This is a genomic window from Halorussus sp. AFM4, assembly GCF_051194995.1.
In the GTDB taxonomy this organism is placed as follows: Archaea; Halobacteriota; Halobacteria; order Halobacteriales; family Haladaptataceae; genus Halorussus.
In genome coordinates this window covers 165,092-217,400 of record NZ_JBNTJT010000003.1, presented here as the reverse complement: position 1 = coordinate 217,400, position 52,309 = coordinate 165,092, and the positions used below count along the sequence as shown (strand labels likewise).

The 52,309-nt window shown below is 71.6% G+C and carries 64 protein-coding genes (2 of these 64 cut by a window edge); 33 read left to right on the top strand and 31 right to left on the bottom strand.

The window, feature by feature from the left end; all coding sequences use genetic code 11:
* The 3 genes from folP to purH all read right to left on the bottom strand — a co-directional run.
* On the bottom strand, nt 1-345 hold the start of the coding sequence (folP, locus tag ACQUQF_RS14195) for a dihydropteroate synthase (protein ID WP_435179754.1). Its footprint begins 2,121 nt before the window's first position; 345 of the gene's 2,466 nt are visible here — the first part of the coding sequence; its start codon is at nt 343-345; its stop codon lies beyond the left edge, outside the window.
* A 189-nt stretch (nt 346-534) separates the two neighbouring features.
* Entirely contained in the window at nt 535-1,050 is a 516-nt protein-coding gene (locus tag ACQUQF_RS14190; RefSeq protein ID WP_435179753.1) for an SHOCT domain-containing protein, read from the bottom strand.
* A 106-nt stretch (nt 1,051-1,156) separates the two neighbouring features.
* Entirely contained in the window at nt 1,157-2,782 is a 1,626-nt protein-coding gene (gene purH, locus ACQUQF_RS14185; protein ID WP_435179752.1) for a bifunctional phosphoribosylaminoimidazolecarboxamide formyltransferase/IMP cyclohydrolase, read from the bottom strand.
* Nucleotides 2,783-2,949: 167 nt separating this feature from the next.
* Between purH and purB the strand changes: the two genes are divergently transcribed.
* A complete protein-coding gene (gene purB, locus ACQUQF_RS14180; RefSeq protein WP_435179751.1) occupies nt 2,950-4,338 on the top strand; it encodes an adenylosuccinate lyase in 1,389 nt (462 codons plus the stop codon).
* A gap of 33 nt (nt 4,339-4,371) precedes the next feature.
* Nucleotides 4,372-4,800 carry a hypothetical protein gene (locus ACQUQF_RS14175; RefSeq protein ID WP_435179750.1) on the top strand — a complete coding sequence of 143 codons (429 nt, stop codon included), beginning with the start codon at nt 4,372-4,374 and terminating at the stop codon, nt 4,798-4,800.
* Nucleotides 4,801-4,807: 7 nt separating this feature from the next.
* Here ACQUQF_RS14175 and ACQUQF_RS14170 read toward each other — a convergent pair whose 3' ends face one another.
* From ACQUQF_RS14170 to dapA, 7 genes are all read right to left on the bottom strand, one after another.
* Entirely contained in the window at nt 4,808-5,038 is a 231-nt protein-coding gene (locus ACQUQF_RS14170) for a hypothetical protein (RefSeq protein WP_435179749.1), read from the bottom strand.
* 97 nt (nt 5,039-5,135) lie between these two features.
* Nucleotides 5,136-6,257 (bottom strand): M20 family metallopeptidase, encoded by a 1,122-nt coding sequence (locus tag ACQUQF_RS14165; RefSeq protein ID WP_435179748.1) that lies wholly within the window; start codon nt 6,255-6,257, stop codon nt 5,136-5,138.
* 24 nt (nt 6,258-6,281) lie between these two features.
* Nucleotides 6,282-7,154 (bottom strand): diaminopimelate epimerase, encoded by an 873-nt coding sequence (dapF, locus tag ACQUQF_RS14160; RefSeq protein ID WP_435179747.1) that lies wholly within the window; start codon nt 7,152-7,154, stop codon nt 6,282-6,284.
* Entirely contained in the window at nt 7,151-8,410 is a 1,260-nt protein-coding gene (gene lysA, locus ACQUQF_RS14155) for a diaminopimelate decarboxylase (RefSeq protein ID WP_435179746.1), read from the bottom strand. The genes dapF and lysA overlap by 4 nt, the downstream gene beginning before the upstream one ends.
* Nucleotides 8,407-9,240, bottom strand: coding sequence for a 2,3,4,5-tetrahydropyridine-2,6-dicarboxylate N-succinyltransferase (locus ACQUQF_RS14150; protein ID WP_435179745.1), 834 nt, complete (start codon nt 9,238-9,240; stop codon nt 8,407-8,409). Before ACQUQF_RS14150 ends, lysA begins: the two co-directional genes overlap by 4 nt.
* Nucleotides 9,237-10,016 carry a 4-hydroxy-tetrahydrodipicolinate reductase gene (dapB, locus tag ACQUQF_RS14145; RefSeq protein WP_435179744.1) on the bottom strand — a complete coding sequence of 260 codons (780 nt, stop codon included), beginning with the start codon at nt 10,014-10,016 and terminating at the stop codon, nt 9,237-9,239. The genes ACQUQF_RS14150 and dapB overlap by 4 nt, the downstream gene beginning before the upstream one ends.
* Nucleotides 10,013-10,921, bottom strand: a complete 909-nt coding sequence (dapA, locus tag ACQUQF_RS14140; protein ID WP_435179743.1) for a 4-hydroxy-tetrahydrodipicolinate synthase — start codon at nt 10,919-10,921, stop codon at nt 10,013-10,015. Before dapA ends, dapB begins: the two co-directional genes overlap by 4 nt.
* A 305-nt stretch (nt 10,922-11,226) precedes the next feature.
* Here dapA and ACQUQF_RS14135 point away from each other — a divergent pair, with 305 nt between their 5' ends.
* The 4 genes from ACQUQF_RS14135 to ACQUQF_RS14120 all read left to right on the top strand — a co-directional run bounded on the left by ACQUQF_RS14135 (nt 11,227) and on the right by ACQUQF_RS14120 (nt 13,502).
* Nucleotides 11,227-11,868: a metallophosphoesterase family protein gene (locus ACQUQF_RS14135; protein ID WP_435179742.1), complete on the top strand. Its 642-nt coding sequence runs from the start codon at nt 11,227-11,229 to the stop codon at nt 11,866-11,868.
* Nucleotides 11,869-11,941: 73 nt separating this feature from the next.
* A complete protein-coding gene (locus ACQUQF_RS14130) occupies nt 11,942-12,583 on the top strand; it encodes a metallophosphoesterase family protein (protein WP_435179741.1) in 642 nt (213 codons plus the stop codon).
* Nucleotides 12,584-12,722: 139 nt separating this feature from the next.
* Nucleotides 12,723-13,220 carry an NYN domain-containing protein gene (locus ACQUQF_RS14125; protein ID WP_115795249.1) on the top strand — a complete coding sequence of 166 codons (498 nt, stop codon included), beginning with the start codon at nt 12,723-12,725 and terminating at the stop codon, nt 13,218-13,220.
* Between the two features lie 57 nt (nt 13,221-13,277).
* Nucleotides 13,278-13,502: a hypothetical protein gene (locus ACQUQF_RS14120; RefSeq protein ID WP_435179740.1), complete on the top strand. Its 225-nt coding sequence runs from the start codon at nt 13,278-13,280 to the stop codon at nt 13,500-13,502.
* 76 nt (nt 13,503-13,578) lie between these two features.
* Here the strand turns inward: ACQUQF_RS14120 and ACQUQF_RS14115 are convergent, their stop codons facing one another.
* Entirely contained in the window at nt 13,579-13,749 is a 171-nt protein-coding gene (locus ACQUQF_RS14115; RefSeq protein ID WP_435179739.1) for a hypothetical protein, read from the bottom strand.
* A gap of 229 nt (nt 13,750-13,978) precedes the next feature.
* Between ACQUQF_RS14115 and ACQUQF_RS14110 the strand changes: the two genes are divergently transcribed.
* From ACQUQF_RS14110 to ACQUQF_RS14095, 4 genes are all read left to right on the top strand, one after another.
* Nucleotides 13,979-14,485, top strand: coding sequence for a PUA domain-containing protein (locus ACQUQF_RS14110; RefSeq protein WP_435179738.1), 507 nt, complete (start codon nt 13,979-13,981; stop codon nt 14,483-14,485).
* A 1,111-nt stretch (nt 14,486-15,596) separates the two neighbouring features.
* Nucleotides 15,597-15,995: a nascent polypeptide-associated complex protein gene (locus tag ACQUQF_RS14105; RefSeq protein WP_435179737.1), complete on the top strand. Its 399-nt coding sequence runs from the start codon at nt 15,597-15,599 to the stop codon at nt 15,993-15,995.
* Nucleotides 15,992-16,753, top strand: a complete 762-nt coding sequence (locus ACQUQF_RS14100) for a methyltransferase domain-containing protein (RefSeq protein ID WP_435179736.1) — start codon at nt 15,992-15,994, stop codon at nt 16,751-16,753. The genes ACQUQF_RS14105 and ACQUQF_RS14100 overlap by 4 nt, the downstream gene beginning before the upstream one ends.
* A gap of 111 nt (nt 16,754-16,864) precedes the next feature.
* Nucleotides 16,865-17,701: a formyltransferase family protein gene (locus tag ACQUQF_RS14095; RefSeq protein ID WP_435179735.1), complete on the top strand. Its 837-nt coding sequence runs from the start codon at nt 16,865-16,867 to the stop codon at nt 17,699-17,701.
* Nucleotides 17,702-17,838: 137 nt separating this feature from the next.
* Here ACQUQF_RS14095 and ACQUQF_RS14090 read toward each other — a convergent pair whose 3' ends face one another.
* Both ACQUQF_RS14090 and ACQUQF_RS14085 read right to left on the bottom strand, forming a co-directional pair.
* Nucleotides 17,839-18,153: a transcription factor S gene (locus tag ACQUQF_RS14090; RefSeq protein ID WP_435179734.1), complete on the bottom strand. Its 315-nt coding sequence runs from the start codon at nt 18,151-18,153 to the stop codon at nt 17,839-17,841.
* Between the two features lie 42 nt (nt 18,154-18,195).
* Nucleotides 18,196-18,453, bottom strand: coding sequence for a hypothetical protein (locus ACQUQF_RS14085; RefSeq protein ID WP_435179733.1), 258 nt, complete (start codon nt 18,451-18,453; stop codon nt 18,196-18,198).
* 168 nt (nt 18,454-18,621) lie between these two features.
* On the opposite strand from ACQUQF_RS14085, the gene ACQUQF_RS14080 reads away from it, so the two are divergent.
* The gene (locus ACQUQF_RS14080; RefSeq protein WP_435179732.1) at nt 18,622-19,890 is read left to right on the top strand and encodes an NAD(P)/FAD-dependent oxidoreductase; all 1,269 of its coding nucleotides are present in this window, start codon (nt 18,622-18,624) and stop codon (nt 19,888-19,890) included.
* 348 nt (nt 19,891-20,238) lie between these two features.
* Here the strand turns inward: ACQUQF_RS14080 and ACQUQF_RS14075 are convergent, their stop codons facing one another.
* The 3 genes from ACQUQF_RS14075 to ACQUQF_RS14065 form a co-directional block, all read right to left on the bottom strand.
* Complete coding sequence (locus ACQUQF_RS14075; RefSeq protein ID WP_435179731.1) at nt 20,239-20,955, bottom strand: metallophosphoesterase; 717 nt, start codon at nt 20,953-20,955, stop codon at nt 20,239-20,241.
* A 195-nt stretch (nt 20,956-21,150) separates the two neighbouring features.
* Nucleotides 21,151-21,840: a hypothetical protein gene (locus tag ACQUQF_RS14070; RefSeq protein ID WP_435179730.1), complete on the bottom strand. Its 690-nt coding sequence runs from the start codon at nt 21,838-21,840 to the stop codon at nt 21,151-21,153.
* 202 nt (nt 21,841-22,042) lie between these two features.
* Nucleotides 22,043-22,468, bottom strand: coding sequence for a PIN domain-containing protein (locus ACQUQF_RS14065; RefSeq protein WP_435179729.1), 426 nt, complete (start codon nt 22,466-22,468; stop codon nt 22,043-22,045).
* Nucleotides 22,469-22,598: 130 nt separating this feature from the next.
* On the opposite strand from ACQUQF_RS14065, the gene ACQUQF_RS14060 reads away from it, so the two are divergent.
* The 4 genes from ACQUQF_RS14060 (at nt 22,599) to ACQUQF_RS14045 (ending at nt 25,065) form a co-directional block, all read left to right on the top strand.
* Complete coding sequence (locus ACQUQF_RS14060; RefSeq protein WP_435179728.1) at nt 22,599-23,384, top strand: winged helix-turn-helix transcriptional regulator; 786 nt, start codon at nt 22,599-22,601, stop codon at nt 23,382-23,384.
* Between the two features lie 379 nt (nt 23,385-23,763).
* Nucleotides 23,764-24,447 carry a helix-turn-helix domain-containing protein gene (locus tag ACQUQF_RS14055; RefSeq protein WP_435179727.1) on the top strand — a complete coding sequence of 228 codons (684 nt, stop codon included), beginning with the start codon at nt 23,764-23,766 and terminating at the stop codon, nt 24,445-24,447.
* A 98-nt stretch (nt 24,448-24,545) separates the two neighbouring features.
* Nucleotides 24,546-24,890, top strand: coding sequence for a DUF7344 domain-containing protein (locus ACQUQF_RS14050; RefSeq protein WP_435179726.1), 345 nt, complete (start codon nt 24,546-24,548; stop codon nt 24,888-24,890).
* A complete protein-coding gene (locus ACQUQF_RS14045) occupies nt 24,877-25,065 on the top strand; it encodes a hypothetical protein (RefSeq protein WP_435179725.1) in 189 nt (62 codons plus the stop codon). The genes ACQUQF_RS14050 and ACQUQF_RS14045 overlap by 14 nt, the downstream gene beginning before the upstream one ends.
* A gap of 134 nt (nt 25,066-25,199) precedes the next feature.
* Here ACQUQF_RS14045 and ACQUQF_RS14040 read toward each other — a convergent pair whose 3' ends face one another.
* Complete coding sequence (locus tag ACQUQF_RS14040; protein ID WP_435179724.1) at nt 25,200-25,769, bottom strand: J domain-containing protein; 570 nt, start codon at nt 25,767-25,769, stop codon at nt 25,200-25,202.
* A gap of 135 nt (nt 25,770-25,904) precedes the next feature.
* On the opposite strand from ACQUQF_RS14040, the gene ACQUQF_RS14035 reads away from it, so the two are divergent.
* Complete coding sequence (locus tag ACQUQF_RS14035; protein WP_435179723.1) at nt 25,905-26,441, top strand: DUF7344 domain-containing protein; 537 nt, start codon at nt 25,905-25,907, stop codon at nt 26,439-26,441.
* A 39-nt stretch (nt 26,442-26,480) separates the two neighbouring features.
* Here the strand turns inward: ACQUQF_RS14035 and ACQUQF_RS14030 are convergent, their stop codons facing one another.
* Genes ACQUQF_RS14030 through ACQUQF_RS14010 form a run of 5 tightly spaced genes read right to left on the bottom strand, consistent with a single transcriptional unit; the run spans nt 26,481 to nt 28,744 of the window.
* Nucleotides 26,481-27,239 carry a proteasome assembly chaperone family protein gene (locus ACQUQF_RS14030; protein ID WP_435179722.1) on the bottom strand — a complete coding sequence of 253 codons (759 nt, stop codon included), beginning with the start codon at nt 27,237-27,239 and terminating at the stop codon, nt 26,481-26,483.
* A 5-nt stretch (nt 27,240-27,244) separates the two neighbouring features.
* The gene (locus ACQUQF_RS14025) at nt 27,245-27,427 is read right to left on the bottom strand and encodes an RNA-protein complex protein Nop10 (RefSeq protein WP_435179721.1); all 183 of its coding nucleotides are present in this window, start codon (nt 27,425-27,427) and stop codon (nt 27,245-27,247) included.
* Nucleotides 27,428-27,439: 12 nt separating this feature from the next.
* Nucleotides 27,440-28,243, bottom strand: coding sequence for a translation initiation factor IF-2 subunit alpha (locus tag ACQUQF_RS14020; RefSeq protein ID WP_435179720.1), 804 nt, complete (start codon nt 28,241-28,243; stop codon nt 27,440-27,442).
* Nucleotides 28,240-28,458 carry a 30S ribosomal protein S27e gene (locus ACQUQF_RS14015; RefSeq protein WP_435179719.1) on the bottom strand — a complete coding sequence of 73 codons (219 nt, stop codon included), beginning with the start codon at nt 28,456-28,458 and terminating at the stop codon, nt 28,240-28,242. Before ACQUQF_RS14015 ends, ACQUQF_RS14020 begins: the two co-directional genes overlap by 4 nt.
* 4 nt (nt 28,459-28,462) lie before the next feature.
* On the bottom strand, nt 28,463-28,744 hold the full coding sequence (locus ACQUQF_RS14010) for a 50S ribosomal protein L44e (RefSeq protein ID WP_435179718.1): 282 nt from the start codon (nt 28,742-28,744) through the stop codon (nt 28,463-28,465).
* Nucleotides 28,745-29,158: 414 nt separating this feature from the next.
* Between ACQUQF_RS14010 and ACQUQF_RS14005 the strand changes: the two genes are divergently transcribed.
* The 3 genes from ACQUQF_RS14005 (at nt 29,159) to ACQUQF_RS13995 (ending at nt 30,308) form a co-directional block, all read left to right on the top strand.
* Nucleotides 29,159-29,536, top strand: a complete 378-nt coding sequence (locus ACQUQF_RS14005; protein ID WP_435179717.1) for a hypothetical protein — start codon at nt 29,159-29,161, stop codon at nt 29,534-29,536.
* Nucleotides 29,533-29,931, top strand: coding sequence for a hypothetical protein (locus ACQUQF_RS14000; protein ID WP_435179716.1), 399 nt, complete (start codon nt 29,533-29,535; stop codon nt 29,929-29,931). Before ACQUQF_RS14005 ends, ACQUQF_RS14000 begins: the two co-directional genes overlap by 4 nt.
* A gap of 107 nt (nt 29,932-30,038) precedes the next feature.
* Nucleotides 30,039-30,308, top strand: a complete 270-nt coding sequence (locus tag ACQUQF_RS13995) for an HAH_0734 family protein (RefSeq protein ID WP_435179715.1) — start codon at nt 30,039-30,041, stop codon at nt 30,306-30,308.
* Between the two features lie 57 nt (nt 30,309-30,365).
* On the opposite strand, the gene ACQUQF_RS13990 is transcribed toward ACQUQF_RS13995, so the two are convergent.
* On the bottom strand, nt 30,366-31,124 hold the full coding sequence (locus ACQUQF_RS13990) for an NAD-dependent epimerase/dehydratase family protein (protein ID WP_435179714.1): 759 nt from the start codon (nt 31,122-31,124) through the stop codon (nt 30,366-30,368).
* An 81-nt stretch (nt 31,125-31,205) separates the two neighbouring features.
* Complete coding sequence (locus ACQUQF_RS13985; RefSeq protein ID WP_435179713.1) at nt 31,206-32,501, bottom strand: MFS transporter; 1,296 nt, start codon at nt 32,499-32,501, stop codon at nt 31,206-31,208.
* Between the two features lie 201 nt (nt 32,502-32,702).
* Here ACQUQF_RS13985 and ACQUQF_RS13980 point away from each other — a divergent pair, with 201 nt between their 5' ends.
* The gene (locus ACQUQF_RS13980) at nt 32,703-33,173 is read left to right on the top strand and encodes a GNAT family N-acetyltransferase (protein ID WP_435179712.1); all 471 of its coding nucleotides are present in this window, start codon (nt 32,703-32,705) and stop codon (nt 33,171-33,173) included.
* A gap of 78 nt (nt 33,174-33,251) precedes the next feature.
* On the opposite strand, the gene ACQUQF_RS13975 is transcribed toward ACQUQF_RS13980, so the two are convergent.
* Nucleotides 33,252-33,674, bottom strand: coding sequence for a hypothetical protein (locus tag ACQUQF_RS13975; RefSeq protein WP_435179711.1), 423 nt, complete (start codon nt 33,672-33,674; stop codon nt 33,252-33,254).
* A 195-nt stretch (nt 33,675-33,869) separates the two neighbouring features.
* On the opposite strand from ACQUQF_RS13975, the gene ACQUQF_RS13970 reads away from it, so the two are divergent.
* Nucleotides 33,870-34,799, top strand: coding sequence for a DUF7139 domain-containing protein (locus ACQUQF_RS13970; RefSeq protein ID WP_435179710.1), 930 nt, complete (start codon nt 33,870-33,872; stop codon nt 34,797-34,799).
* 26 nt (nt 34,800-34,825) lie between these two features.
* Here the strand turns inward: ACQUQF_RS13970 and ACQUQF_RS13965 are convergent, their stop codons facing one another.
* Nucleotides 34,826-35,623, bottom strand: coding sequence for an SAM-dependent methyltransferase (locus ACQUQF_RS13965; RefSeq protein ID WP_435179709.1), 798 nt, complete (start codon nt 35,621-35,623; stop codon nt 34,826-34,828).
* Nucleotides 35,624-35,747: 124 nt separating this feature from the next.
* On the opposite strand from ACQUQF_RS13965, the gene ACQUQF_RS13960 reads away from it, so the two are divergent.
* Nucleotides 35,748-35,894: a hypothetical protein gene (locus tag ACQUQF_RS13960; RefSeq protein ID WP_435179708.1), complete on the top strand. Its 147-nt coding sequence runs from the start codon at nt 35,748-35,750 to the stop codon at nt 35,892-35,894.
* A gap of 12 nt (nt 35,895-35,906) precedes the next feature.
* On the opposite strand, the gene ACQUQF_RS13955 is transcribed toward ACQUQF_RS13960, so the two are convergent.
* From ACQUQF_RS13955 to ACQUQF_RS13945, 3 genes are read right to left on the bottom strand one after another with little or no spacing between them, the layout of a single operon-like run.
* Nucleotides 35,907-36,416 carry a Mut7-C RNAse domain-containing protein gene (locus ACQUQF_RS13955; RefSeq protein ID WP_435179707.1) on the bottom strand — a complete coding sequence of 170 codons (510 nt, stop codon included), beginning with the start codon at nt 36,414-36,416 and terminating at the stop codon, nt 35,907-35,909.
* A gap of 1 nt (nt 36,417) precedes the next feature.
* On the bottom strand, nt 36,418-38,205 hold the full coding sequence (locus ACQUQF_RS13950) for a helix-hairpin-helix domain-containing protein (RefSeq protein ID WP_435179706.1): 1,788 nt from the start codon (nt 38,203-38,205) through the stop codon (nt 36,418-36,420).
* Nucleotides 38,206-38,251: 46 nt separating this feature from the next.
* Nucleotides 38,252-38,689, bottom strand: coding sequence for a DUF5788 family protein (locus ACQUQF_RS13945; RefSeq protein ID WP_435179705.1), 438 nt, complete (start codon nt 38,687-38,689; stop codon nt 38,252-38,254).
* A gap of 226 nt (nt 38,690-38,915) precedes the next feature.
* On the opposite strand from ACQUQF_RS13945, the gene ACQUQF_RS13940 reads away from it, so the two are divergent.
* The 7 genes from ACQUQF_RS13940 to ACQUQF_RS13910 all read left to right on the top strand — a co-directional run bounded on the left by ACQUQF_RS13940 (nt 38,916) and on the right by ACQUQF_RS13910 (nt 46,517).
* Entirely contained in the window at nt 38,916-39,605 is a 690-nt protein-coding gene (locus tag ACQUQF_RS13940; RefSeq protein ID WP_435179704.1) for a class I SAM-dependent methyltransferase, read from the top strand.
* 167 nt (nt 39,606-39,772) lie between these two features.
* On the top strand, nt 39,773-40,711 hold the full coding sequence (locus ACQUQF_RS13935) for a rhomboid family intramembrane serine protease (protein ID WP_435179703.1): 939 nt from the start codon (nt 39,773-39,775) through the stop codon (nt 40,709-40,711).
* Between the two features lie 24 nt (nt 40,712-40,735).
* Entirely contained in the window at nt 40,736-41,578 is an 843-nt protein-coding gene (locus ACQUQF_RS13930; protein WP_435179702.1) for an endonuclease V, read from the top strand.
* Between the two features lie 417 nt (nt 41,579-41,995).
* The gene (locus ACQUQF_RS13925) at nt 41,996-42,829 is read left to right on the top strand and encodes an SDR family oxidoreductase (RefSeq protein ID WP_435179701.1); all 834 of its coding nucleotides are present in this window, start codon (nt 41,996-41,998) and stop codon (nt 42,827-42,829) included.
* A 374-nt stretch (nt 42,830-43,203) separates the two neighbouring features.
* Complete coding sequence (locus ACQUQF_RS13920) at nt 43,204-44,097, top strand: SDR family oxidoreductase (RefSeq protein ID WP_435179700.1); 894 nt, start codon at nt 43,204-43,206, stop codon at nt 44,095-44,097.
* Between the two features lie 61 nt (nt 44,098-44,158).
* Nucleotides 44,159-45,349, top strand: coding sequence for a DHH family phosphoesterase (locus tag ACQUQF_RS13915; RefSeq protein WP_435179699.1), 1,191 nt, complete (start codon nt 44,159-44,161; stop codon nt 45,347-45,349).
* A gap of 79 nt (nt 45,350-45,428) precedes the next feature.
* Complete coding sequence (locus tag ACQUQF_RS13910; protein ID WP_435179698.1) at nt 45,429-46,517, top strand: aldo/keto reductase; 1,089 nt, start codon at nt 45,429-45,431, stop codon at nt 46,515-46,517.
* Between the two features lie 50 nt (nt 46,518-46,567).
* Here the strand turns inward: ACQUQF_RS13910 and ACQUQF_RS13905 are convergent, their stop codons facing one another.
* The gene (locus tag ACQUQF_RS13905; RefSeq protein WP_435179697.1) at nt 46,568-46,840 is read right to left on the bottom strand and encodes a hypothetical protein; all 273 of its coding nucleotides are present in this window, start codon (nt 46,838-46,840) and stop codon (nt 46,568-46,570) included.
* Nucleotides 46,841-46,959: 119 nt separating this feature from the next.
* On the opposite strand from ACQUQF_RS13905, the gene ACQUQF_RS13900 reads away from it, so the two are divergent.
* The 4 genes from ACQUQF_RS13900 (at nt 46,960) to ACQUQF_RS13885 (ending at nt 51,063) form a co-directional block, all read left to right on the top strand.
* Nucleotides 46,960-48,129, top strand: coding sequence for an MFS transporter (locus tag ACQUQF_RS13900; RefSeq protein WP_435179696.1), 1,170 nt, complete (start codon nt 46,960-46,962; stop codon nt 48,127-48,129).
* A 104-nt stretch (nt 48,130-48,233) separates the two neighbouring features.
* The gene (locus tag ACQUQF_RS13895) at nt 48,234-49,337 is read left to right on the top strand and encodes a glycosyl transferase family 2 (RefSeq protein ID WP_435179695.1); all 1,104 of its coding nucleotides are present in this window, start codon (nt 48,234-48,236) and stop codon (nt 49,335-49,337) included.
* A gap of 88 nt (nt 49,338-49,425) precedes the next feature.
* Nucleotides 49,426-50,547: an ArsA family ATPase gene (locus tag ACQUQF_RS13890; protein WP_435179694.1), complete on the top strand. Its 1,122-nt coding sequence runs from the start codon at nt 49,426-49,428 to the stop codon at nt 50,545-50,547.
* Nucleotides 50,548-50,628: 81 nt separating this feature from the next.
* A complete protein-coding gene (locus ACQUQF_RS13885) occupies nt 50,629-51,063 on the top strand; it encodes a DUF5791 family protein (RefSeq protein WP_435179693.1) in 435 nt (144 codons plus the stop codon).
* Nucleotides 51,064-51,175: 112 nt separating this feature from the next.
* Here ACQUQF_RS13885 and ACQUQF_RS13880 read toward each other — a convergent pair whose 3' ends face one another.
* Nucleotides 51,176-52,309, bottom strand: partial view of a DUF7286 family protein gene (locus ACQUQF_RS13880; protein WP_435179692.1) — the 3' end only. Its footprint extends 2,010 nt past the window's final position; the window shows 1,134 of its 3,144 coding nt (coding positions 2,011-3,144); its start codon lies off the right edge, out of view; the stop codon is at nt 51,176-51,178.

Here is a 52,309-nt window from a genome sequence, read left to right as displayed (position 1 = left end):
CGCCTCGCCGTCGGCGGCCCGGTCGGTGACGTACCCCTCGACCGACTCGACGTACTCGGCGACCGCCGCCTTCGGGACCTTCCGGCCGTTGACCCGGACGCGCTCGCGGACGTCGTCGAAGTGCGGCGAGGTGTACAGCCCGACGTCGAGGCCGGCCTCCCGGAGCGCGCGCTCGGTCATCCGGGCGGTCGACCCCTTCCCGTTCGACCCGGCGACCTGCACGTACGCGACCCCCTCGTGGGGGTCGCCGAGGTGGGCGAGCAGCGCCGCGGTCGACTCCGTGCCCGGCTTCGGGCGGAACCGACGCAGGTCGAACAGGAAGTTCGCCGCCTCGTGGTAGTCCATGTCTGCGTCAACTAACGCGGCGCGCTTTAGAGTGTCGGATTCCGACCTTTTCCTGCGGTCGGCGCCTGGACGCGCCTCCCTCGCCAAAGCTCGACCGAACACGCGGGAAGATAAACCGCGTTTTCCGAACCCTCGCTCGCCTCGTTCGCTCGCGCCGCAACTGCCTGAGGGCTCCGAAAACGACTCCTGCTACTGCTCGAACTCGTAGTCGGTCCGCGACCGCTCGCGCCGGACGCGGGCGTCGTCGACGTCCTCCTCGGCCATCAGGTCCTGGAGCCGGCGCTCGTACTCCAGTTCGGTGAGCTCGCCGTCGACGTAGCGCCGTTTGAGCTCGTCGATGCGCTCCTCGGTCGTCGGCTCGAAGCGCTCGGCCAGCCCGAACCGCCGGGCCTCGTCCGAGTAGCGCTCGACCAGCCGGGCGAGTCGGGCCAACCGCTCGCTGCGGGGCATCGACGCCCGCCGGACCGCGGCCACCGCGACGCCGAGGGTCAGCACGAACGAGAGCGCCCCCAGCAGCGCGGCCGTGATCGCGTACGGGGCGACGGCGTCGAGCAGGACGACTATCAGGGGCGCCGAGGCGGGCGCGGAGAACAGCGCCGTCAGGCCGGCCACGACGCCGAACGCCGCGATCCCGACCAGCGCCAGCAGCGAGAACACGAGCGCCCCGAAGAGCAGCTTGACCCTGCCGTCGTCTGCGAGTCCCATCGCGCGATTGTTGGCGTCGAGCGCACTTCAATCTCCCTCTCGGGTAGGCGTCGCGCCCGCCTCGATCTCCCTCTCGCGGCGGGGTTCCGGCGGTGTCCCGCTCGACTCAGTCGTGCCGGAACGACCGCGACCCGGTGAACACCATCGCCATGTCGTGCTCGTCGGCGGCCGCGACGACGTCCTCGTCGTTGACCGAGCCGCCGGGCTGGATGACCGCCTCGATGCCGGCCTCGGCGGCGGCCTCGATGCCGTCGGGGAAGGGGAAGAACGCGTCGGAGGCCATCACCGCGCCGTCGGCGGTCTTGCCCTCGGCGTCCTTCTCGGCCTTCATCTTCGCGATCTCGACGGCGTCGACCCGGGAGACCTGACCGGCGCCCACGCCGACCGTCTCGGTACCCGTCGCGAACAGGATGGCGTTGGACTTGACGTGCTTGATGGTCCGCCAGGCGAACAGCAGCGACTCGATCTGGTCGTCGGTCGGCTCGCGCTCGGTGACGGCCTCCAGGTCCTCGCGGGTCGGGGCCTGCAGGTCCCGCTCCTGGATCAGGCGGCCGCCGACGAGGTCCTTCTCGGTGGTCGTCTCCGTGATGTCGGTGAAGTTCTCCTCGCTCCCGGCGTCCAGCACGCGCAGGTTGTCCTTCTCGAAGAGGACGTCGAGCGCGTCGTCGGTGTAGCCCGGCGCGACGACGACCTCCTTGAACGAGTCGATTATCTGCTCGGCGGTGGCGGCGTCGCACTCCCGGTTGAGCGCGACGATGCCGCCGAACGCGCTCTTGGGGTCGGTCGCCAGCGCCCGGTCGTAGGCGTCGGCCGGCGTCTCGGCGGTCGCACAGCCCGCGGGGTTGGTGTGCTTGATGACCGCGGCGGCGGGCCGGTCGAACTCCTTGACCAGGTTGAGCGCGGCGTCGGCGTCGTTGTAGTTGTTGTACCCCATCCCCTTCGCGCCCTCGTTGAGCTGCGGGGCGTCGACGACGTTGGCCTCCTCGCAGGTGGCGTCGCCGTACAGCGCGGCGTCCTGGTGGGGGTTCTCGCCGTACCGGAGGGCGGCCGCGCGGTCGGCGGTCTCGACCCGGCGGGCCGGGAACTGCCCGTCCGCGTCGCCCTCGACGCGGACCGCGCCCGCCTCCTCGTCGACCTCCAGCTTGCCCTCCGCGAACCACTTGACGGCGCGGGGGTAGGCCTTGAACTCGGCCTCGTAGAGCACCCGCTCCTTGAGGTCGCTCTCGTCGTCGCCCTCGTAGACCGGCACCGGCTCCTGGGTGACGATGGGTCCGGCGTCGACCTCCTCGTCGACGACGTCGCCCTCGTCGTCGGTGGCGTCGGTGACGACGTGGACCGTACAGCCGGTGGTCTTCACGCCGGCGTCGAGCACCTGCTCGTGGGCGTCCATCCCGGGGAACGCCGGCAGCAGCGACGGGTGGACGTTGAGCGTGACCGGCATCTCGTCGAGGAACGCGTCCGAGAGGATGCGCATGTACCCGTCGAGACAGACCAGGTCGACGTCGTGGTCCGCGAGCGCCTCGACCACGCGCCGCTCGTGGTCCCGGCGCGATTCGTCCGCGTCGCGCTCGACGACCGCTGTCGGAATCCCGCGCTTCTCGGCCTCCTCCAGCACCGGCGCGTCGGCGTCGTTGGTCAGGACGACCCCGAGCGTCGCTCCGCCCGGCGTCCGGTCGGCGATGTGCAGCAGGTTGCGTCCGCGGTTGCTGGCGAGTCCCGCGATGCGTGTCATGTTCGAACCCGCGCCGCCTCCGCGGAAATGTATTGCGGTTGCAGCCGACCAGGTGTACACGAACGAGCATACTTTCCGGCCGTATTTCCGCGACCGACGACTTGATATGCACGTCCGTGACGACTTCGACCGACACGCTTTTGCCGACCGACCCGGCAGGTTTCACCATGAACCCCCTCTACGCCGTCTCGCCGCTCGACGGCCGGTACGCCGGGCGGACCGAACCGCTGCGGGCGTTCGCCAGCGAGGCCGCGCTGATGCGGGCCCGCGTCCGGGTCGAGGTCGAGTACCTGGTCGCGCTGGCCGACCTCGACGCCACGCCGCTCGAACTCGGCGAATCGGACCGCGACGCGCTCCGGGAGCTCTACGAGTCGTTCGACGAGGACGACGCCGCGCTCGTCAAGCGCATCGAGACCGAGGGGTACGGCGACTACCCCGCGACCAACCACGACGTGAAGGCGGTCGAGTACTTCGTCCGCGAGCACCTCCCCGAGGGCGCGGCCGACGCCTCCTCGTGGATCCACTTCGCGCTGACCAGCGAGGACGTCAACAACCTCGCCTACCGGCTGCTCGCGAAGGGCGCGGTCGACGAGGTGCTGTTACCGGAGCTCCGCGACGTCCGCACGGCGCTCACGGACCTCGCCCGCGAGTACGCCGACGTCCCGATGCTGGCCCGGACCCACGGCCAGCCCGCGACCCCGACCACGTTCGGCAAGGAGATGGCGGTGTTCGCCTCGCGGCTCGGCCGCGCCGTCGGTCGCGTGAAGGACGCCCGCGACGGCCTGCAGGGCAAGCTGGCGGGCGCCTCGGGCACCTACGCCGCCCACATCGCGGCCTACCCCGACGTCGACTGGCCCGCGTTCGCCCGGGAGTTCGTCGAGAATCTGGGCCTCGAGCAGGCCCCCGTCACCACGCAGGTCAACCCCTGCGACGACCTCGCCGAGCTGTTCGACGCGCTCCGGGGCGCGAACAACGTCCTGCTCGACCTCGATCGGGACGCCTGGCGATACGTCAGCGACCGCTACCTCGGCCAGGAGGCCGCCGCTGGCGAGACGGGCTCCTCGACCATGCCCCACAAGGTCAACCCCATCGACTTCGAGAACAGCGAGGGCAACCTCTCGAAGGCCAACTCGGACCTCGTGTTCCTGGGCGACTACGTCACCAGCTCGCGGCTCCAGCGGGACCTCTCGGACTCGACCGTCAAGCGCAACATCGGCGCGGCGTTCGCCTACTGCCTGCTGGGCTACACCAAGCTGCAGGACGGCCTCTCGAAGGTCGTCCCGAACGAGCAGGTCATGCGCGAGGAGCTCGAATCGACCCCGGAGATCATCGGCGAGGCGGTCCAGACCATCCTCCGGCGCGAGGGCCACGACGACGCCTACGAGCGCGTCAAGGACCTGACCCGCGGCCGGCGCGTGACCCTCGAGGACTTCCGGGAGCTCTTCGCGGACCTCGACGTCGACGAGGACACCCGCGAGGAACTGCTCGCCCTGACGCCCGCCGGCTACACCGGCGTGGCGAGCGAGCTGGCCGCGGACGTCGACGACCGCGCGTAATTTTAAGTACGAGACCGGGACGACTCCCGGCCCGTGCACTGGAGCACCTTCCTCGCGGCCTACGCGGCGGTCATGCTGCTGTTCGGGTCGTTCGCGACCGGCATCGGCGCCCTGGAGTACGAGGTCACCGCGACCGGGCCGATCGACTACGCTCCGACCGAGTGGAACGGATTCGAGGAGACCGAGGTCCCGAGCCACCGGTTTCGGGACCTCTCGGCCCGCGACCGGCGCATCGTCGATCGCGCTATCGCCGGCGCCCGGCGCGTCTTCCGGGCGCCCGGTGACCTCCCCACGACCACCCATCGGGGCGACTTCGTGGTCCGACGGAACGGGAAGCGGTACCTGATCGAGGAGGACCTCTTCTTCAACTACGAGACGCGGTTCGCCTGGGCGTCGGCCGGCCTCGGGCTCACCGGACTGGCCGTGCTGCGCGTGCTCCTCAGACGGGAACACGGCTGGTGAACCGGACTCACCGGCAGCGCCGCGCCAGGACGAACAGCCCGAGGCTCAGCGCCGAGACGCCGGCCAGGTACGGGCCGACCGCCGCGAGGACGCCCGCGGTGGCCGCCCCGAGGAACGCCGCGCCGAGCAGCGCCGCGGCCAGAACCCCGACCGCGGCGACCGTCGCGCGGCCGCCGTCGCGGTCGGCCGGCCCCTCGCCCGCCGGCCCTCGAGCGCCGTCCGGGACGTCTCGTGTCACGTTCACCGGGAGCGGTCGCAACCTGATAAGTCCGTGCGATTCGGGTCGGCGGTCCGGGTCGCCGCCGGGCCGCGACCGACGCCGCCTCGCAGATCGGTCAGGAACAGAGTTCGGCCAGCGTCGCCTCGATGGCCTCGCCCGCGCGCTCGACCTCCGCGACCCGGACGTACTCCCGGGGCGCGTGGGCCACCGCGCCCTCGTCGTCGGCCAGCGCGCCCGGCCCGAACACGACCGTCGGCGCGACCTCGGCGAAGTACGACGCCTCTGTCGCGGCCCCGAAGGGCCGGACCTCGCCGCCGCCGGCGTCCCGCAGCGCCCGGACCACCGGCTCGTCGGCCGGCGTCTCGAACGCCGCCAGGAACGGCGTGTCGCGCTCGGCCAGCGCCACCTCCACCTCGACGTCCGGCGGGGCGCGCGCCCGGAGGTGGTCGGCCAGCGCCGCCCGGAACCCTTCGGCGGTCTCGGGCGGGACGCTCCGGCGGTCGACCACGAACGAGCACTCCGCGGGCACCTGATTGGTCGCGGTGCCGCCCTCGACGGTGGTCGGCGTGAGCGTCGGGGCGCCGAGCGCATCGCTCGCGCCGGGCCGGTCCTCGCGGTCGTCGAAGTCGTCGAGCGCCCGGAGCAGATCGCCCGCGGCCCGGACCGCGTTGACGCCGGACTCGGGTTCGGCGGCGTGGGCGTTCGCGCCCCGGACCGTGACGGTCGCCTGGAACCGGCCCATCGCGGCGTTGCAGACGTCGAGCTCGGTTGGCTCGCCCACGATGACGGCGTCGGGGTCCGGTCCGAGGTCGGCCGGCGAGCCGTCGTCGAAGAGGGCGGCCGCGCCGGTCGAGTCGGTCTCCTCGTCCGGCGACACCGCCAGAGTGACCCGGCCGCGCTCGGGGGCGGCGCCGAGGAACGCCGCGAGCATCGCCGCCAGCGGCCCCTTCGCGTCGCAGGACCCCCGGCCGCGGACGACGTCGTCGGTTCCCGCCCCGTCGCGCTCGAAGGGGACGTGGGGCGGCACGGTGTCGATGTGGGTGTTCAGGACGACGTGGGGCCCGTCGCGGCCCGAGTCGCGGACCGCCACGGTGTTGCCGGCGCCGTCCACCTCGACCGCGACGTCGGCGTCGGCCGAGTCGAGCGTCTCTACCAGCAGGTCGCGCATCGCGGTCACGTCCTCGTGGGAGGGCGTCCGTACTGCGCGTTCGAGGAACTCTATCGGATCGAAGCTCATGGGAGAACCAGTCCGCTGGGGCGGTCAGGCCTCCGAGACCGTGCGGGGGTCTGGCGTCGAGGCGACCTCGCCCTCGAACTCGCGCTCGACCGGGCCGGTCAGGATGGCCCGGCCGTCGCGGAAGCCGACCTCGAGCCGACCGCCCGGCGGGAAGACGGTCACGGGGTCGGCGTCGGTCATGCCGAGCCGCCGGGCCGCCACGCCGATGGCGACCGCGCCGGTGCCGCACGACCGGGTCTCGGCCTCCACGCCGCGCTCGTAGGTCCGCTGGTCGAACCCGCCGTCGGCCCGCGGCGAGGCGAACGTCGCGTTCGCGCCCTCCGGGAAGGCGTCGGCGTTGCGGATCGCGGGGCCGACCTCCTCGATGTCCACCTCGTCGACGTCGTCGACGAACGCGACCGCGTGGGGGACGCCGGTGTTGACCGCGGTGACCTCGACGCCGGCGACCGCCTCCCGGACCAGTGGACCCTCGCGGTCGGCCGCGAGGGGGACGTCCTCGGGCCCGAACGAGGGTTCGCCCATCTCGATGGTGACCTCGTCGCCCCGGACGTCGGCCCGGCGGGTGCCGGCCTGGGTGTCGAGCATGATGGCGTCGGCGCCGGTCCGCTCGGCGGCCCACTTGGCGGCGCAGCGCGCGCCGTTGCCGCACATCGCCGCGGTCGAGCCGTCGGGCTGGACCAGCGTCATCACCACGCGGGGCGGCGAGAACTGGGGCTCCAGCGCCAGGAACAGTGTACCGTCCGCCCCGACGCTCTCGCCGCTCCCGGCGACGCTCACCCCGTCGCGCCGGTCGCACACCTTCCGGGCGAACGCCGCCCGGTCGGGAACGTACTCGTCCGCGTCTACTACCACGAAGTCGTTGCCAGTACCGTGAAACTTCTCGTACTCGATGCTCATAGCTCGTCCTCCGGTTCGACCGCCGTCACGTCCGCAATCGTTTCGCGCCGTCGCGCCAGTCGGGCGTCGTCGCCGTCGAGGACGACCGACGCCGGGCGCGGGCGGGAGTTGTACTGACTCGCCATCTCGTAGCCGTAGGCCCCGGCGTTGCCCACCGCGAGCAGGTCGCCCCGCTCCGGGGCGGGGAGCCGGTGGACGCCGAAGGTGTCGGCGCTCTCGCAGACCGGGCCGGCGACCGTCACCTCGCGCTCGGGGCGCTCGTCGGCGTCCGGCGCCAGGCTCCGGAGCTCGTGGCGGGCGTCGTAGATGGCCGGCCGGGCGAGGGTCGTCATCCCCGCGCCGACGCCGACCACGGCGCCCGCCGGGGTCTCCTTGACCGTGTTGACCCCGGTCAGCAGCACCCCGGCGTCCGCGACGAGGTAGCGGCCGGGCTCGACCGCGAGGGCCGCGTCGACCTCGCCCAGCGCCTCGCGGGTCGCCTCGGCGACCGCGTCGAGGTCCAGCGGCCCCTCGTCCGGCGAGTACGGGACGCCGAAGCCGCCGCCGACGTCGACGAACTCGAGGTCGACGCCCCGGCCCTCGACCTCGCGGGCGAGGTCGCCCATCCGGGCCACCAGTTCGCGGTGGGCCGAGAGGTCCTCGCCCGAGATGCCGCTGCCGGCGTGGGCGTGGAGGCCGACCACGTCGAAGTCCTCGGTGGCCCCCTCGAGGAGGTCCGCGGCCCGGTCGTACGGCACGCCGAACTTGGCGTCCGCGCCGGTCGCGACCTTCTCGTGGTGGCCCGCGCCGACGCCCGGGTTGACCCGCAGGCAGACCCGGCCGTCGTAGCCCCGCTCGGCCAGCCGGTCGAGGGTGTCGGCCGCGCCGACCGTGATCGTCAGCCCCGGGTGGTCCTCGGCGAGGCGGACCGCCACGTCGAGGTCGCGGGCCGGCGGGTTGACCGCGGTGTAGTGGACGCGCTCGCCGGGGACCCCGGCGCTCAGGGCCCGGGCGAGTTCCCCGGCGGACGCGCACTCGATGCCGGCGCCCTCGTCGGCGAGGGCGCGCAGGACCGGCCGGGCGGTGTTGGCCTTCGCGGCGTAGTACACCTCGGCCTCGGGGAAGGCCTCGGCCGTGCGCCGGTAGTTCTGCCGGACGCGGTCGAGGTCCAGCACGTAGAGGGGCGCGCCGTGCTCGTCGGCCAGGCCGCGGAGCCGGTCGGCCGGCCAGTCGGCGAGCCGTCGGACCGCCGGGTTCCGGACCTGCGCGGCGCTCATTCTCGCAGGGCCTCCTCTCGCTCGACGCCCTCGAGGGTGGTCTCCTCGACGTCCATCGCCACCACCGCGGGCTTGTAGGCGCCGCCCTCGAACAGGTCGTGGTCGCCGACAGACGACTCCACGAACCGGGTGAACGCCCGGCGCTCGGGCGGGAGGCGGCCGTAGACGACCTCCTCCTCGACCAGGTCGTACACCGGGATGCGGGGCGTGAGCAGGGTGTTCTCGGCGACCACCGAGTTCTCGCCCACCACGAACCCCGAGGTGACCCGGCAGCCCGCGCCCAGCGAGGCGCCGTCCTCGACCACGACCGGGGCGTCCTCGACGGGTTCGAGCACGCCGCCGATGAGGGTGTTGGCGCCCAGCTTGACGTCCTCGCCGATCTGGGCGCACGAGCCGACGGTGTCGCAGGAGTCGACCAGCGTCCCGTCGCCGACGTGGGCGCCGATGTTGACGAAGCTCGGGCTCATCATGATGCAGTCCGACCCGAGGTACGCGCCGCGCCGGACGACGGTCCCGTCGGGGGTGTTGCGGGTGCCCCGCTCGGGCAGGTCGCCGGTCTCGCGCAGCGGGAGCACGTCGTGGTAGGTCACGTCGCCGTACTCGCGGCCCGCGATCTCGCGCAGGCCGAAGTTCAGCAGGATGCCCCGCTTGACCCACTCGTTCGACTCCCACTCGCCGCCGCGCTTCTCGGCGGCCCGGACCTCGCCGGCGTCGAGCGCGTCGAGGAACTCCTCGAGGACGGCGTACTCCTCGTCGCCCGCGTCGCCCGCGGTGAGGCTGCCGTCGTCGTACCGATGCCACAGGTCGTCTACGTCGGATTCCAGACTCATGCGTCTCCCTCCACTACGTCCGCGAACTCGTACCAGCCCGGCTCCCGGCCCGCGAGCCAGACCGCCGCGTCGAGGGCCCCCTCGGCGAAGACGCCGCGGTCCTCCGCGCGGTGGGTGAGCCGGACCTCCTCGTGGTTGCCCGCCAGAAGCACCTCGTGCTCGCCGGTGATGGCGCCGGCCCGCCGGGCGTGGACGCCGATCTCGCCGGCCTCGCGGGGCGCCTCGCCCTCCCGGCCGTGGACGCGCCGGCCGGCGTCCTCTCGCGTCTCCTCGATGCGCTCCAGGATGGTCTTGGCGGTCCCGCTCGGCGCGTCGCGCTTCCGGTTGTGGTGGGTCTCGGTCACCTCGACGTCGTAGCCCGGCAGGTCGGCGACCGCCGACTCCACCGCCGAGAGCAGCGCCTGCACCCCGCGGCCGAAGTTCGACGCCTTGAGCACGGGCGCGTACTCGGCGTGCTCCCTGAGCGCCTGTTCGCCCTCGTCGCCGAAGCCGGTGGTGCCGACCACGCTGGCGACGCCCGCCTCGGCGGCGGCCGCGACGTACGCCCGACTGCTCTCGGGACCGGTGAAGTCCACGACGGCGTCGGGGTCGCGCTCGGCCAGCAGCCGGTCGAACTCCTCGGAGGGTTCGACGGCGATCCCCGCCACCGACTCGTCGGCGTCGGGGTCGCGGTTGACGGCGAACGAGACCGAGACGTCCCCGCGGGCGTCGGCGGCCTCGAGCACCGCCCGGCCCATCCGACCGGTCGCGCCGGTCACTGCGACGGATGCGCTCATTGGTTTACCTGAGTCCCCTCCGCCTCTAACTCTCCGAGGATAGCCGCAAGTTCTGCCCGAACCTCCTCGGAGGCCCGGGTCAGCGGCGACCGCAGCTGCGCGGGGCCGTACCCCCGGATCTCCATCGCCTCCTTGACCGGGATGGGGTTGGTCTCGGCGAACAGCGCCCGGAACAGCGGCGCCAGCTCCTCGTGGATCTCGCGGGCCTCGGCGAAGTCGCCCGACAGCCCGGCCTCGACCAGCGAGACGGTGCGCTCGGGCTCGACGTTCGCGGCCACGCTGATGGTGCCGGTCGCGCCGATGGACAGCATCGGGAGCGTGAGGAAGTCGTCGCCCGACAGCACCGAGAACGCCTCGTCCCGCGTGCGCTCGACGACCCGGCCGATGCGGTCGAGGTCGCCGCTGGCGGCCTTGTAGCCGACCACGTTGTCGTGCTCGGCGAGCGAGGCCGCGGTCTCGACCGCGATGTTGCGGCCGGTCCGCGACGGGACGTTGTAGATGATCTGGGGCAGGTCGACCTCGTCGGCGATCGTCCGGAAGTGCCGCTCCATCCCCTCGGGCTCGGGCTTGTTGTAGTACGGCGAGATGAGCAGCAGGGCGTCGGCGCCGGCGTCGGCGGAGCGCCGCGAGAGCTCCAGCGCCTCGTGGGTCGAGTTGCTGCCCGACCCCGCGATGACCGGCACGTCGACCGCGTCGGTGACCGCCTCCACCACCTCGATGTGCTCGTCGTGGGTCAGGGTCGCGCTCTCGCCGGTCGACCCGACCGCGAGCAGGCCGTCGACGCCGGCGTCGGCGAGCCGGCGGGCGTCGGCGCGGAGCTGTTCGAAGTCGATGCTGTCGTCGGATTCGAAGGGGGTCGTCATCGCCGGGTAGACCCCGCTGAAGGGTTCGTCGGTGCGTGTCATGGTGTCGTCGGTTCGGAGCTGGTCGCAGGTCGGTGCAGAACGAGTACGGCCCGCGACGGGGTCGCTACGCCCGCCGAGGACCTGTCAGTAACCGAATTTTGTGCGTTTCAGCCCCGAGAAACCGACCGACCCGCCGCTGGGCGAGCGGGCGCCAGCGCCAGCGACGGCGTCGAGGTGCATATGCGTGTGAGTCACCCGCTGGCACTTAACCCTTGCGTCGCCCGCGATACCTGCCCGGGGTCGGCGCGACCGAACGCGTCGGTCGAGAGTGAGCTTTATCTTTCCGACGGCCGAACCGCCGATAAATGCTCGTTCTCGGAGACGCTCACGCCGACGACCCAGCCAATCGGCGCGCCCTGTTCGCGGCCTACCGGGACGCGGACGCCGAGGTGGCGCTCCAGCTGGGCGACCTGCTCTACTACGACCTCCCGATCCCGACCTACTTCATCGCGGGCAACAACGAGGACTTCGACGTCATCGACGCGCTCCGGCACGGCCGGCTCGACAGCTCCGAGGTCACGAACGCGATCCTGATCAACGAGGAGGCCGTCGAAGTCGAGGGGCTGCGGGTCGCCGGGCTGTCGGGCAACTACGCCCCGACCCAGTTCGAGCGGCCCCGGCCGAACCTCCAGGGCGAGCGCCGGCGCCACTTCGTCCGGGGCGACGTCGAGCGCCTGAAGGAGGTCGAGGACGTCGACGTGCTGCTGACCCACGAGGCGCCCCACGGCCTGCCGGTCGCGGAGTCCTACGAGGTCGGCTGCGACCACATCGACGAGCTGCTCGACGCGCTCGACCCGGACCTCTGCCTGGTCGGCCACCACCACGAGCACGCCGAGACGACCCGCGGCGAGACCAGGGTGGTGAGCCTGGCCGCGGTCGGCGAGCGCTACTACGAGCTCGACCCCGCCACCCTCGAACTCACCTGGCACCCGACGCCGTCGTCGTGACGACCGAATCGCGGAAGCTCTCACGGAGCCCCGGGCCACAGCCCTTACCCCGACTCCGGCCGAACCACTGCCGATGCTCGTCCTCGGAGACGCCCACGCCGACGACCCCGACAATCGGCGGGCGCTGCTGGCCGCCTACCGCGACTCCCGGGCCGACGTCGCGCTCCAGACCGGCGACCTGCTCCACTACGACCTGCCCGCGCCGACCTACTTCATCGGGGGCAACAACGAGGACTTCGACGTCGTCGACGCCCTGCGCGCCGGCGAGGACCCCGACGGCGCGACCGTCCGGAACGCGAACCTGCTGGCCAGCACCGCCGCCGAGGTCGAGGGTCTGCGGGTCGCGGGGCTGACGGGCAACTACGCTCCCACGAAGTACGACGAGTCCCGAGCGGACCTGTCGGGCGAGCGCCGGCGCCACTTCGTCCGGGGCGACGTCGAGCGCCTGAAGGAGGTCGAGGACGTCGACGTGCTGCTGACCCACGAGGCGCCCCGCGGCCTGATCTACTACGGCTACGACGCCGGCTGCGAGCGCATCGACGAGCTGCTCGACGCGCTCGACCCGGCGCTCTGCCTGGTCGGCCACCACGAGCGCCGCGCCGAGGCGGAGTTCGGCGACACCCGCGTGGTGAGTCTCGCGCCCGCGTGGAAGCGGTACTACCTGCTCGACCCCGAGACCCTGGAGCTGTCCGAGCACGCGACGCCGACGGACTGATTCCGGGCCGGAGCGGTCGGGTCGCTCAGGGCCGAGGCGGCCGACCGGCGCGAGCGACGGGCAGATCGACGCGGCCGGAGCGCTCGACGTCCGCCGGACGGCGTGCACCTTTTTATCACAGGCGGAACGAGTCTTGGCCATGACCGAGATCCACCCGAACCAGCGGGTCGCCGTCCTCGCGGACGCCCAGAACCTCTATCACACCGCCCAGAGCGTCTACAGCCGGAACATCGACTACTCCGCGGTGCTCGAGAAGTCGGTGCAGGACCGCGAGCTCACCCGGGCCATCGCCTACGTCATCCAGGCCGACAGCCCGGACGAGGAGCGGTTCTTCGAGGCGCTGACGGACATCGGCTTCGAGACCAAGATCAAGGAGCTCAAGACGTTCGGCGACGGGTCGAAGAAGGCCGACTGGGACGTCGGCATGAGCCTCGACGCGGTGACGCTGGCCAACCACGTCGACGCCATCATCCTCTGTACGGGCGACGGCGACTTCTCGCGGCTCTGCTCGCACCTCCGCCACGAGGGCGTCCGGACCGAGGTCACCAGCTTCGAGGAGTCGACCTCGGACGAACTCATCACGGCGGCCGACGCGTTCATTGACATGTCCGAGCGCCCCGACACGTTCCTGCTGTGAACGCCGCTCCCGCTCTGGGACCGGAAAACACTTGCCGAGACGCGATACCCTTCGCGTATGCCCTCTCGCACTGTCGCAGGGCTCCCGCTCGTCGCGGGCCTCGGCCTCGGCGGCTGGGCCGTCTACACCCACCTGAAAATATCGGCGCGTCTCCGGACGGGCCACTGCGACGGGTGCGAGCCGTGGCACCCGCTGTTCGTCGCGGCGCTCGTCGGGAGCGCGGTACTGGTGCTGGTTTCGGCGGTTCTCTTCTACCGACGTCGAGCGACGGCTCGGCGGTGATGGAACTCGTTCGGGTACGCCATCGGAAGAACACGTTCGGCGTCGCTCCGCCGGAGCGACGCTGCGGGTCGCCGGCTCAGACCGGGCGGCCGTCCTCGTCGGCGGTACCGCTCAGGAGCGCGCCGGCCGCCATCACGAGGACGGCGACGGCCGACAGCAGGTACGTCGTCATCGTCTGGGTGTTCGCCACCGCGAAGATCACCACGCCGGCTAGGGCGATCAGCGCGAGGCCGAGGTTCGCTTTCATTGTAGTCGCCGGTAGGAGTTCCAGGGATATAAATCAAACCGAACTCGCCGGAAACCTTAGATGGACGACAACAAAATTGTTTCCGGTTGTCACGGTATACGATACCTATTAACGAGGCATTCGTTACCAAGTTCTGCCAGCGTCACCGGCGTTTCTCGACGTCGCCGCCCGGGGTCGCTCGCGACCGAAGAGCCAAGGCTTTTCGCGGCCCGCCCCCAACCGGCGGTCGATGAGCGCGAGCGACCCGGAATCCGACGACCGGCGGTCCGACGACCTGCGGCGGCTCCGCACCGTCGCCGACTACCAGTTCGGGGCGGGCGTCGGCGCGGCGCTGTTCCCGGCGGGCGAGGACCTGGAGGTCAAGCGCTCCTCGTCCGGCCGGCCCCAGCAGGTCGTCGCCGAGGAGGGCCGGCTGGTGACCTACGGCACCGACGGCCGGTTCACGCTCGGCCTGGCGGGCGGCCGTCGCGTCGCGGCCGCGCTCGAACCGCCCGCGGGCCGGGTCGTCGTCGGCGACGAGAGCGAACCGTTCGTCCGTGACGGGCGGAACGTCTTCGCCAAGTTCGTCGCCGCGGTCGGCCCCGAGGTCAGGCCCGGGGACGAGGTGGCCGTGGTCCACGAGGACGGGTCGCTGCTCGCGGTCGGCCGGGCCGAGCTCTCGGCCGACGGGATGGCCGACTTCGACACCGGGATGGCCGTCATGGTCCGCGAGGGCGCGGGCGACCCCGACGAGTAGGCGCCGGTCGCTCTCCGATCGGCACTTTCTCCGCCGACGTTACTCGTCGCATTCCCGCCGTTCGTCACGTTGAGTCCGGTCGCGAGCCACGCCGCCTCCTCGACCTGCCCCGTCTCGTCGCGGTAGGTCGCCCGGCCGGTGACGAGCGCGGTTCCGGCCTCGGCGGCGTAGCCGGCGCCGGCCCGGACCCGGACCGTCTCGGTCTCGCCGGGGGCCAGCGAGGGGACGTAGAACCCGACCTCGCTCCGGCGGTCGAGCGCCGACCCGAAGTACACCGACCCGATGTCGGTCGACAGCGTCAGCCCGAGCTCGGTCGCCCGCGCGGTCCCGGCGTTCGTCACGGCGAAGCGGACCACCCGGTTCCCGCCCGGCGCGACCGACTGGTTCGGCGGCGTCGTCAGCCGGAGCCTGGGTTCGGCCTCGACGGTCAGCCGCGCGGTCAGCGTCTCGGTCCTGGTCCGGAGCGTCACCGTCTCGTTGGGCTGGGCGAGCGCGGCGTACGAGTAGGTCACCGCGAACGGGACCCGGTACTCCCCCGGCGGGAGCCACCCGACCGCGACGTCGAGCGCGATCCGGTCGCTGACGCCCGAGCGCACCGTCCCGAGCGGGACGAGCCGCGTCCGGAAGTCCAGCGCCCGGGCGAGCCGGGGACGGAGGCGCTCGGTCAGCGGCCGGATTGAGACGTTGAACGCGGTCGTGACCCGCGCCTCGGTCCGGGGGTCGCCGCCCCGGAACACCCGGGCGTCGTTGACGAGCACCGCCGAGAGCGTCGCGGTCTCGCCGGGCGCGACCCGGCCGTCGATCAGGACCAGCTGGAAGTCCGGCCGGCCGACGACCGTCCCGTCCTGGGCGGCCGCGGGCGGGACCGCCGGCCCGGCGAGCGACGCCACGGCTCCCGCGAGCGCGAGGCAGGCCACCAGCGCCAGTCCGGCCCGTCGACGCGACACACAGGACCATTCCACGGCCGCGGCAAGAAATCTATCGCCGCCGACGACGAGCGCCGCCGAAGTCGCGCGGCGTCCGCGAGAGGTCGGTTCGCCGGCGTCCACCGACGACCGAGCGCCGGCGCCGGTCCGCCAACCTTATTTCTTCACGCTCCGACGGCTTGAGTATGTTCGGAGGAGGCGGCGGGGGACTCGATCCCCGCAAGATGAAGCAGATGATGAAGCAGATGGGCATCGACGTCGACGAGCTTGACGCCGAGCAGGTCGTCATCACCAAGAGCGACGGCGAACAGCTCGTGTTCGACGACCCCGACATCACCGTGATGGACGCCCGGGGCCAGGAGACCTACCAGGTCGTCGGCGAGCCCGAGAGCCGCGAGGGCGACGCGGGCGGCGCCAGCGCCGTCGAAGCGGGCGACGAAGACGAGAGCGGCGGGTCGGCGGGCATCCCCGACGGCGACGTCGAGATCGTGGCCCAGCGGACCGGCGCGAGCGAGGACGACGCCCGCGAGGCGCTCGAGGCGACCGACGGCGACCTCGCGGCCGCGGTCGAGCGCCTAGAGTGACGGTCCTGCTGGTCCACGGCGACCGGGAGTACCTGCGCGAACCCGGCGAGGAGCTCCAGACCGACCTCGGCGTCCTGGAGGTGCCCGAGGACGTCGAGCCCGGCCGGACCCTCGAAACGCACCTCGGCGAGCCGTTCGAGGTCCGCGCGCTCCGCGGCCCGGACCTGTTCAACCACCTTGAGCGCACCGGCGCGCCGATGATGCCCCGCGACGTCGGGCTCATCGTGGGCCACACCGGCGTCGCCCGCGGCGACCGGGTGCTCGACGCCGGGACCGGCACCGGCGTGCTCTCGGCCTACCTCGGCCGACTGGGCGCCGACGTGACGACCTACGAGCGCGACCCCGACTTCGCCGAGGTCGCCCGCGAGAACATGGACCTGGCCGACGTCGCCGACCGCGTCGAGGTGCGTGTCGGCGACGTGACCGAGGCGCTGTCGGAGGGACGCGAGACCGACGAGACGGGCGACGAGGACGCCGATATCGGGCGGTTCGACGTGGTCACCCTCGACACCGAGGACGCGCCCGAGGTCGTCGCCGACGCGCCCGACCTGCTCGTCCGGGGCGGGTTCGTCGCGGTCTACTCGCCGTTCGTCGAGCACACCCGCGACGTCGTGGAGTCGGCCCGCGAGGCAGGCCTCGCCGACGTCGAGACCCTCGAGACGATCCAGCGCCGGATGGACTTCGACGACCGCGGCTCCCGCCCCTCGACCGCGGGCGTCGGCCACACCGGCTACCTGACGTTCGCGCGCCGGCCGTAGCCCGCCGGCCGCGAGCTCAATCGCCGCCTGTTCTCCCGTAAGCGTCTCGTCACCGCCGGAAGCCGGTCCATAACAAAGCCGACACCGGCCGTCGTCGGCGGGGACGACCCCATGTCAGAGACGCTGTCAGTCGCACTTCTCGTTCGCGGTCCCGACGTGCCGGCGTGGCAGGCCCGCGCGGTCGAGACGATGCTCGCCCGGACCGACGCGGAGGTGACCCACGTCGTCGAGTCCACCGAGCCGACGGGCGGCAAGAGAGGCGGGCTGCGCCACTACCTCGACCGCGTCCGGGAGTACCCCCTCTGGACGCCGGTCGGCGCGGCGGTCCGGCTCGGCGCCCCGCCGGCCCACGAGCGCCCGCGCGAGGTCGCCGCCATCGACGGCATCGGCGACCCCGAGACGCTCGCGGTCGCCCCCGAACCCGCCCCGGACTTCGGCAACGTTCTCCCCGACCGCGCGGTCGAGGCCGTCGGCGAGGCCGACGTCGCGATCCGCTTCGGGTTCGGCGTCCTGAAGGGCGACGTCCTCGACGCGCCGACCCACGGCGTCCTGAGCTTCCACCACGGCGACCTCCGGGAGTACCGCGGGATGCCCTCGGGGTTCTGGGAGTACCTCGACGGCGAGGACGCCGCGGGCGTGACCCTCCAGCGGCTCTCCGAGACGCTCGACGGCGGGGAGATCGCCGCCTACGAACCGGTCGACATCGCCGACGCCCCGACGTGGGCGGCGGTGCGCCGACGGCTGTTCTCGGTCTCCGACGACGTGCTCGTGAAGGGCGTCCGGAACGTCTCGGACGGCGTCGACCCGCGGGCGCCCGACGAACTCGGCGACCTCCACTCGCTGCCCCGGGGCCGCGACGTGCTGAAGTACGTCCTCAAGGAGGCGAAGGGGCGCTTCGGGCGGGTCGTGGGGCGACCGAGAGGCTCCGCGGCTCCGTCGCGCAGGTAGTCGACCTAGCTCTTCTACCGCGATCAAGAGCGGTAGCCCGAGCGAGCGGTCTTCTTGGAGATTTTTTCGAGGACTGGTCCCCGCAGTACCGCACTAAGTGAGGCACGAGGAGACCCGACGACGAAAAAAGGCGGTCTCTAGTTGTCGTCTTCCCGCCACTTGTGCTCGCACTCGGTGCAGATGAAGAAGCGGGTCTCGCTCTCGTCGGCCGCCCGGATCTGCTGCATGTACCACCGCGCGCGGTCGTTGCCGCACTCCGGGCACTGGGCCTCCGTGGTCGGCAGCGCGCTGTTTTCCTCGTCGCCGGTCTCGATGACCTCGCTGGCCTCCTGGCCCTCGGTGACCACGTAGTTGGCGTCCGGGTCCTTGGGCGTCTTGTGGCCGCAGCTGCCGCAGACCCAGAGCTCGTCCTCGGCTTTCATCATCGAACCGCACTCGTCACAGAACTCCATCCTTGCCGGTCGTAGCCGACCCGGTAAGTTAAGCGGCGTGATTCACCCCTCGCCCTCCGACTGGTAGGGCTCGCCCACCGCCTCGCGCGGCAGGGTGTTGTTGATGCTGGACTGGAGCTCGTCGACCGAATCGAACTCCTCGTCGCCGGTCTCCGAGATCAGTTCCCCCAGGTTCCGCTCCCCGTCGGCGAGCAGCAGCGTCACGTCCTCGAACTCCCCCGCGGCGGTCTCGCGGTCGACCGGATACGAGAGCTCGCCGAGCACCTTTTCGACGCGGCTGAGCTTGACCTCCCGTGCCATGGCCTCCGATACGACGCGTCGCTCCTTAGGTGTTGTCGGCGCGGGCAGTGGCGGGCCGAGGCTACGGCCGGGCCCCGACCCACAGGGCGCTCTCGTCCCGGGCGGTCGGCCGGCCGACGCTCCCGCCGAGACAGCAGTAATTTGTGGCGCGCGGCCGAATCGCGGGGTATGACCGAAGTCGTCGTCGCGGGCGGCGGACCGGCCGGACTGGTCGCGGCGCGCCGCCTCGCCGAGGCGGGCGCGGACGTCCGACTCTACGAACGCCACCACGACCCCGGCGGCCGGGTCCGGTCGCTCCGGCGGGACGGGTACGTCTTCGACCGCGGGTTCCAGGTGCTGTTCACCGCCTACCCGGCGGCGCGGCGGGAGCTCGATTACGACGCGCTCGACCTCCGGTACTTCAAGCCGGGCGCGGTCGTGGCCCGGGAGGGCGAGCGGGCGACGCTGGCCGACCCCTTCCGGGACCTCGACGCCGCGCTGGAGACGCTGCTGAACCGGGAGGTGACCGTCCGGGACAAGCTCCGGGTGCTGGAGCTCCGCCGGGAGCTCGCCGACAAGCCCGACCGCGAGATATTCGCCGGTCCCGACGAGTCGACCCGGGAGTACCTCCGCGAGCGGGAGTTCTCCGACCGGTTCGTCGAGAACTTCGCCGCGCCGTTCTTCGGCGGGATCACGCTCGACCGGAGCCTCGGCACCTCCAAGCGGGCCTTCGAGTTCGCGTTCAAGATGCTGACGGTCGGCCGCATCGCGGTGCCGGCCCGCGGGATGGCCGCGGTGACCGAGCAGCTGGCCGAGTCGGCGCGGGAGGCCGGCGTCGAGATCGTCGTGGACGAGACGGTGACCGACCTCGACCCGCACGCCGCCGACCCGGAGATCGAACTCGGTCGGGACGAGACGACCGCCGACGCGGTCGTGGTCGCGACCGACCCGAAGGAGGCCCGGGACCTGACCGGCGTCGAGTCGATCCCGACCGACGCCAAGGGCTGCGTGACCCAGTACTACGCCTTCGACGGTCCGGAACTCGACGCGGGCGCCCGGCTCCTGCTCAACGCCGAGGACGACGCGCCGAACCACGTGGCCCAGCTCTCGGCGGTCGCGCCCGAGTACGCCCCCGAGGGCCGGAACCTGCTGAGCGCGACCTTCCTCGGCGTGCCCGACGAGTCCGACGAGGCCCTCGCCGCGAAGACCGCCGGGGCCCTCGCGGCCTGGTACCCCGAGCGCCGGCTCGACCTCGACCGGCTCCACACCAGCCGGGTCGAGTTCGCGCAGTTCGCCCAGCCGCCGGGCGTCCACGACCGCCTGCCCGACCCCCGGGCGCCCGAGGGCCCGGTCTACCTCGCGGGCGAGTACACCGACGCCTCGTCGCTGAACGCGGCGATGCTGAGCGGCCAGACCGCAGCCAAGCGGGTCGCCGAGGACTTCGACCTGGAGGAGTGAGCGGTTTCGATCGGCAATTACTGTAGTTACGTCACCACCCCGCGGCGCGGTGGCGTCTGTGTGAGCGAAGCGAACGCAGGCTCGTGGGAGCTTCGCTCCCACGGCGCGACCGCCGTGTCGCGCTATCTCCGCGCGAGGTCTTCGGGAACGAAGTGACCGAAGGCTCGTCGGAGCTTGCCTCCGACGGTGGATGAGCAGCGCAGCGAACGAAGTGAGCGAGCAGCGCAAGCGGCCGGGGAGGCGTGAGGCTGTCGCGTTGCGAGGCGGTTGCGGTACACGTGTGACGGCAGTCGCTAGCTTCTTCTCCTCAACCGACTTTGCTCCACGACTGACTCCCGGAAATCCCCGTCAGAGCATCTTCCGAAACTCACCCAGCGGCGGGAACGACAGCGTCTCCCCGCGCTCGGCGTCCCAGACCACCGGCCGGAGCGCGTCGGCGTCGGTCACGAGCGGGGTCTGGAAGTCGCGGCCGCGCATCCCGTTGACGGTCGTCCCGGGGGCGAGCCGGTTGAACGCGGGCAGCACCAGCACGTCCGCGCCCCGGAACGTCCCCGGCCCGTACAGCAGGCAGGGGTGGCGCTTGCCCTCGATCTCGATGGCCGGGTGGTCGTGGCCGACGACGTAGCGGGTCGGCCTCCGTTCTTCCCCGGCGGACTCCCCCGCCGTCGGCTCCGCGTGGCCGTGGTGGACGACGGTGTCGCCGAGCCGGTACTCGTCGGGCGTCTCGACCCCGCGGTCGAGCACCGAGTCCAGCATCGGGTCGTGGTTCCCGCGCACCACCACCAGCGACGCCCCCGCCGCCTCGACCGCCTCGCGGAGTTCCGCGACGGTCTCGGCGACGCCGTCGGGCACCCGGTCGAAGGCGTGGAGCAGGTCGCCCGCGACCACGACCGTCGCGGGGTCGAACGCCGCCAGCAGGTCGGCGAGTCGGTCGGTCAGGTCGCGTCGCTCGCCGAGCGGGAGCTCGACCGCCGAGGCGGCGTCCCGGCCCGCGTGGATGTCGGCGACCACCAGCGCGTCCTCGCCGGGGAGGTACGCCGCCCGGTCGCGGAACTGGGCGTCCATCGGTGCTCGGTTGGACCGCGTCGGCCTTCCGGGTTGCGGTTACGGTCGGTTCCGCGAGGCGAGTCCGGCGATCCGCCACCGCCCGGTACACCGGCGCGGGCGGAGAAGGTCCGCGGCCGCCGACAGGTCGGAGTGCTCGACTGGATGCGCGGCGAGCGGAAAACGGTGAAACCGGCGGTTCAGGTCGACGGGCCGTCAGTTGCTGTTCTCGTCGTCGTCATCGTCGTCGTTGTCGTCGCCGAACACTACGTCACTGGGGTCGGAGTCGCCGCCGTTCGAGCTCTCGCCGTTGCCAGGACCCCCGCCGTTGCCCTGGGTCTGACCGTTGCCCTGGGTCTGACCCTGACCGTTACCTTGGCCCCCGCCGTTGCCTGCACCTCCACCGTTATCTCCACCCTCGCCGTTACCTGCGCCTTCACTGTTGCCTTGGCCCCCGCCGTTGCCTCGACTCTGACCGTTGCCCGTGTTCCCGTCGTCGACTCCACCGTTGATGTCCAGCGTCACGTTCAGCGGGCCGTCGGCGTCGGCGAACGCGATGGCGCCGGAGAACCGGTAGTCGTCGACCGGGTCGGGGTTGCCCTGGAGGGTTCCGCCCACCTCGCCCCGGACCACGTTGCCGTCGACGGTGTCGACGCCGAGTGTCCCGGCCTCCGGCCCCGGTTCGACCCTGCCGGACACCCGGAAGTGGTACGCCACTCGCTGGCCCTCGTTGCCGGGCTCGATGGTCACCCGGTGAGGGAGCCCGTCGGACTGCGAGGCGTCGGCCGCGGCGCCGACTCCCGTCGCTCCGACTCCCGCGAGCCCTGCGGCGGCAGTCCCCTTCAGCACCGATCGCCGGTCTAGCTGGTCCTCCTCCCCCGAACGTGCTCGAATTTTTTCGGTCATCTCGAGTCCTTCAACTCAATTACGCCGACATTCTTGAAGGTATTGGCAATCGGACTCCCCGTCGTGGGACCCGGCCGTGACGGTCCAAAGTCGCCCGTCTGGAGTCATCCGTTTACTACCGCCGCAGGACGAACAACTGACGTGTCGTCGCACGACCATCGGCTGCGCTGGTGAGCCAGACCCTCCCCATTCCGTTCTCGACTCACTCCCCGTCGGCGTACCGGTCGCGGAACGCCTCCCGGGACAGCACCTCGACGCCCGCGAACCCGTCGAGCGCCCGGAGGTGGTAGTCGTCCGAGACCACGACGTCGGCGGCCGCGGCGAGCGCGCACTCCAGGACCGCGTCGTCGTCATCGTCCGGCGCGGCGTCGACGCGGACTGCGGGCGCGATTAGGAGGGCGAAGTCGGCCACGCGCTCGACCGCCGCGGCGCGGCGCCGGGGCGAGCGGTCGGCCAGCGGCAGGTGGTCGTACCCGAGCACGGCGGCGAACTCCCGGAGGAGGTCGGGCGTGACCGCCGCCTCGACGGCGCCGGCCTCCGCGAGGCCGACGCAGACCGCGGGCTCCGCGGGGAAGGCGAGCTCCGCGACGAGGACGTTGGTGTCGAAGACGACGGTCGGGCGGGACACGCCGACGAGTCGGCGCTCGCGGGCGAAAAGCGTGCCGGACGGCCGGGCCGGAGGGCCGCGCGGCGCGGATCCGAACCCCGGCGTCCCGACCGCCGGAGATTTATAACCGTCGTGGCGAAACCCCCTACACATGGCCGACGTACTGGAGAACAAGCGCGCCGCGACCCGGTTCCGGATCCTCGCCGAGATCGCCGAGCACCAGCCCGCGGTGAGCCAGGGCGAGATCGCCGAGTCGGTCGGCGTGACCAGTCAGGCCGTCAGCGAGTACATCCGGGCGCTGGTCGAGGACGGCCTGGTCGAGAAGGAGGGCCGGTCGCGGTACACCGTCACCAAGGAGGGCGTCGACTGGCTGCTCCAGGCCGCGACCGACGTCCGCCGGTACGCCGACCACGTCACCGAGGACGTGCTCGGCAACGTCCAGGAGGACGCCGCGGTCGCCACCGACGACGTCGCGGAGGGCGACCCGGTGACCCTCTCGCTCCGGGACGGCCTGCTCCACGCGACCCCCGGCGAGGCCGGGCCGGCGACCGGCGTCGCCACCACGGACGCCGAGGCGGGCGCGGACGTGGGCGTCACCGGCTTCGAGGGTATCATCGACTTCGAGCCCGGCACGGTCACTATCGTCCAAGTGCCGCCGGTCCGGTCGGGCGGGTCGGGCGCGGTCGACGCCGAGTCGCTGGCCGACACCTGCGCGTCGGCCGACCTGGTGGCCGCGACCGGGGTCGAGGCCGTGGTGGCGCTCCGGCGCGCGGGCGCGGACCCGGCGACGACGTTCGCCGCGGGCGAGGTCGCGGCCGAGGCCGCCGGCCGGGGGCTGGACGCGGTCGTGGTCGCCACCGCCGACCTGGTGGGCCGGGTCACCGACGCGCTCCGGGACGCCGACGTGGCCTACGAGGTCTCGCAGCTCGGCGCGTGACAGTCGCTCGGAGCACGGTCGTTCCGGGCCGTCCGGGAGTCCCGCGGTCGGACGCCTCTCGCACCGTCCCGGCGGCGTCACCCAGTCGTCACCAGATGTATCCGTCTCCCGCCCGTGTGTTCACGGACGGACGAGTTCACCTGAGTGCCCGACTCGCGCCCCGATCATGAAGGGGCCGATGGAGTCCGGAGCGTACGTGACCGACACACCCTTGTTCCCATTCGCGTGGCTGTCACGCGGGACACCTCACAGAGAACGCTGTTCCGCAACACCAGCCACTGACAATGCATTCCACTACCGACGTTTCGGACGGACGGTCGCAGTATCATAATAGCTCGCCGGTATCAGCCGCCCCGCACGGCCCGCGCGGGGGAAGCTGATGGCTATAATTGTCGAGTTCACGCTCGACTCCGAGTCGTTCCCGTTCGGACGTGCCACGAGCGGTGACCCCGACGTCCGGGCGCAACTCGAACGCGTCATCCCGCTCAGGGAGGGCCGCATCCCGTTCATCTGGGCGGCGAGCGCGGAGAGGGAGTTCGACGAGTTCGAACGCCACCTCCGGAACAGCGACATCGTCAAGGACGTCGAAGCGCTCACCCGCATCGGCGACAGCGTCCTCTACTACACCGAGTGGTACACCGACAGGGAGACCTTCCTGAACGGGCTCGGCGAGGCCGGCGGGACGATCATGGAGGCCCACGGCGACTCGACGTGGTCGTTCACCGTGCGCTTCCGCGACCACACCCAGCTCACGCGGTTCCACCAGTTCTACCAGGACGAGGGGTTCCCGGTGTACATCGAGCGGGTCACGACGCTCGACGACGAACCCGGCACCGAGTACGGCTTCGGGCTGACGCCGGCCCAGCGCGACACCCTGATCATGGCCGTCGAGGAGGGCTACTTCGACATCCCGCGCCGAACCAGTCTCGAGGAGCTCGCCGAGGAGGTCGGGATCTCCTCGCAGGCGGTGTCCGAACGCATCCGGCGGGGCACCGAGACGGTGCTCCGCAAGGCACTCGTCGGGCTGGTCGCCGCCGACTTCGAATCGCCCGACGACGAGTGACCTCCCTATAAAAGAGCCTGAGACGACAGGCCGGGGCGAACCGCAGTTGCCGAGTCAAGCCGAGCCTCCAACGCCGTGAGCGAGAATCGTTTGAATAGATGACTGATCCGAGTGCCAAGTTGCCGGAGGCAGTCGACGAGTCACTGGACGTTCTCGCACACGAGCGGTGCCGCTTCGTCCTCTACTACTTCGCCCGTCACTCGACCGAGAGCGTAACGGTCGATGGCCTCACCGACTTCATCTGCGAGCGAGAGCAGCAGGACGGGGACGCGGCCCGGATTCGGACGCGCTTGCATCACGTGACGCTCCCCCGCCTGGCCGACGTCGAGGCCGTCGAGTACGACAGCCGGAGTAACACGGCGCGATACCGGGGGCGCCCGACGCCGGAGGCGTGGGTGAACAAACTCGCCGAACGAGGGGTGACTCCGGATGCCCCCGTGTGACGAAGACGGGGCCGACCGCGCGGAGACCGCCGCCGAGAGCGCGGCGCCGGCCGAGACCGAGACGCGGGAGCAGGCGAAGCAGCACCTCCGGGCGGCGCTGTCGGCCACAGAGCAGTCCGCCAAGCAGTATCACGTTCGCCAGGCGTTGCAGCTCCTCACTCTCGGACGGCGATAGCTCCGGACCGCGTCCTTTCCGAATCGAACGTTCCAGTTCGGACCGGACGACGAAGTACCGGAGAGCGACTCCGGGCCGGTATCGCGGACCCGGCCCGGAGTGCCGACGCCGTCCGTCCGGGTCGGCGAACGCGCTCAGCCGACCCTGTTCTTCGCCGCGGTGTACGCCTCCCGGACCTGCTGGAACTCCTCGCGGTCGCCGCCGTGGTCGGGGTGGACCTCCTTGACCTTCTCGCGGTAGGCCCGCTTGACCTCCGGCAGGGTCGCGCCCCGGGGCACGCCCAGGACGGCGAACGCCGCCTCGGTCGGGTCGACGCGGTCCTCGTCGTCGTCGAGGTCGGGGGTCTCGAACGGCAGGCGGTCGCCCAGGTGCATGCCGGGCATCTCGTGTTCGACCAGCACCGCGTAGGTGGGCGACCGCTCGATGCGGAAGTAGGCCCCGGCGTCGAAGGTGATGGCGACGTCGCGCTCGGGCAGGTAGAAGGCGACGTGCTGGCCCTCGACGAAGTGGTCCTCGGCGAACGTCTCGCCGATGTCGGTGAGGTACTGCCGGATCTCGACGCGGCGCCGGCCCTCGCCCGTGGTCCGGGTCGCCTCGGCGGGCGGGCTGGGGTAGAGCCGCTGGCCGGCGACGAAGATGACCCCGATGAGGACCCCGACCCCGAGCGAGAGCCAGACGCCGACCACCAGCCATTCGGGAAGCACGCCAGCCCGTACGCGCCATGCGATAAAGAATCCCTCGCCGACCGCCGTCCGACGTCCGGCTTGCTCCGAGGACAACATTAATGTTCGTCCCCTGAGACTGACAGAACAGCACGTCGCAGCGGTATCGGGCCTAACATGACGGTCAAAGAACACACGTCGGACCCCGACGACGAACTCGACCCGAGCGAGATCCACAACGTCCTGCGGAACGACCGCCGCCGGCACGTCATCAGGCACCTCCGAGACGCCGAGGAGCCCATCTCGGTCGACGCGCTGGCCGAGCACATCGCCTCGGTCGAGACCGACGAGTCGCCGCCGCCCCGCGACGTCCGCAAGAGCGTCTACGTCTCGCTCCACCAGACCCACCTCCCGAAGCTCGACGAGCTCGGCATCGTCGACTACGACCAGCGCGAGCAGCTGCTCGAACTCCGGGACCGGGCCGAGGAGGTCGAGGTGTACATGGAGGTCGTCTCCGAGGACGACATCTCGTGGGCGACGTTCTACCTCGGGGTGAGCTGTCTGGGCGCGCTCACGCTGCTTGCGGTCCAGTTCGACCTGCTGTTCGTCTCGGAGTTCGGCGTCGAGTTCTGGTCGTGGTACTTCCTGGCGTTCTTCGGCCTCTCGTCGGCGTACCACTTCTACTCCGAGCGCAAACACCGCGTGTTCGAGTAGCGGAACCGGAGGCGTCCGAGCGAGAAAGAGCGTCGGCGCTCAGCCGATGTACCGCAGGTTCTCGTCGCTGGGCATCCCGGACTGCTGGTTCTCCATCTCCTGGATCTTGTTGGCGACGTCCTCCATCTCGTCGGCCCGCTCCTCCAGCGACTCGTAGCCGACCTCGAAGCCCAGGATCTCCTCCAGCACCTCGAGGACGGCCCGGGCGCTCTTGGGGTCGACCAGGTAGCCGCTGGTCTCGCCCATCAGGCAGGTCGCCCGGAGGCCGCGGCGCTCGCCCAGGCCCAGCAGGAGGCCGCTGGTGCCGACGATGCCGCCGGCGGGCTCGTCCTCGCGGAACTCGACGCCGACCGCCTCGAGCTCGTCGACGAAGTCGGTGTCGGTGGCCGCGCCGACGACCGCGTACTCGTCCATGAGCTCGCCGGTCGGGACGCCGCCGAGCGCGTAGACGGTCTCGACGCCGAACGCCTCGGCCACGTCGAGGAAGGCGTCGGTCAGCCGGTAGTGGCCGGCGTTGTCGCCGGCCTGGTTGTCGCCGGTCAGCACCAGCAGGTCGCGGTCCTCGAGCTCGACCGCGTGGATCTCCGCACAGGCGAGCTCGGTCGTCCCGTCCTCGCCGACGGTGACCTGCGGCGGGAAGTGCTCGGAGTACACCCGCCGGACCACTTCGCTGTCCTTCTCCTCGAGGAGGTGTTCGGCCGCGAGCTTTCCGACGTGGCCGACGCCCGGCAGCCCCTCGACCAGCACGGGGTCCCGCAGGTCGGGGTCGGCGACCGCCTCGATGTCGAGTTCGTCCATGTGGCTTACTCGCGGGCGCGCTCCTTAAGTGCCCGTCGGTACTCGCCGTACGGGTCCTCGGGGTTGAACGGCGCCGGCGCGCTGTTGACCGCCTCCGCGCCGCACTCGGGACAGCTGTCAGAAAGGGTGTACACCGGGCGGGTGTGCTCGGACTCCCACGCGGAACAGACGAGAATGTCGGACTTCATCGGGCGAGCGGGCTACTGCTCTTCTTCGGTCTGGCGCTCGCGGTGGAACGACCCCGTGCCGCCGACCGACTCGATGGCCGACCGGGCGCGGGCCGCGCTCTCCTCGAGCTGGGACTCGGCGGTCTTGTAGTTGGGCGCCCGGACCCGGATGCGGTACTCGGGCGCGCCGACGTAGGTGACCTCGAGCTCGACCTCGTCGGGGATGTCGCCGTCGCCCTCGGCGGCCTGCAGGGCCTCCTTGATGTCGTCGACGCCGCCGGACGCCGCGCTCTCGAGGTCGACGTACCCCGTGACCGTGACGTACGGCACCGAGACGTTCTCGCGGGCGGTGTCGACGATGGCCTCGATCTCCTCGTCGGTGAGGTCGGTCGACTCGAGCGCCTCGGGGCCGTGGATGGCCGCCTGCTCGAAGCCGCCGTAGAGGCCGCCGAACTCCGCGAGCAGCTCGTTGGCGACGTGCGAGTACTTCTCGTCGTCCATCTCCTCGCCGAAGGCCAGCTCCATCCAGTTGTCGGCCTTCTGCTCGTTCTTCCACTCCTGGATCTTCTCGGAGCGCTGGTGGTCGTTGACGTCCTTCAGCGAGAGGTCGATCTGCTGGGCGCCCTCGTCGACGTCGAGCACCTTGCAGACGACCGTCTGGCCCTCGTTGACGTGGTCGCGGATGTTCTTGATCCACCCGCTGGCGACTTCGCTGACGTGGATGAGGCCCCGCTTACCCTCGTACTCCGAGAGGTCCACGAAGACGCCGAAGTCCTCGATCTCGTCGATCTTGCCGACGACCAGTTCGCCGGTCTCGGGCCAGCCGCTGTACTTCATTGCGCTCGTGCGGCGTCGTCGGACTCGGTCCGACTGCTCGCGGAGCGGCGCTCCACGGTGTCGGTCACTTCGCCTTCGATCTCGGCGTCGCCGCCGGTCGGCCGGGCGAGGGTCGCGCCGCAGACGGCGCAGGCGACCTCGGTCGCGGCCTTGCCGAAGACGATCTGTTCGTTGTCGCAGTCGGGGCACTGGACCGCGTAGAAGTTCCCTGCCATGGTATCAGTCCTCGAGCTCGAGTCGGCCGGCGCGCCATCCCTCGCGGAGGTGGGCCTTGCCGCAGTTGCTGCACCGGTACTTGAGGTCGGTCTTCTTGGTGGGCTTGTCGCCGCCGGGCACCTTGGAGAACCGACCGCGGTTCCCGATACCCTTCGAGCCCTCGCGCTGCTTGCGCTGGTCCCACTTCATGCCGGACGAGCGGCCGGTCCGGACCTTCTGGACCTCGACTTCCTGGTGGGACTGGCAGTGCGGGCAGTACGTATTGAACCGTCGTGGCATCTGCATAGATATCTACCTTGTCGTGGTGTAGGGCCACGGGGCTTAAAACCCGTTTGGTTCACAATCGCCGTCGGCGAGGCGAGCGCCCGCTCCGGAAGCGGGCGGCCCTCCCGCTCCCCCGTCGACCCGGGACCGTCCCCTATAGCGGTACCCGGTTAACAGATCACTTCGCGAACACCGCGGCCGGCCGCCAGTTTTACTTTCGCCACGGCTGGCGCGATTTTAATACCGATCCGGGCGAGGAATTTGGTACCGACCGCGGAGCGGCGGCCCGTGGTGGTGTGACGGACCCGCCGCCGCCCCGCGGCGTTCGGAGGAGACTATGCTACGGTGTCACCTACACGAACCCGGACGAGACGGAACGAGCGGTACGAGCGTGGGCGGCCGCCCGGCCCCGGCGCGCCGGCGGGGAGGTGGCCGATGACCGGCGTCGCCGGTCCGGCCAGTAGACTCGCGGGTCCCCCGGTCCGCGTCGAGGGGGTCGACGACCTCCGCGGCGACCCGGCGCTCGACCGGGCCGACGCCGACGCGCTCGCGAGCGCCCTCCCGGCCGGCCCCGAGAAGGTCGTCTTCCGGCTCCCGCGGGTGCTGGCCGAGCAGACGGCGCTCGAACCGGTCGCCGGCAGCGACCGGGTGTTCGTCGCCGAACCGGTCCCGGACCGCGCGGCCGACGGGGCGTTCTACGCCCGGCAGGACCGGCGCGGGTCCTGGATTCCGCGGGCCGAGGCGACCGCCTACGAGCTCGCCGAGGGGGCGACGCTGGACGCCCGCCGGGTCGGGTCCGCCGGGTCCGGATGACGGTCGAGCACCGCTTCGAGTGCCGGCACTGCGACCGGCGGATCCGCGCGACCGGCCCCGACAGCGCCGCGGCCCGCCGGCGCGCCCGCGAACGCGGCGCCGATCACGTCAACGAGGCCCACGCCGACCGGCTGGCGCGCTCGCGCCGGTGGCCCGACGCACTCGCGCCCGGCGACCTGCTCGAAGGCCGGGCGGCCTACGGCGGCCTCCGGGGGTGGCTCGCGCCCGCCGACGACCTGCTGGTCTGCGCCGACTGCGGCTACTACTTCGGTCGCGACGACCCCGGGCGCCGCCCGGTCGGCGACGCGGCCCTGGTCTGTGGCGTCTGCCGCGAGCGCCGGATCGCCGAGCGCGACGAGGCGGTGGCGCGAGCGATCGCGGACTTCCTGCGGTGACCGCCCGCGCGGGACCGCCGCGGTCTCCTCGCCGCCCGCGGCGGCCCCGAGACCCGCCGTCGGGCGGTCCCGAAGCGTTTAACCCCGCGCCTTCCGAATCGCCGCGCATGAAGCGACTCATCATCCACGGGGACCCCGGCATCCGGCGGAACGCCATCATCGAGTACGACGGCGGCGAGCGGGTCTGCTTCGCCATCAACCGGCAGGGTGACTGGCACGGTCCGGACGAGCCCCAGCTGTGGTGCGTCATCGGCACCGAGGACGAGCGCCAGGACTTCGAACGGCGCAACTACGTGCCCCACTGGCTCGACACCGAGTCCATCGACGCCGAGGACGTCGAGGTCCTGAAGCGCGCCGACGAGCTCGCGGTGTCGTAGACCGGCGCCGCGGTCGCCCCTTCTGTCGCTCCTCCCCGCTGGTCGCGGCGGACCCGGCTACTCCAGCACCTCCGCCGAGTTGTCCCGCGGCCGGTAGTCGAGCTTGCGCGTCGTCTCGGTCAGCGACAGGTAGCGGTCGTCGTTCCGGGAGACGGCGTGGGCTGTCACCGACGGCCCGGGCAGGTCGGCGTCCACGGCACTCTCGACGGCCTCCCGGCAGTCCCGCGGACTCAGCCACATCGCGCGGGCGAACCGGGCGCGCGACGGGTCGCCGTCCTGGGTCTCCCGCAGCTGGTCCTCGTCCATCAGCCACCCGATGCGGAGGTTGACGACCTCGATCCCGTGCCGGTCGGCGTAGAACTCACCCAGCGCCTCGGCGGCCACCTTGCTCACCCCGTAGTAGGAGTCCGGCCGGGTCGGGTCGTCGGGCCGGACCGCCCTGGCGTCCTCGCGCAGCGACTCGGGGTCGGCCGGGTCGTCGACGTTGTACATCTGGACGGCGTGGTTCGAGGAGGCGAACACCACCCGGTCGAGGTCGTTGCGCCGGGCGGCCTCGTAGGCGTTGTACGTGCCGCCGATGTTTGTCCCGAAGACGCCCTCCCAGTCGGCGTCGGGCGAGGGGTTGCCCGCGAGGTGGACCAGCGCGTCCTGGCCGTCGAGCGAGTCGGCGAACGCCTCGGCGTCGGTCACGTCGAGGGTCGGCCCCTCCAGCTCCTCGTGCTCGCGGTGGGTGATCGGCGTCACGTCGTGGCCGCAGAGCGCCAGCAGCGCCTGGCGACCGACGTTCCCCGCCGCGCCGGTGATTGCGACGTTCACGGCGGGGGTACGCCGACCGGCCGGAAATACGTGGTCGCCGAGCGTCCCGGGTCGGGCGGCGCTACCGTCGACACCGCCGGCTCAGTCGTCGGCCGGGGCGGCGACGTGCTCGGGCGCGGGCTCGACCGCGAACAGCCACGCGAACACGACCGACGACACCACGATGAACCCCGCGGCGGTCCAGAACGCGACGAACACCGAGGTGGCGTCCCAGATGGCGCCGACCATGACGGGACCGCCGACCTGACCGACCTTCCAGGCGATCGAGCGCAGCGAGAGGCTCGACCCCACCGCGTCGAAGTGCTCGCCCTCCTCGACGAACAGCGCCATGCTCGCGGGGAGCCGGAGGCTGTCGGCCACGCCCAGGACCGCGTAGGCCGCGAAGAGGACGAAGAACGCGCCGGGCAGCGCCATCTGCTCGCCGAGCGCCGCGAGCGTGACGCCGGGGACGTACTCCCTCGCGTACTCCGCCAGGGGGATGAGCGCGGTGCCCAGCGCGTAGGTGAGCGCCCCGGCGAGGACGAACCGGTGCTTGCGGCCGAACCGGTCGGTCAGGTCGCCGACCTTCCCCTGGGTGAGCGACTTGGTGAGCTTGCCGCCGGCCATGATGCCGCCGGTCAGGAACTCGTTGATGCCGAACCCGGTCTGGGCGTAGATGGGCAGGAAGATGATGACCGCCATCTTGCCCACGCTGAACGCGCCCCGGAAGAACACGAGCGCCCTGATGGCGCGCCGCTCCATCAGGTCCCGGAGCGTCTCGTACCCGGTGGCCTCCTCCGGGTCCGCCCGGCCGCCGGGGTTGTCCCGGAGGTAGAGGTACACCGAGACGAACGCCCCGATGGTGAAGAGGCTGAGCACCGCGTAGGTGAGGCCGAAGCCGTAGACGAACAGCAAGAGTCCGCCGACGAGGTCGCCGAACAGGCTGGAGAACGCCCCGACCTGGTTGTACGTGCCGATCCAGAGTCCGCGGGACTCGTCGGGACTGATCTCGCCGACCACGGTGGTGCCGGTCAGCCAGAGGATGCTCGCGCCGAGCCCCTGGACCACCCGGAGCAGGATGACGTGCTCGACCGCCGAGACGAACGCGAAGCCGACGAACACGGCGACGTTGAGCGCGAGCCCGACCAGCAGGAACTTCTTGGAGTTCTTCAGGTCGATGTACCGGCCGAGCGGCAGGACGATGAGCAGCTGGATCGCCGCGAACGCCGTGCCGAACAGCCCCTCGACGGTGCCGGAGGTGTCGAACATGTTCGCGTACACCCCCAGCGCGATGAGAATCGTGGAGTACGCCTGGCTCCGGGCGAACGCGGTGCTGGCCAGCGCCACGAACTCGCGGTTCCCGAAGAGGCGGAGCGACCCGCCGCTCGACTCGGCCACGTTACGAATCGAAATAGCAGTTCTGCCGCTAATAAATCCACGGCTCGCGGAACCAGATGCGAGACTATCACACACGTAAAATGGCGCGCTGCGCCCCCTCGGGGGAAGATTCGACCTCGGACCGCCGAAACTCCTGCTGCCGAGCGCCCGGAGTCCACCCCGGAGCAAACTCTATAGGGCCGGCGATTGCACGGACGGGCCATGACCGACCCGGAGGTCCGGCCCGCGACAGAGGACGACGCCGAGGCGCTGGCCGCGGCGTACCGCAGCGCCTACGCGGAGAACCGTCGCCTCGGCTTCCCGGCCGAGGCCGAGTCCGCGACGGCGAACGAAGTCGCCGAGTGGATCCTGGAGCACCGCGTCCTCGTCGCCGAGTTGGACGGCGAACTCGTCGGCGGGGTGCGGCTCGAAGCGACCGAGGCCGATCGGGTCAAACTCAGCCGGCTCGGCGTCCGCGCGGACCGGAAGGGCGAGGGCGTCGGGAGCGCCCTGCTCGACCGCGCGGAGGCGGCGGTCCGGGAGTGTGGGTACGGGACGGTCTGGCTCACGACGCCCGGGGACCACCCGTACCTGCCCGACCTGTACCGGCGCCGGGGCTACGAGGAGACGGGGACGTACCCCCTCGAATATCGGGAGTACGACGAGATCGTCATGGAGAAGCGGGTCCGGTAGCGCAGTCCGGACCGGTCGCTGCTCGGCGGTGTCGTCGAACGGGTCGCGAGAACCGGGTCGGTTCGCAGCGCCGCGGCCTCAGTCGAGGTCCTCGACGGCGTCGGCGATGCGCTGGAGCTGTCGGGTCGCGTCCCGGACCTCGTCGCGGAGCTGTCGGACCTCGCGGACGAGCTCCTCGTTGCCGGCCGACTCGCTCTCGCCGCGGCCGCCGCCCATGCCGGGACCGCCGCCCATGCCGCCGGGGCCGCCCCCGCCCATCATGCCGCCCATCATCTGGGCGAAGGGGTTGCCGCCGCCGCCCATGCCGCCGGGGCCGCCACCGCCCATCATCTCCTCCATCTTCTCGCGGCGGTCGCCCTCGTCGCCCTCGCCCTCCTCGGCGCGCTTCTCGCGGATCTCCTCGACGCGCTCGCGGAAGGACTTCTCCTCGCCCTCGCCGCCGTCGGCGCCCTCGGTCTCGCTCTCGTCGGCTGCGTTCTCGGTGGAGTCGTCGTCTGCCATGCCTCGGCGTTCGGGGCCCGCGTGGAAAAACGTGGTGTCTCGGCGCGGCGCCGACGCGGGTCGTCCGGCCGGCCGCGACGACCGGACGGCGGCGGGAGCACCGCCGCGGGCGACGTCTCGGACCGCCGACACACCGCGAAACAGCCGACGCGCGTCTGACGCAACGTTTACTTGTTCGCGTGCGATGACCCGTGCATGACAAGCCTCGCGGAGGCCTACGAGGAGAACGTCGGCGAGGTCGGCAACGTCCGACTCCTCTACCTCGGGGTCGGCCTGTTCGCCGCCGGGGCGCTGCTCGTCGTGCTCGGCATCGTCTTCGCCACGACGGGCCTCGAATCCGTCTTCGGGCTCGAGTGGTGGCAGGGCCGCAAGCTCGCGGGCGTCCTGGCGGGACTCGGCGTGCCGGCCGTGTTCGTCGGCATCTTCAGCGTCCTGCCGGCCAGCGAGCGCGTCCGGGCGGCGGCCGCCATCGGCGCGGGCCTCTCGGTGCTGGGCGTCGCGCTGTTCACCTACGCCTACCCCTACAAGTGGACCGGCGCGCCCGGCCCGGTCGACCACACGCTGCCGGTCGTCGCCGTCTACTTCGTCGGCGCGCTGGTCACCTTCGGGTGCCTGTTCGTCGCCGTGGTCAACTTCAAGACGCGCAACGACCCCGGCGGGACCGTCACGCTTGAGGTCGCCCACGAGGGCGAGGTCCGGACCGTCGAGGTCGAGAAGGACGAGCTCGACGACTTCGAGGACATCGACGGCCTGAACGCGTTCCAGACCGAGCTCGCCGCCTCGGCCGCCGGCGACCCGGACAACGACCCCGACCCGGTCCAGACCGGTCTCGGGGGCGTCGCCTTCGTCGGCGACACGCCCGACGGCGAGACGCCGACCCAGACCAACAAGCCGGGCCGCGGCGCCGCGACCAGCGACGGCGGGACCACGACCGACGACATCCGGTCGCCGCTGGACGACGCCGACGCGCCCGCCCGGCCGAACCGGACCACGGACGCCTACTGCGGCAACTGCAGGCACTTCCAGTACGTCCGGACCAACGAGGGGATGCAGCCCCACTGCGGCTTCTACGGCCGCCGGATGGACGACATGGACGCCTGCGAGGAGTGGGAGCCCAACAGCTAGACTACTTCTCCGCGGCCCCACCTCCGTCACTTCGCCGCGACCGCGACCAACCGCTCCGCGTTCTCGTCGTACGCCGACCCGTCGAGGTCGCCGTAGACGTCGACCGTCTCGAACCCGACCCCCGCCAGGAGCTGGGTGAGTTCGTAGGCGGAGTACAGCCGGTGAGAGACCGTGAACTCCCTCTCCTCCCCGTCCTCGATCACTATCCACCGGTTCTCCATCCGGTTCCAGTCGTCGGTGACCCTGTGCTCTTCGAGGACGTAGGCCCCGTCTCGCTCGTCCCACGTCCGCCGCTCGAACTTGCCCGCCAGGACCTCCTTGCTGGTGAGGCTCAGCAGGAGTCGCCCGCCGGGCTTCAGTGACTCGTAGAAGTTGCGGGCCGTCCGTTCGTCGTCGGCGCGGTCCTCGAAGTAGCCGAAGGAGGTGTAGGCGTTGACCACCGCGTCGAACGCCCTGGGCCGGCGGAACTCCCGCATGTCCCCCTGCAGGAACTCGACGTTCCGCCGGACGGCGCCGGTTTCGTGTCCGTCCCCGTCGCTCCCGCCGCCTTCGTCGGCTTCACGGGCGCGCTCGCGTGCGGTGTCGAGGTACGACTCGGTGCGGTCGACGCCGGTCACGCGAAACCCCCGACTCGCGAGTTCGACGGCGTGGCGCCCGACCCCGCAGGGGAGGTCGAGGACTCGCGCGTCCGGTTCGAGGTCGAGCAGCGCGAGCATCCGGTCGACCTGCTCGGGCGCCGCCGCGACCTTCTCGGGCGGGAACAGGTACTCCCTGAACGTCCCCCAGAACGCGGGGTCCTCGTGCCAGGTCGGTGAACTGTCCATGTCCGGGTTTGGCCGCCACCGGAGGTGTAGCCCACGGAACGACAGCCGGTCCTGTCGGAGCCGAGGTTCCCCGTCGAACGCGTTCGGGGCCGGATATTTCCGGCCTGCGGACCGACCGTCTGACATGGTCGAGATCGACGTCGACAGACTCGGCGCGCTCGGCGTCCTCGGCGTCGTCGGCGCGCTGACGAACGAACCGGCGCTGTTCGCCCTCTTCGCGCTGTTCGCGCTGTTCGACTCCGACCGGACGATACGGCTGCCGACGCCCTGACCGAGCCGCGGGTCAGCAGTCGGCGAGCGTCTCCGCGACCGACGCCCAGTGGCTCCCCTTCCAGAAGTGCTGTCCGCAGGCCGGACACCGCCAGACCCGCGTCTCCGCCGGGTCGGGCGCGTAGTCGGGCGTCTCGGCGGCCGGATCGACCGCGGCCAGTTCGGCGTTGCACGCCGAGCACCGCGCCGGCTCCGACAGGCCCAGCGCGAACCCCGCGTCGGTCAGCTCCCGGAGCTGGTCGGTCACGTCCCGGGATTCGAGCAGGAGGCCGTCGGCGCGCCGCGCGAGGTCCGCGTCCCTGGTGACCAGCAGTCGGTCCTCGGCGTCGGCGAGGTCGAGCAGCCGGTCGTCGGCCTCGATGCCCCGGTCGAGTGCGTAAGCCGCGTCGTAGCCGGCCATCCGGAGGTAGGTCGTCAGCTTGCCGAGCATCACGTCGAGCAGCAGGCGGGCGTCGGCCGGCGACCGACGCGCGTCGGCGGTGTCGGCCGCGTTCCGTCGATTCCCCGCGTCGTCGCCGGCCATCTCAGTGGAGGAACTCCCGGACGCCGTCGGCGTCGCGGGCGTTGAGCACGTCGTCGGCCTCGGCCCACCCGCGCCGGGCGGTGTGGACGCCGTACCGGACGTTGGCGTACTCCGCCGGCGAGTGGGCGTCGGTGTCGACGGCGATGGTCGCGCCCGCCTCGACGGCCTGCTTGACCGCGCTGCCCCAGAGGTCGAGCCGGTAGGGGCTGCTGTTGATCTCGAGGGCGGTGTCGTGGTCGGCCGCGGCGCGGGCCACCTCGTCGGCGTCGAACTCCATGCCGGGGCGCTGGTGGATCATCCGGCCGCTCGGGTGGCCGATGATATCGACGCTCGGGTGCTCGATGGCGGCGATCAGCCGGTCGGTCCCGTCGCCCTCCAGCGCGCTGTGGGGCGAGGCGACCACGCAGTCGAGGTCCGCGAGCAGGTCGTCGCCGACGCTGATCGAACCGTCCTCGGCGATGTTGGCCTCGACGCCCGCGAAGACTGTGACGGGGAGCCCGTCCGCGATGTCTCGAATCTCTGCGAGCTGCTCGCGCAGCTCCTCGTCGTCGAGGCCGACGCCGCCGACCATGCCCGGCCCGGTGGCGTGGTCGGAGACGCAGATGTAGTCGTGGCCGAACTCCGCGGCGGCCTCGGCCATCTGCTCGACGGTGTACTCGCCGTCGGACCACGCGGTGTGGAGGTGGAGGTCGCCCCGGACGTCGCCCTCCTCGACGAGGTCGGGCAGGTCGCCGTTCGCGGCCGCGGTGATCTCCCCGCGGTCCTCGCGCAGTTCCGGTTCGATGTAGGGCAGCCCCAGCGCCTCGTACATCCCTTCCTCGGTCTCGCCGGCGACGCGCTCGCCCACTCGCTGACTTCCGTCGGACGAGTCCGACGACGTTCGGGAACCGTCGGTTCCCTCACCGGCGTCGGGGTCCTCGACCTCCGACACGTCGAAGACGCCGTACTCGTTGATCTTGTAGTCGCGCTCGATGGCGTAGTTCCGGAGCCGGATGTTGTGCTGCTTGCTGCCGGTGAAGTACTGGAGCGCCGACCCGAACTCCGCGGGCGCCACGACCCGGAGGTCGACCCGCTGGCCGTCCGAGCGCACGCTGGCCTTGTCGGTGCCGGCCTCGATGACCTCGTCGGCCTCGCCCCAGTCGGTGAACGCGTCGATGACCGCCTGCCGGTCGTCGCTGGCGACCAGCACGTCGATGTCGCCGATGGTCGGCTTCCACCGCCGGAGCGAGCCGGCGAGCTCGCACCGGCCCGCCTCGGGGATCGCCTCGAAGAACGCGAGGGCGGCCTCGCCCACGGGTCGGGCCTCGCCCAGCAGCTCCCGGCCCTGGGACTGGCGGGCGAACTCGATGCCCTCCAGGATGTTCTGCTCGGTCTTCTCGCCGAACCCCGAGACCTCACGGATCTCGCCCGCGCGGGCGGCGGCCTCCAGGTCGTCGAGGTCCCGCACGCCGAGCGCCTCGTAGAGGTCGCCCACCGTCCTCGGGCCGACGCCCTCGACCGCGGTCAGCTCGGCCATCGCGACCGGCAGCTCCTCGCGTTTCGCCTCTAACTGCTCGAAGGTGCCGGTCTCGACCGCCTCCGCGACCTTCTCCGAGATGGACTCGCCGACGTCCTGGATCTCCTGGACGGCCTCGGGACCCTCGGCGGCGACGTCCTCGATGTCGGCGGGGGAGTCCCGGATGCTCTCGGCCGCGCGGCGGTACGTCCGGTGCTTGTAGTCGACGCCCTGGGCCTCCAGGATGTCGGCGTACTCTTCGAGCAGGCTCGCGATCTCGTCGTTTCGTCTCATGGTTCGGGTCTGGATTCGGTGTCGTGGTTCGGGGCTGCGTGCGCGGTCAGAGCCGCCCGCGGTTGCTGGCGTCCTCGCGGCCGAGCGCCTGCTTGAGGAACGACATCCACCGCTTGCGGTCTGCGGCCTCCTGGGCCTGGGCCTCGCGCTCGACGTCGGTCGGGCCGAGGCTCTGGAGGGCGTTGAGCGCCCGGTCGATGCCGACGATGGCGTTGACCAGCTCCTCGCCCTCGGCCCGGGTGATGTCGCCCTCCTCGAGCAGCTGCTTGCGCTGGAGGCGCTCGCGCCGGAGGTTCTTCTTCGCCCGGTCGACCCGGTCGCGTTCGCCCGCCGGCACGGTCTCGCGGCGCTTGATCTCGAAGACGAACTCCCGGAGGTCGACCGACTCGCCCTGCACCTCGATGGTCTCGGGGATGTCGGCGCCGACCGTCGCGCCCTCGCGCTCGACGCGCTCCAGCAGCTGTTTTCGCTCGTACTCCTTCACGGCCTCCACTCGGTGCGCCAGCGTCAAAAATTCGCCGGGAGGTCGTTGTCTCTCCCGCCGCGGAGCGAGCGCTGTCCGCCCTCGTCGCGTCCGAGACAGGACGTGTCCGCCCCGTCGCGTCCGAGACGCGGGCGAAGCCTGCCGGCAGATGCGCCCCGGAAATAATCGGCAGGCGGCGTATGACTCGGTCAAAAGCCTACGTGCGTGGAGCGACTACTGGCGAGCCATGAAGAAGCCCGGCGAAGTGTTCGCGGACGCGAGCCTCTACGACCCCGGCATCGAGGCCATCGTCCCGCGGTACGACGAGCTCCACGACGCCGTCCTCAACGCCCCGCCCCACGACCGCACCGAGCAAATCAGCGTGCTCGAACTCGGCGCGGGGACCGGCGAGCTCACCACCAAGCTCCTGACCAGGTTCCCCCAGAGCAGCGTGCTCGCGGTCGACCACAGCGACCAGATGCTCGGCGAGGCCGAGCGCAAGCTCGAGACGTTCGGCGACCGGGTACGGCTCGAGTCCGGCGCCTTCCCCGACGACTACCCGCGGGCCGAGGGCGAGTACGACCTGGTCGTCTCGTCGCTGGCGGTCCACCACCTCGACGAGGACGCCAAGCGCGAACTGTTCGACGCCGTCTTCGGGGCGCTCGCGCCCGGCGGCTGGTTCATCAACGGCGACGTGATCGAGTTCGAGGCCCCGCACCTCGAGACCCTGGCGGGCGAGATGATCGGGAACTGGGTCCGGTCGAAGGGGTGGGACGAGCAGGAGTTCATGGACGAGTGGGAGGCCAGCGACGACTACGACGACCCCTCGACGCTGACCGACCAGCTGGTCTGGCTCCGGGAGTCGGGCTTCGAGGCGGTCACGTCGGTCTGGCAGTACTACAACTTCGCGGTGTACGCCGGCGGGAAGCCGGCCTGACCGGGTTCGGCGCCCGGCCCGCGTGACCTCTCCGGCAAGTGACCGTTCTCCGCGCTGTCCGTTCTGACACGAAACCGTCTCGATAGATAGCGCCGCTGACCGCGTCGTTCCGGCGCGAACGGAGACGACCCAAATCCCTTTCAGGTCCGACCCCCAAGGGTCGGTCAATGGCGAGATGCGACGTGTGTGGCGAACACGAGAACATGCCCTACAACTGCCGCCGGTGCGGCGGCACGTTCTGCTCGGCCCACAGGCTCCCGGAGAGCCACGACTGTCCGGGCCTCAACGAGTGGAACGACCCGGACGGCGTGTTCGACAGTGGCTTCGACGACAGCGTGAACGACGACGGTCGGTCGTCGGGCGGGCTCGCGGACAGGATCGGCGTCGACACCGGGCCCGGCGGTCCGCTGGGCTACTTCCGCGGGAACATGACCTTCGTCTTCCTCGGGGCGATGTGGATCTGGTTCGCCTTCCAGTGGGGCATCGCGCCGTTCCTGCTGGGCGTCGACCCCGGTTCGTTCGCGTGGTACACCATCTTTACCCTGAACTCCGAGAACATCTTCTACGTCTGGCCCTGGATCACCTCGGTGTTCTCCCACGGCGGGTTCATGCACATCGCGCTCAACTCCATCGTGCTGTACTTCTTCGGCCCGGTGGTCGAGCGCCGCATCGGGAGCAACAAGTTCGCGGCGCTGTTCCTGGTCAGCGGCGCCCTCGCCGGCCTCGCCCAGGTGGGCGCGACGATGTACCTCTCGCCCGGCGCGTTCGCCCCGGTGCTCGGCGCCAGCGGCGCCATCGCCGCGGTCCTGGGCGTGCTGACCATCCTGAACCCCAACCTCACCATCTACCTCTACTTCATCATCCCGATGCCCCTCTGGCTGGCGACCACGCTGTTCGTCGGCTACTCGGCGTTCGTCAGCGCCTCCGGCGGCATCGGCGCGGGCGGGGTCGCCCAGCTCGCCCACCTCGCGGGCGTGGCGGTCGGCGTGCTCTACGGCATCAAGCTCAAGCGCGACGGCGAGCGGGCGCCCCAGCAGCTCCAGCTCGGCGGCGGCCGCGGTCCGGGCGGTCCCGGCGGACCGGGCGGCCCGGGCGGACGATTCTAACGTCTCGACGCCCTCCGTTCTCCCATGACGCCCGTTCATCCCGAGTTCGTCCCGGACCCGACGCTCTCCCGCGCGGAGATGGAGCAGCTCCAGCGCGACCTGGCCGCCGAGGCCGTCTTCGCGGACGACTTCGACTTCGACCCCGCGGCGGTCCGCGCCGGGTCGACCGACGACGCCGACACCCAGCAGGCCGCGCTCGGCGAGCGGACGGGTGAGGACGCCGACTCCCGCGACGAACCGCCCGTCGTCGCCGGCGTCGACCAGGCGTTCGTCGACGCCTTCTCCGAGGACACGCTCGCGGTCAGCGCCATCGTCGCGACGCAAGGCGGGGAGGTCGTCGAGCGCGTCCACGCGGTCGAACCGACCGAGATTCCCTACATTCCGGGGCTGCTCTCGTTCCGCGAGGGCGGGGCCATCCTGGCGGCGTTCGAGGAGCTGTCGGTCGAGCCCGACCTCGCGGTCGTCGACGGCAGCGGTCGCATCCACTTCCGGCAGGCGGGCATCGCCACCCACATCGGCGTCACCCTCGACGTCCCCGCGGTGGGCGTCGCCAAGAGCCTGCTCTGCGGCCGGCCCCGCGAGTCGCTCGACGACCACCTGCCGCAGGGGGCCCGGGTGGCCATCGAGGCCGACGACAGCGTCGACGCGCCCGAGGGGACGGTCATCGGCTACGCCTACCAGTCCCGCCAGTACGACAACCCCCAGAAGCGCCACGTCAACCCCCTCTACGTCAGCCCGGGCCACCGCGTGAGCGCCGAGACCACGACCGATCTCGTCGAACGGCTCTGCGCGGGCTACAAGCTCCCGGAGCCCACCCGGCTCGCCGACAGCTACGCCGACGAGGTGAAGGCCGATGTCGACAGGTAGCGTTTGCAGTCGGTGACCGAGCCGACCGGCAGACGCTCGTCGTCACACACCACCGGCAAGCGCCCGGCCCGTCCGCACAATGGTCTGGGTGGGCCGAAAGGGGCCGGCCGCTCGCGTTTACGTGGTCGTCTGCGCGACCCCTATCCGAGGTGAGCCGGAGGCGAACCGAGGATATGTCGCGCAGCGACCGCGAGCGGCCGGGGGCTTTCTGGCGGTTCTTCGTCCGGTTGTTGCGGTCTGTTCTCGCTGAGAAACCGATGGAGAGCGACCGGCCGGGGGCTTTCCGAACCGTATTCCCCGTCGGGGTTGTCGATTCCCGTACTCGGTTTGAGAAAGCGAGCGTTACAATCTCACCTCAGTCCACTCCTACGCCCCGGAGCGACGAAATTTATCTGTCCGCGCCCCGACAGTGCACCCGTGACCGAAACCGTTCTCATCACCGGCTGCTCGTCGGGCATCGGACGCGAGACGGCCCGCGCCTTCCTCGAAGACGGGTGGGACGTGTACGCCACGGCCCGCAACCCCGCAGACGTGGAGGCGCTGGGCGAAGACGGAGCGAACATCGCCACGCTCGACGTGACCGACGAAGACGACGTGGAGCGCGTGGTCGACCGCATCATCGACGAGGAGGGCCGCATCGACTGCCTCGTCAACAACGCGGGGTACGCCCAGCTCGGCCCGGTCGAGGACGTCACCGTCGAGAGCGTCGAGGACCAGTTCGAGGTCAACGTCTTCGGGCCCCACCGGCTGATCCGGGAGGTGCTGCCCCACATGCGCGAGCGCCGGACCGGCACTATCGTCAACGTCTCGAGCGTGTCGGGCCGGCTCGCCGTGCCCGGTTCGGGCGTCTACAGCGGCTCGAAGTTCGCGATGGAGGGCATCAGCGACGCGCTCCGTCCCGAGGTCAGCGAGCACGGCGTCGACGTGGTGCTGGTCGAGCCCGGCCCGGTCGACACCGCCTTCGTCGAGCGCGCCGCCGACGAGATCGAGGGCATCGAGCGCTCGGACGCCTACGACGACCTCTACGCCATCCTGGACGACACCGAGGCCATCGGGGGCGGCGGCCCCGGCGCGGTCCAGCCCCGCGAGGTGGCCGAGACCGTCCTGGACGCCGCGAACCTCACCGACCCCGCGGCGCGCTACCCCGTGGGACAGGTGGCGAAGGTCGCGATGCTCGGGCGGTTCGTGCCCGACAAGCTGCGGGACAAGTTCTACCGGCTCGCCATCTCGCTCATGTCGCGGGTGAGCTGAGGCAGTTCACGCGGAGTTGAACGCTATTGGACTGTTGCTCAGACTGTTCATCAGCCTCCCACTCGGGACTGAGGTGACCACTGTCAGTGGAGTCGAGCTAGCTGCTGCCGTCACCTCTGTCCCGCACAGCTCCGCACCGCGACCGCGGGCCTCACGCCTCCCCAGCCTCGGCGGCCGCATCAACGCCGTCGGACGAACCGCGTCCGACGAGCCTGCGCTCACTTCGCTTGCGCAGACGCGGCCGCCTCCCTCGCACGGTGACGGCGCGACACGGAGGTCGCGCCAGTCCCAAAGTCGACGAACAGACAACCACTCCCCCGTCTCCCCCGTCGCGCGTCGCCGGAGTTATCCCGCCCTCCCACCTACACCGGCGCATGAACGTCGCGATACTGGGCTGCGGGTACGTCGGCCTGGAACTCGGCCGCCAGCTGACCGAGCGCGGCCACGACGCGGTCGGCGTCCGGCGCTCCGAGGAGGGCATCGAAGCCATCGAGGAGGCGGGATTCGAGGCGGTACAGGCGGACGTGACCGACGCCGACGCGCTGGAGGCGGTGCCCGACGTCGACGCCGCGGTGTTCGCGGCGAGCTCCGGCGGCCGGGACGCCGCGGCCGCCCGCGAGGTGTACGTCGAGGGGCTGCGGACCGTCATCGACCACTTCGCCGGGCGCGAGAACCCGCCCGAGCGACTGGTCTACACCTCCAGCACCGGCGTCTACGGCGACCACGGCGGCGACTGGGTCGACGAGGAGACGCCTCTGGAGCCCACGACCGAGAAGACCGAGGTGCTGGCCGAGGCCGAGCGCGTGGCCTTGGAGGCGGCGGCCGACCGGGGCATCGACGGCACGGTCGCGCGCCTGGCGGGCATCTACGGGCCGGGCCGGACCCGACTGGAGCGCTACTTGGAGGGGCCGGTCACCGAGGGCTACCTCAACATGATCCACCGCGACGACGCCGCGGGCGCGGTCCGGCACCTGCTGACCGAGGACCTCGCGCGCGGGGAAGTCGTCCTGGTGGTCGACGACGAACCGGTCTCGAAGTGGGCGTTCGCCGACTGGCTCGCCGAGGAGTGCGGCGAGGAGCGCCCGCCGAAGCAGACCACCGAGGAGCGCCTCGAGGAGGACCTCTCCGAGCGGGCGAAACGCCGGTTACTGACGAGCAAACGGTGTTCCAACGAGAAGTTACGCGGCCTCGGCTACGAGTTCGCCTACCCGACCTATCGCGAGGGGTACCGTGACGAAATCGCGGCATACCGCGACCGCTCGGCGTGAAAGCCTCACTTATCCACGTATCGGGAAAATTTCTTGTTCGTCCGGGTAGTCAGGTCGTAGCATGCAACTGCCGGTCATCCCGGAACTGCGGGTCCGGGACGTGCTCCGGGCCGCCGACGCGTACGGCCTGAGCTCGCCCGAACTCGCGGGGGCCGCCGCGCTCGGGGCGGTCGCGCTGGTGGCGTCGCTGTGGCTCGTCGTCCGGTGGCTCCGGCGGCCGATGGGTGCGCGGCTCAAGCGCGCGCTGAGCAAGCGCGACGAGGTCGCGATCCTGATGCACCCCAATCCGGACCCCGACGCGATGGCCTGCGCCATCGGGGTGGCCCACCTCGCCAACGAGGTCGGCACCGACGCCGCCCTCCAGTTCGCCGGCCAGATCCGCCACCAGGAGAACCGGGCGTTCCGGACGGTGCTCGACCTCGAGCTCGAGCAGATCGACCACGTCAGCGACCTCGCGGCCGAGGACGTCGTCTTGGTCGACCACAACACCCCGCGGGGGTTCGAGGGGGCCGAGCGGCTCGAACCCTACGCGGTCGTCGACCACCACCCCGGCAACGGGACCGGCGAGCGGTTCACCGACCAGCGCACCGACTACGGCGCCTGCGCCACCATGGTGGCCGAGTACCTGGAGGACGTCGGCGGCACGCCGGTCGGCCCCGACGAGTCCGAGGAGAACGTCGACGGCCTCGTCGTGCCCGCGGAGGTGTCGACCGGCCTGCTCTACGGCGTCCAGTCGGACACCAAGCACCTCACCAGCGGCTGCACGGGCGCGGAGTTCGAGGCCGCGGCCTACCTCTACGAGGGCGTCGACGAGGACCTGCTCGACCGCATCGCCAACCCCCAGGTCAGCGCCGAGGTGCTGGAGATCAAGTCGAAGGCCATCTCGGGCCGGGACGTCCGCGGGTCGTTCGCGGTCAGCGACGTCGGCCGCATCAACAACGCCGACGCCATCCCGCAGGCGGCCGACGAGCTCCTCCAGCTCGAGGGCGTGACCGCCGTCGTCGTCTACGGCCGGCGCGACGACACCGTCCACCTCTCGGGCCGGTCGCGCGACGACCGGGTCCACATGGGCAAGGCGCTCGAGACCGTCGCCGAGGACATCCCCGGCGCGAGCGCCGGCGGCCACGCCCGGATGGGCGGCGGCCAGGTCCCGGTCGACGGCGCGGCGTACGCCAGCGGGGCGGAGGCCGCGATGTGGTCGCAGGCCGAGCTCGGCGACGACATCTTCGCCGCGCTCAACGGCGACGTCTGAGCGCCGTCCGCGTCGCCGTCGTCTCTCGTCCTCCACCGAACCCTCCGGGCTTATCCTCCTCGGGGCGCTACTCCCGGGCATGGCCACCGACGACGGCACCTACGAGTACAAACAGGCCCACGGCGACGACTTCGGCCGGACCTACTTCCGGCTGTTCGACGGGCTCGCGATCTCCAGCATCGGCGTCGGCACGTACCTCGGCGAGCCGACCGACGCGATCGACGACCGGTACCGCGAGGCCATCGCGGCGGCACTCGAGGGCGGCATCAACGTCGTCGACACCGCCGTCAACTACCGGTGCCAGCGCAGCGAGCGCGCGGTCGGCCGGGCCGTCGAGGACGCCGACGTCGACCGCGACGCCGTCTTCGTCTCGACCAAGGGCGGGTTCGTCCCCTTCGACGGCGAGCGCCCCGACGACCCCGGCGCGTACGTCAAGCGGGAGTTCGTGGACGCGGGGCTGGTCGACCGCGAGGACCTGGCGCGGGGGAGCCACTGCATCGCGCCCGACTTCATCGACGCCATGCTCGACCGGTCGCTGGAGAACCTGGGCGTCGACGAGATCGACCTCTACTACGTCCACAACCCCGAGACCCAGCTCCACGCCCGCTCTCGCGAGGACGTCTACGACCAGCTCGAGGCGACGTTCACCCGACTCGAGGAGCGGGCCGCGGCGGGCGACATCTCGAAGTACGGCGTCGCGACGTGGAACGCCTTCCGCGTCCCCGAGGGCGACGACCAGTACCTCTCGCTGTCGGAGATCATCTCCCGGGCCCGGAAGGCCGCCAAGGCCGCCGAGAACACCGCGACCCACCTGCGAGCGATCCAGCTCCCGTTCAACGTCGTGATGGCCGACGCGTTCACCGTGAAGTCCCAGCAGGGGCCCGAGGGCCCCCAGAGCGCGCTCTGGTTCGCCCACGAGGCGGGCCTGAACGTCTTCACAAGCGCCAGCATCGCCCAGGGCGACCTCGCGCGGGAGCTGCCGGCCGAGGTCGCCGACCGACTCGAGGGCGACTCGACGGTCCAGCGAGCCATCAACTTCGCCCGGAGCGCGCCCGGCGTGACCAGTTCGCTCGTGGGAACGAGCGACCCCGAGCACGTCGCGGAGAACCTCGGCGCGGGACGGTTCGACCCGATGGGCGCCGACGCGTTCGACCGGGTGTTCGAGTAGCCGGACGCCGGGTTCACTGTTCGCTTGGCCGCGACGGAATCCCGCTCGCGCTACCCGCCCGTCGTCCGCCACGGCGCGGTCGCCCGCGACTCCCACGTCCGCCCGCACTCGGGACAGGAGCGCGCGACTCCCGTCTCGCCGGTCGCTCCCGCGACGTCCTCCTCGCGAACCGACCGACCGACGCGCTCCCCGGCGTCCGACCCCTCGTCGTCCTCGCCGTCACCGACCGCGACCAGCACCCGGTGGCAGATGCGACACGAGAACCGCCCCCGGGCGTCCTTCCCGACCTCCCCGTCCCAGAGCCCGCGCCGAAGTGATTTCATGACCACAGGAGTACGACGGAGACGGACGAAAAGCTTGGGGGCTGTTGTCCGGATTCGGAAGGTTTGACTGTCCCCTCGGAGTAGGCTCCGGCGTGTCTCGTGGTCGGGTCTTCGCGTCGATGTGTTCGGTCGTCTTCCTGGTCAACCTCGCCCGCGTGGTGTTCGCGCCCCTGCTCGAACCGCTGTCGGCCGCGTTCGCGCTCACCCCGTCGACGGCGGGGCTGATCGCCACGCTCGCGTGGCTGGGGAGCGCGCTCCCCCGGATCCCGACCGGCTACCTGCTGACCCGGGTCGACCGCCACCTGGTCGTGCTGGGATCGGGAGCGCTACTGACCGGCGCGTCGGCGTTCATGACGGTGGCCGGCTCGGTGCCGGCGCTCGGCGTCGGCGCGTTCCTGATGGGCGCGTCCAGCGGCGCGTACTTCATCGCCGCCAACCCGCTCATCACCGAGCTCTACCCCGAGCGGGTCGGCCGGACGCTGGGCATCCACGGCACCGCGAGCCAGGTCGCGGCGGTCGTGGCGCCCGCGTTCGCCGGCGCGGTGGTGCTCGCGGCCACCTGGCGGGAGGTGTTCGCCATCGTCGCGGTCGTGGCGGCGGCAGCCACCGTCCTCTTCTACCTGGCCGCCCGCCGGACCGACATGCCCGACGCCGGCGCCGCCGACCGCGACCTCCTGTCGGCCGCCCGCCGGCAGTGGCCCATCATCGTCAGCGGCATCGCGATCCTGGGCGCGACCGGCCTGGTCTGGAACGGGCTGTTCAACTTCTACGTCTCGTACGTCACCGCGACCAAGGGCGTGGGGGCGGGCACCGCCAACACCCTGCTGACGGTGGTGTTCGCGGCCGGCGTGCCCGCCTTCTGGGTCACGGGCCGGCTCGCCGACCGGCTGCCGTACGTCCCGCTCATGCTGTCGATCCTGGCCGGGTTCGTCGCCTGCCTGTTCGCGCTGACCGCGGTCCGGGGGCTGGTCGCGCTCGCGGTCGTCACCGCGGTGCTGGGCTACGTCGTCCACAGCCTCTTCCCCGCGCTCGACACCTACCTGCTCGACTCGCTGCCCGACGAGCACCGGGCGAGCGCCTACTCGCTGTACAGCGGGTCGATGATGGTCGTCCAGGCGATGGGGAGCGTGGTGGTCGGGACGCTCGTCGACGCCGGGTTCGGCTACGACGCGGTGTTCCGGGGCGCGGGCGGGTTCCTCGTCGCCATCCTGGTCGTGCTGGTCGCGCTCTGGTCGGCCGACGTGTTGCCGACCGGCGGCCGGGACGCGTCCGTCGCGCGGGGCGATTAGGCGAGACGGGAAAGCCCGGAGGCGGCCTCCCCGCTCGCCCGGGCCCTCGGCAACCACCGCCGAGTCCCCCTGCTTTTCAACCCCTCCGTTCCAACGCCCACCCGATGGAGTACGGACAGGAGCGCGTCGCCACCCTGCACGACCTGACCGGCCGGGTCCCCGACGCCCCGACCGACCGCGCCGCGGTGGTCGTCCCGATGACCGAGCGCGAGTACGCCGACCTCGCGGCCGAGCGCGTCCTCTCGGAGCTGGAGGCGGTCGCGCCCGGCGACGTGGTCGTCGCGCTGCGCGCGCCGCCGGGGAAGGTGCCGGCGTTCTGCGACTGGCTGGCCGGCTTCGACCTGCCGCTGTCGGTGGTGTGGGCCAACGGCCCCGGCGTCGTCGACCTGCTGGGCGAGCGCGGCCTCAACGGCCGGGCCGGCAAGGGCCGGGACGTCTGGCTGGCGCTCGGGGTCGCGACCGCCGACCGCGAGTACGTGGTGGTCCACGACGCCGACGCCAAGACCTACGAGGCCGGCGACGTGTCGCGGCTGCTCTACCCGCTGAGCCGGGGCTACGACTTCTCGAAGGGGTACTACGCCCGGGTCGAGAACGGCCGGCTCTACGGCCGGCTGTGTCGGCTGTTCTACGCCCCGCTGGTCCGGGCGCTGGCCGACGCCCACCCCGACGCCGCGGTGCTGGACTACCTCGGGTCGTTCCGGTACGCGCTGGCCGGCGAGCTCGGCGCGACCGCCGAGTTCGCCCGCCGGATCCGGGCCGAGCGCCACTGGGGCCTGGAGGTCGGCACCCTCGGCGAGGCGTTCGCCCACGCCGGGTTCGCGGGCACCGCGCAGGTCGACCTCGGCCGGTACGAGCACGACCACCGCGCGGTCTCGGGGCCGACCGGCCTCTCGGACATGAGCCGCCACGTCGGCCGGGCGCTGCTCCGGGCGGTCGAGTCCCACGGCGTCGCGCCCGACTACGACAGCCTGCCCGACCGCTACCGCCGGGCCGCCGAGGGGCTGGTCGAGCAGTACGCCGCCGACGCCGGCTTCAACGGCCTCGACTACGACCGGGCCGAGGAGCGCGCCCAGGTCGACGCCTACGCCGAGGCGGTCGCGCCGCCGGGCGAGGACCGCCGGCTGCCGGCGTGGCGCGAGGCCGACCTGACCGCCGAGGAGGTCCTGGCGGCCTCGCGGGCCGACGTCGCCGACGCCCGGGACGGGTGAGCGCCGGTTCCGGTCCGCCGGCGATTCGACGCCCCCGCGACACCGCCAACCAACGAGTACACAAGCCCGGACTGCCAACCCCCGCGCGATGAGCCAACTCGACGTCGAGGCGGTCGACCACATCGACGAGAGCGACGTGCCGGTGGGCGTCGACGCGCCCGAGTACGTCCTCTACGGCGGGAAGGGCGGCGTCGGCAAGACCACCATGGCGGCCGCGACCGGGCTGGCCAGCGCCCGCGACGGCACCGCGACGCTGGTGGTCTCGACCGACCCGGCCCACTCGCTCTCGGACACCTTCGAGACCGACATCTCGGCGACCCCCGAGCGCATCCGCGAGGAGATCCCCCTGTTCGCGGCCGAGATCGACCCCGAGGCCGCGATGGCGGAGGGCCAGGCGGTCTTCGGCGGCGCGGCCGGCGGCGGGGGAGCGGGCGCCGGACCCGCGGGCGGCCCCGGGGCCGACGCCTCCCCGGGCCCCGGCGCGGACGACCAGTCCGGTCCGCTGGGCGGCCTGGGCGGGCTGCTCGGCGGCGACAACCCGATGGACGCGCTGCTCGGCGGGCCGATGCCCGGCGCCGACGAGGCCGCGGCGATGCAGAAGCTGCTGGAGTTCATGGACGACCCGCGGTTCGACCGGGTGGTCGTCGACACCGCACCGACCGGCCACACCCTCCGGCTGCTCGAACTGCCGGAGCTGATGGACACGATGATCGGCCGCATTATGAAGCTCAAGCAGAGGTTCGAGGGCATGATGGAGGGGATGTTCGGCGGCGACGACGCCGACCCCGAGCGTGGCCTGGACGACCTCGACGAGCTCAGCGACCGCATCGAGCGCCTCCGGGCGACGCTGCGGGACCCCGACCAGACCGACTTCCGGGTCGTGCTGGTGCCCGAGGAGATGAGCGTCTTCGAGTCCCAGCGCCTCCTACGGCAGCTCTCGGAGTTCGAGGTGCCGGTCGGCACCGTGGTGGTCAACAAGGTGATGGAGGACCTGGCGGACGTGACCGACGCCGACGTCGACCCCGAGGCGTTCGTCTCCCCGAACCTCGACACCTGCGAGTTCTGCCAGCGCCGGTGGCAGGTCCAGCAGGACGCCCTGACAGAGGCCCAGGACGTCTTCCGGGGCCACGACGTCAAGCGGGTCCCGCTGCTGGCCGACGAGGTCCGCGGCGAGCGCATGCTGGCGCTCGTGGCGTCGTGCCTGGAGTGAGCCGGGCGCTCGCGATGGAGTGCGAATCCCGGCTCCCGCCGAAGTGAAACTCCTTTTACTCGCGGGACCGTCGCATCGGGTATGCTCTACGACGACATCGCCGACCCCGAGGCGACCTCGCCGGCGGACCTCCGGGCCGACTACGTCGCGGAACTGGCCGCCGTGATCGAGGCCCGCGGGGTCGACGCGGTCGCCGACGAGACCGGCGTCGACCGCGAGACGCTCGACGCCGTCGCCGCCGGGGACGCCGACGCCGCCGACGACATCACGCTGGAGGACGCCGCGGCGGTCGCGGCGCTGAGCGACGAGGCGCCGGACGCCGACGCGATCGTCGCGGAGGTCCGGGACAACCTCCTGATGGGGATGACGACCGCGGTCCTCGACGTCGACACCATCGCCGCCGAGATGGACGACATGGACGGCAAGCAGGTCCACCAGAAGGTCGAGGGCCGCGCGCCGATGACGCTGGCCGAGTACGCGCGGCTCCACCACTTCATCGCGAGCCGGCAGCGGTAGTCCCTGGTTACACTCTGGGTTCGTCATCCGATTCCGAGCCGCGGAGGACTTCCTGCGACAGGAAAGTTGCTTCGGCGATCTGGTTACCGAGGCCCAGTCGTCGCTTTGCCACTCAGCCGGCCGACCACCCCGGCGAGGTCTCGTCGCGGTTCCCGCCGCGGTCGCCGACGCCGGGCGGTCCCGGCGGGACGACCACCGCGACGACGGTCTCGGTCTCGAACGCGACCGGGGTCGTGCGCCCGACCACCTCCACCGTCCCGTCGCCGTCCCAGTCGAGCCGGACCGTCGCGGACTCCCGGACGTACGTCACCGGCTCGCCGGGCGGCCCCTGCGGCGCGCTCACCGCGAACCGGGCGTACCGCCCCTCGACCGAGACGGTCCAGACGTTGAGCGTCGCGTACCAGTGGCCCGGCACGGGCGCGACCGGCAGCCCGGCCGGTATCGCGCCGAGGGTCTCGTTGAACCACCGCCTGCTCGCCGCCTCGGTCGCGTTGGCGAGCCCCGTCGCCGCCGCGCGCTGCAGTTCGGCCGTCGCCACGCGCCGGACCGCGCTCCCAGTCCGGTTCACCCGAGACCGGTCCGGTCCCGGGACGCTCCGGCGGACCGATTCCAGCGCCAGTCCCGCCCGGAGCCGCACCCAGTCGCGCCGGTCCGACCGGCGGAGGCCGGGGTGACGGCGCGTCAGCGCCGCGGCGACGCTCCGGGCCGCCGACCCGTTCGCGACCGCCAGCGCCCGCCCCGCGGTGGTGGGCCACTCTCCCAGCCCGGCGTCGACGGCCGCACGTCGCTCGGCCTCGGTCAGGTCGAACCGCGGCAGTGCCAGCTCCGCGACGAGTCGCTCGCGAACCGCCGCCATCGACGACGCGAGCGAGGTCTGGAGTTCCTCCCGGCGTCGCGCGAGGCTCCGGTTGTCTGCCTCGGCCAGCGTCCGGTTGGCGGCCCGGAGCGCCAGCGCGGCGCTCCGGATGCTCGCGCGCTTGGACTTCCCGCCTCCGCCGCCGAGGAGTTCCCCGGCCACCGTCTCCGCGGCGTCGCCGTAGGGGACCGCGAAGACGTTCCGGTTCCGCGCGTCGAGCGGGTGGCGCTGTTCGCCCGGGGGGATCGCGGCAACCTGCTCGCCGTCGACCGCCGCCAGGGTGAGGTACGGCGGCGACCCCTCGACGCTCAGGTTCAGCGCCCGGCCGGGCCCGTCGGCGGGGAGCGGTCGGCGCGCGGTCCGCGGCGACGACGTCGCGTCCGTCATCCA

Excerpts from the sequence above, each read along its gene's own strand:
- ACQUQF_RS13980 (WP_435179712.1), top strand. The coding sequence starts at position 32,703 with ATGACCGACCCGGAGGTCCGGCCCGCGACAGAGGACGACGCCGAGGCG.
- ACQUQF_RS13910 (WP_435179698.1), top strand. The coding sequence starts at position 45,429 with ATGGCCACCGACGACGGCACCTACGAGTACAAACAGGCCCACGGCGAC.
- ACQUQF_RS13940 (WP_435179704.1), top strand. The coding sequence starts at position 38,916 with ATGAAGAAGCCCGGCGAAGTGTTCGCGGACGCGAGCCTCTACGACCCC.
- ACQUQF_RS13915 (WP_435179699.1), top strand. The coding sequence starts at position 44,159 with ATGCAACTGCCGGTCATCCCGGAACTGCGGGTCCGGGACGTGCTCCGG.
- ACQUQF_RS14055 (WP_435179727.1), top strand. The coding sequence starts at position 23,764 with ATGGCTATAATTGTCGAGTTCACGCTCGACTCCGAGTCGTTCCCGTTC.
- dapF (WP_435179747.1), bottom strand. The coding sequence starts at position 7,154 with ATGAGCATCGAGTACGAGAAGTTTCACGGTACTGGCAACGACTTCGTG.
- ACQUQF_RS13955 (WP_435179707.1), bottom strand. The coding sequence starts at position 36,416 with ATGGCCGGCGACGACGCGGGGAATCGACGGAACGCGGCCGACACCGCC.
- ACQUQF_RS13995 (WP_435179715.1), top strand. The coding sequence starts at position 30,039 with ATGAAGCGACTCATCATCCACGGGGACCCCGGCATCCGGCGGAACGCC.
- purB (WP_435179751.1), top strand. The coding sequence starts at position 2,950 with ATGAACCCCCTCTACGCCGTCTCGCCGCTCGACGGCCGGTACGCCGGG.
- ACQUQF_RS14080 (WP_435179732.1), top strand. The coding sequence starts at position 18,622 with ATGACCGAAGTCGTCGTCGCGGGCGGCGGACCGGCCGGACTGGTCGCG.
- ACQUQF_RS14165 (WP_435179748.1), bottom strand. The coding sequence starts at position 6,257 with ATGAGCTTCGATCCGATAGAGTTCCTCGAACGCGCAGTACGGACGCCC.
- ACQUQF_RS14085 (WP_435179733.1), bottom strand. The coding sequence starts at position 18,453 with ATGGCACGGGAGGTCAAGCTCAGCCGCGTCGAAAAGGTGCTCGGCGAG.
- ACQUQF_RS13960 (WP_435179708.1), top strand. The coding sequence starts at position 35,748 with ATGGTCGAGATCGACGTCGACAGACTCGGCGCGCTCGGCGTCCTCGGC.
- ACQUQF_RS14000 (WP_435179716.1), top strand. The coding sequence starts at position 29,533 with ATGACGGTCGAGCACCGCTTCGAGTGCCGGCACTGCGACCGGCGGATC.
- ACQUQF_RS13905 (WP_435179697.1), bottom strand. The coding sequence starts at position 46,840 with ATGAAATCACTTCGGCGCGGGCTCTGGGACGGGGAGGTCGGGAAGGAC.
- ACQUQF_RS14025 (WP_435179721.1), bottom strand. The coding sequence starts at position 27,427 with ATGAAGTCCGACATTCTCGTCTGTTCCGCGTGGGAGTCCGAGCACACC.
- ACQUQF_RS13935 (WP_435179703.1), top strand. The coding sequence starts at position 39,773 with ATGGCGAGATGCGACGTGTGTGGCGAACACGAGAACATGCCCTACAAC.
- ACQUQF_RS14150 (WP_435179745.1), bottom strand. The coding sequence starts at position 9,240 with ATGAGTCTGGAATCCGACGTAGACGACCTGTGGCATCGGTACGACGAC.
- ACQUQF_RS14190 (WP_435179753.1), bottom strand. The coding sequence starts at position 1,050 with ATGGGACTCGCAGACGACGGCAGGGTCAAGCTGCTCTTCGGGGCGCTC.
- ACQUQF_RS14050 (WP_435179726.1), top strand. The coding sequence starts at position 24,546 with ATGACTGATCCGAGTGCCAAGTTGCCGGAGGCAGTCGACGAGTCACTG.
- ACQUQF_RS14005 (WP_435179717.1), top strand. The coding sequence starts at position 29,159 with ATGACCGGCGTCGCCGGTCCGGCCAGTAGACTCGCGGGTCCCCCGGTC.
- ACQUQF_RS13950 (WP_435179706.1), bottom strand. The coding sequence starts at position 38,205 with ATGAGACGAAACGACGAGATCGCGAGCCTGCTCGAAGAGTACGCCGAC.
- ACQUQF_RS13930 (WP_435179702.1), top strand. The coding sequence starts at position 40,736 with ATGACGCCCGTTCATCCCGAGTTCGTCCCGGACCCGACGCTCTCCCGC.
- ACQUQF_RS13895 (WP_435179695.1), top strand. The coding sequence starts at position 48,234 with ATGGAGTACGGACAGGAGCGCGTCGCCACCCTGCACGACCTGACCGGC.
- ACQUQF_RS14015 (WP_435179719.1), bottom strand. The coding sequence starts at position 28,458 with ATGGCAGGGAACTTCTACGCGGTCCAGTGCCCCGACTGCGACAACGAA.
- lysA (WP_435179746.1), bottom strand. The coding sequence starts at position 8,410 with ATGAGCGCCGCGCAGGTCCGGAACCCGGCGGTCCGACGGCTCGCCGAC.
- ACQUQF_RS13920 (WP_435179700.1), top strand. The coding sequence starts at position 43,204 with ATGAACGTCGCGATACTGGGCTGCGGGTACGTCGGCCTGGAACTCGGC.
- ACQUQF_RS13975 (WP_435179711.1), bottom strand. The coding sequence starts at position 33,674 with ATGGCAGACGACGACTCCACCGAGAACGCAGCCGACGAGAGCGAGACC.
- dapA (WP_435179743.1), bottom strand. The coding sequence starts at position 10,921 with ATGACACGCACCGACGAACCCTTCAGCGGGGTCTACCCGGCGATGACG.
- ACQUQF_RS14105 (WP_435179737.1), top strand. The coding sequence starts at position 15,597 with ATGTTCGGAGGAGGCGGCGGGGGACTCGATCCCCGCAAGATGAAGCAG.
- ACQUQF_RS14020 (WP_435179720.1), bottom strand. The coding sequence starts at position 28,243 with ATGAAGTACAGCGGCTGGCCCGAGACCGGCGAACTGGTCGTCGGCAAG.
- ACQUQF_RS14045 (WP_435179725.1), top strand. The coding sequence starts at position 24,877 with ATGCCCCCGTGTGACGAAGACGGGGCCGACCGCGCGGAGACCGCCGCC.
- ACQUQF_RS13900 (WP_435179696.1), top strand. The coding sequence starts at position 46,960 with ATGTGTTCGGTCGTCTTCCTGGTCAACCTCGCCCGCGTGGTGTTCGCG.
- ACQUQF_RS14090 (WP_435179734.1), bottom strand. The coding sequence starts at position 18,153 with ATGGAGTTCTGTGACGAGTGCGGTTCGATGATGAAAGCCGAGGACGAG.
- ACQUQF_RS14115 (WP_435179739.1), bottom strand. The coding sequence starts at position 13,749 with ATGAAAGCGAACCTCGGCCTCGCGCTGATCGCCCTAGCCGGCGTGGTG.
- ACQUQF_RS14010 (WP_435179718.1), bottom strand. The coding sequence starts at position 28,744 with ATGCAGATGCCACGACGGTTCAATACGTACTGCCCGCACTGCCAGTCC.
- ACQUQF_RS13885 (WP_435179693.1), top strand. The coding sequence starts at position 50,629 with ATGCTCTACGACGACATCGCCGACCCCGAGGCGACCTCGCCGGCGGAC.
- ACQUQF_RS14075 (WP_435179731.1), bottom strand. The coding sequence starts at position 20,955 with ATGGACGCCCAGTTCCGCGACCGGGCGGCGTACCTCCCCGGCGAGGAC.
- dapB (WP_435179744.1), bottom strand. The coding sequence starts at position 10,016 with ATGAGCGCATCCGTCGCAGTGACCGGCGCGACCGGTCGGATGGGCCGG.
- ACQUQF_RS14125 (WP_115795249.1), top strand. The coding sequence starts at position 12,723 with ATGACCGAGATCCACCCGAACCAGCGGGTCGCCGTCCTCGCGGACGCC.
- ACQUQF_RS13970 (WP_435179710.1), top strand. The coding sequence starts at position 33,870 with ATGACAAGCCTCGCGGAGGCCTACGAGGAGAACGTCGGCGAGGTCGGC.
- ACQUQF_RS14110 (WP_435179738.1), top strand. The coding sequence starts at position 13,979 with ATGAGCGCGAGCGACCCGGAATCCGACGACCGGCGGTCCGACGACCTG.
- ACQUQF_RS14070 (WP_435179730.1), bottom strand. The coding sequence starts at position 21,840 with ATGACCGAAAAAATTCGAGCACGTTCGGGGGAGGAGGACCAGCTAGAC.
- ACQUQF_RS14095 (WP_435179735.1), top strand. The coding sequence starts at position 16,865 with ATGTCAGAGACGCTGTCAGTCGCACTTCTCGTTCGCGGTCCCGACGTG.
- purH (WP_435179752.1), bottom strand. The coding sequence starts at position 2,782 with ATGACACGCATCGCGGGACTCGCCAGCAACCGCGGACGCAACCTGCTG.
- ACQUQF_RS14030 (WP_435179722.1), bottom strand. The coding sequence starts at position 27,239 with ATGGACGAACTCGACATCGAGGCGGTCGCCGACCCCGACCTGCGGGAC.
- ACQUQF_RS14130 (WP_435179741.1), top strand. The coding sequence starts at position 11,942 with ATGCTCGTCCTCGGAGACGCCCACGCCGACGACCCCGACAATCGGCGG.
- ACQUQF_RS14135 (WP_435179742.1), top strand. The coding sequence starts at position 11,227 with ATGCTCGTTCTCGGAGACGCTCACGCCGACGACCCAGCCAATCGGCGC.
- ACQUQF_RS14060 (WP_435179728.1), top strand. The coding sequence starts at position 22,599 with ATGGCCGACGTACTGGAGAACAAGCGCGCCGCGACCCGGTTCCGGATC.
- ACQUQF_RS14035 (WP_435179723.1), top strand. The coding sequence starts at position 25,905 with ATGACGGTCAAAGAACACACGTCGGACCCCGACGACGAACTCGACCCG.
- ACQUQF_RS14120 (WP_435179740.1), top strand. The coding sequence starts at position 13,278 with ATGCCCTCTCGCACTGTCGCAGGGCTCCCGCTCGTCGCGGGCCTCGGC.
- ACQUQF_RS13965 (WP_435179709.1), bottom strand. The coding sequence starts at position 35,623 with ATGGACAGTTCACCGACCTGGCACGAGGACCCCGCGTTCTGGGGGACG.
- ACQUQF_RS13890 (WP_435179694.1), top strand. The coding sequence starts at position 49,426 with ATGAGCCAACTCGACGTCGAGGCGGTCGACCACATCGACGAGAGCGAC.